At 63.3% G+C, this 56,619-nt stretch carries 53 protein-coding genes, 1 tRNA gene, 2 pseudogenes and 1 riboswitch (1 of these 57 only partly in view); of the genes and pseudogenes, 32 read left to right on the plus strand and 24 right to left on the minus strand.

Features of this window, described 5'->3' with window-relative positions; all coding sequences use genetic code 11:
- From ACFSOZ_RS29735 to ACFSOZ_RS29745, 3 genes are all read left to right on the plus strand, one after another.
- Positions 1 to 682 (plus strand): DUF7305 domain-containing protein (locus ACFSOZ_RS29735; RefSeq protein ID WP_465264476.1); only part of this gene is annotated, 682 nt, incomplete at its 5' end.
- A 26-nt stretch (positions 683 to 708) separates the two neighbouring features.
- Positions 709 to 1,128, plus strand: a complete 420-nt coding sequence (locus ACFSOZ_RS29740; RefSeq protein WP_379103954.1) for a TadE/TadG family type IV pilus assembly protein — start codon at positions 709 to 711, stop codon at positions 1,126 to 1,128.
- Entirely contained in the window at positions 1,118 to 1,522 is a 405-nt protein-coding gene (locus ACFSOZ_RS29745; protein ID WP_379103956.1) for a TadE/TadG family type IV pilus assembly protein, read from the plus strand. The genes ACFSOZ_RS29740 and ACFSOZ_RS29745 overlap by 11 nt, the downstream gene beginning before the upstream one ends.
- Before the next feature lie 143 nt (positions 1,523 to 1,665).
- Here ACFSOZ_RS29745 and ACFSOZ_RS29750 read toward each other — a convergent pair whose 3' ends face one another.
- The 4 genes from ACFSOZ_RS29750 to phaC all read right to left on the minus strand — a co-directional run bounded on the left by ACFSOZ_RS29750 (position 1,666) and on the right by phaC (position 6,141).
- Positions 1,666 to 2,358: a hypothetical protein gene (locus tag ACFSOZ_RS29750; RefSeq protein ID WP_379103959.1), complete on the minus strand. Its 693-nt coding sequence runs from the start codon at positions 2,356 to 2,358 to the stop codon at positions 1,666 to 1,668.
- A 229-nt stretch (positions 2,359 to 2,587) separates the two neighbouring features.
- A tRNA-Glu gene (locus ACFSOZ_RS29755) sits at positions 2,588 to 2,662 on the minus strand.
- 178 nt (positions 2,663 to 2,840) lie between these two features.
- Complete coding sequence (locus ACFSOZ_RS29760) at positions 2,841 to 4,091, minus strand: YcbK family protein (protein WP_379103961.1); 1,251 nt, start codon at positions 4,089 to 4,091, stop codon at positions 2,841 to 2,843.
- A gap of 214 nt (positions 4,092 to 4,305) precedes the next feature.
- Positions 4,306 to 6,141: a class I poly(R)-hydroxyalkanoic acid synthase gene (gene phaC / locus ACFSOZ_RS29765; protein WP_379103963.1), complete on the minus strand. Its 1,836-nt coding sequence runs from the start codon at positions 6,139 to 6,141 to the stop codon at positions 4,306 to 4,308.
- A 111-nt stretch (positions 6,142 to 6,252) separates the two neighbouring features.
- Between phaC and ACFSOZ_RS29770 the strand changes: the two genes are divergently transcribed.
- From ACFSOZ_RS29770 to recJ, 8 genes are all read left to right on the plus strand, one after another.
- Complete coding sequence (locus ACFSOZ_RS29770; protein WP_379103965.1) at positions 6,253 to 6,627, plus strand: hypothetical protein; 375 nt, start codon at positions 6,253 to 6,255, stop codon at positions 6,625 to 6,627.
- A 61-nt stretch (positions 6,628 to 6,688) separates the two neighbouring features.
- Positions 6,689 to 7,906 (plus strand): LL-diaminopimelate aminotransferase, encoded by a 1,218-nt coding sequence (locus ACFSOZ_RS29775; protein WP_379103967.1) that lies wholly within the window; start codon positions 6,689 to 6,691, stop codon positions 7,904 to 7,906.
- Between the two features lie 45 nt (positions 7,907 to 7,951).
- Positions 7,952 to 9,265, plus strand: coding sequence for a homoserine dehydrogenase (locus tag ACFSOZ_RS29780; protein WP_379103969.1), 1,314 nt, complete (start codon positions 7,952 to 7,954; stop codon positions 9,263 to 9,265).
- A gap of 131 nt (positions 9,266 to 9,396) precedes the next feature.
- Positions 9,397 to 9,753 (plus strand): hypothetical protein, encoded by a 357-nt coding sequence (locus ACFSOZ_RS29785; RefSeq protein WP_379103971.1) that lies wholly within the window; start codon positions 9,397 to 9,399, stop codon positions 9,751 to 9,753.
- A gap of 67 nt (positions 9,754 to 9,820) precedes the next feature.
- Positions 9,821 to 9,988, plus strand: a complete 168-nt coding sequence (locus ACFSOZ_RS29790) for a Thivi_2564 family membrane protein (protein WP_258593979.1) — start codon at positions 9,821 to 9,823, stop codon at positions 9,986 to 9,988.
- Between the two features lie 203 nt (positions 9,989 to 10,191).
- Positions 10,192 to 11,175 (plus strand): class II fructose-bisphosphatase, encoded by a 984-nt coding sequence (gene glpX / locus ACFSOZ_RS29795; protein WP_379103973.1) that lies wholly within the window; start codon positions 10,192 to 10,194, stop codon positions 11,173 to 11,175.
- 92 nt (positions 11,176 to 11,267) lie between these two features.
- A complete protein-coding gene (locus ACFSOZ_RS29800) occupies positions 11,268 to 11,501 on the plus strand; it encodes a DUF6434 domain-containing protein (protein WP_379103976.1) in 234 nt (77 codons plus the stop codon).
- A gap of 181 nt (positions 11,502 to 11,682) precedes the next feature.
- A complete protein-coding gene (gene recJ, locus ACFSOZ_RS29805) occupies positions 11,683 to 13,467 on the plus strand; it encodes a single-stranded-DNA-specific exonuclease RecJ (RefSeq protein WP_379103979.1) in 1,785 nt (594 codons plus the stop codon).
- A gap of 65 nt (positions 13,468 to 13,532) precedes the next feature.
- On the opposite strand, the gene ACFSOZ_RS29810 is transcribed toward recJ, so the two are convergent.
- The 3 genes from ACFSOZ_RS29810 to folE form a co-directional block, all read right to left on the minus strand.
- Positions 13,533 to 14,507, minus strand: a complete 975-nt coding sequence (locus tag ACFSOZ_RS29810) for a patatin family protein (RefSeq protein ID WP_379103982.1) — start codon at positions 14,505 to 14,507, stop codon at positions 13,533 to 13,535.
- Between the two features lie 81 nt (positions 14,508 to 14,588).
- Entirely contained in the window at positions 14,589 to 15,050 is a 462-nt protein-coding gene (hisI, locus tag ACFSOZ_RS29815) for a phosphoribosyl-AMP cyclohydrolase (protein WP_379104548.1), read from the minus strand.
- Between the two features lie 89 nt (positions 15,051 to 15,139).
- Positions 15,140 to 15,775, minus strand: coding sequence for a GTP cyclohydrolase I FolE (gene folE, locus ACFSOZ_RS29820; RefSeq protein ID WP_379103984.1), 636 nt, complete (start codon positions 15,773 to 15,775; stop codon positions 15,140 to 15,142).
- 240 nt (positions 15,776 to 16,015) lie between these two features.
- Here folE and ACFSOZ_RS29825 point away from each other — a divergent pair, with 240 nt between their 5' ends.
- On the plus strand, positions 16,016 to 16,462 hold the full coding sequence (locus tag ACFSOZ_RS29825) for an iron-sulfur cluster assembly scaffold protein (protein ID WP_379103987.1): 447 nt from the start codon (positions 16,016 to 16,018) through the stop codon (positions 16,460 to 16,462).
- A 37-nt stretch (positions 16,463 to 16,499) separates the two neighbouring features.
- On the opposite strand, the gene ACFSOZ_RS29830 is transcribed toward ACFSOZ_RS29825, so the two are convergent.
- Entirely contained in the window at positions 16,500 to 17,417 is a 918-nt protein-coding gene (locus tag ACFSOZ_RS29830) for a LysR substrate-binding domain-containing protein (protein WP_379103991.1), read from the minus strand.
- Positions 17,418 to 17,448: 31 nt separating this feature from the next.
- The gene (locus ACFSOZ_RS29835) at positions 17,449 to 17,583 is read right to left on the minus strand and encodes a hypothetical protein (protein ID WP_379103993.1); all 135 of its coding nucleotides are present in this window, start codon (positions 17,581 to 17,583) and stop codon (positions 17,449 to 17,451) included.
- A 166-nt stretch (positions 17,584 to 17,749) separates the two neighbouring features.
- Between ACFSOZ_RS29835 and yidD the strand changes: the two genes are divergently transcribed.
- Both yidD and ACFSOZ_RS29845 read left to right on the plus strand, forming a co-directional pair.
- Positions 17,750 to 18,124, plus strand: a complete 375-nt coding sequence (gene yidD / locus ACFSOZ_RS29840) for a membrane protein insertion efficiency factor YidD (RefSeq protein WP_379103995.1) — start codon at positions 17,750 to 17,752, stop codon at positions 18,122 to 18,124.
- A gap of 144 nt (positions 18,125 to 18,268) precedes the next feature.
- Positions 18,269 to 18,484: pseudogene (locus ACFSOZ_RS29845) on the plus strand (class D beta-lactamase); the annotation flags it as partial.
- Here the strand turns inward: ACFSOZ_RS29845 and ACFSOZ_RS29850 are convergent.
- Complete coding sequence (locus ACFSOZ_RS29850) at positions 18,459 to 19,307, minus strand: SAM-dependent methyltransferase (protein WP_379103998.1); 849 nt, start codon at positions 19,305 to 19,307, stop codon at positions 18,459 to 18,461. The pseudogene ACFSOZ_RS29845 and the gene ACFSOZ_RS29850 overlap by 26 nt on opposite strands.
- A 204-nt stretch (positions 19,308 to 19,511) precedes the next feature.
- Between ACFSOZ_RS29850 and thrS the strand changes: the two genes are divergently transcribed.
- On the plus strand, positions 19,512 to 21,488 hold the full coding sequence (thrS, locus tag ACFSOZ_RS29855) for a threonine--tRNA ligase (protein WP_379104000.1): 1,977 nt from the start codon (positions 19,512 to 19,514) through the stop codon (positions 21,486 to 21,488).
- A gap of 85 nt (positions 21,489 to 21,573) precedes the next feature.
- Positions 21,574 to 22,513, plus strand: a pseudogene (locus tag ACFSOZ_RS29860) (lysophospholipid acyltransferase family protein).
- 24 nt (positions 22,514 to 22,537) lie between these two features.
- On the opposite strand, the gene ACFSOZ_RS29865 reads toward ACFSOZ_RS29860, so the two are convergent.
- A complete protein-coding gene (locus tag ACFSOZ_RS29865) occupies positions 22,538 to 23,503 on the minus strand; it encodes a hypothetical protein (protein WP_379104002.1) in 966 nt (321 codons plus the stop codon).
- Between the two features lie 158 nt (positions 23,504 to 23,661).
- Between ACFSOZ_RS29865 and ACFSOZ_RS29870 the strand changes: the two genes are divergently transcribed.
- Both ACFSOZ_RS29870 and ACFSOZ_RS29875 read left to right on the plus strand, forming a co-directional pair.
- On the plus strand, positions 23,662 to 24,246 hold the full coding sequence (locus tag ACFSOZ_RS29870) for a nitroreductase family protein (RefSeq protein WP_379104004.1): 585 nt from the start codon (positions 23,662 to 23,664) through the stop codon (positions 24,244 to 24,246).
- Complete coding sequence (locus ACFSOZ_RS29875; protein ID WP_379104007.1) at positions 24,246 to 24,854, plus strand: flavin reductase family protein; 609 nt, start codon at positions 24,246 to 24,248, stop codon at positions 24,852 to 24,854. The genes ACFSOZ_RS29870 and ACFSOZ_RS29875 overlap by 1 nt, the downstream gene beginning before the upstream one ends.
- Here the strand turns inward: ACFSOZ_RS29875 and ACFSOZ_RS29880 are convergent.
- Together ACFSOZ_RS29880 and ACFSOZ_RS29885 are read right to left on the minus strand one after the other, a co-directional pair.
- Positions 24,851 to 25,732: an HpcH/HpaI aldolase/citrate lyase family protein gene (locus ACFSOZ_RS29880; protein WP_379104009.1), complete on the minus strand. Its 882-nt coding sequence runs from the start codon at positions 25,730 to 25,732 to the stop codon at positions 24,851 to 24,853. The genes ACFSOZ_RS29875 and ACFSOZ_RS29880 overlap by 4 nt on opposite strands.
- Before the next feature lie 3 nt (positions 25,733 to 25,735).
- Positions 25,736 to 26,188, minus strand: a complete 453-nt coding sequence (locus ACFSOZ_RS29885; RefSeq protein WP_379104011.1) for a MaoC family dehydratase — start codon at positions 26,186 to 26,188, stop codon at positions 25,736 to 25,738.
- A gap of 151 nt (positions 26,189 to 26,339) precedes the next feature.
- Between ACFSOZ_RS29885 and ACFSOZ_RS29890 the strand changes: the two genes are divergently transcribed.
- Entirely contained in the window at positions 26,340 to 27,461 is a 1,122-nt protein-coding gene (locus ACFSOZ_RS29890; RefSeq protein WP_379104013.1) for a DUF2336 domain-containing protein, read from the plus strand.
- A 69-nt stretch (positions 27,462 to 27,530) separates the two neighbouring features.
- On the opposite strand, the gene ACFSOZ_RS29895 is transcribed toward ACFSOZ_RS29890, so the two are convergent.
- Together ACFSOZ_RS29895 and parE are read right to left on the minus strand one after the other, a co-directional pair.
- Positions 27,531 to 29,597, minus strand: coding sequence for an FUSC family protein (locus tag ACFSOZ_RS29895; RefSeq protein ID WP_379104015.1), 2,067 nt, complete (start codon positions 29,595 to 29,597; stop codon positions 27,531 to 27,533).
- Between the two features lie 107 nt (positions 29,598 to 29,704).
- Positions 29,705 to 31,759, minus strand: coding sequence for a DNA topoisomerase IV subunit B (gene parE, locus ACFSOZ_RS29900; protein WP_379104550.1), 2,055 nt, complete (start codon positions 31,757 to 31,759; stop codon positions 29,705 to 29,707).
- Between the two features lie 237 nt (positions 31,760 to 31,996).
- Here parE and cpaB point away from each other — a divergent pair, with 237 nt between their 5' ends.
- From cpaB to ACFSOZ_RS29950, 10 genes are all read left to right on the plus strand, one after another.
- Complete coding sequence (gene cpaB, locus ACFSOZ_RS29905) at positions 31,997 to 32,923, plus strand: Flp pilus assembly protein CpaB (protein ID WP_379104017.1); 927 nt, start codon at positions 31,997 to 31,999, stop codon at positions 32,921 to 32,923.
- Between the two features lie 32 nt (positions 32,924 to 32,955).
- Positions 32,956 to 34,401, plus strand: a complete 1,446-nt coding sequence (locus tag ACFSOZ_RS29910) for a type II and III secretion system protein family protein (protein WP_379104020.1) — start codon at positions 32,956 to 32,958, stop codon at positions 34,399 to 34,401.
- Between the two features lie 4 nt (positions 34,402 to 34,405).
- Positions 34,406 to 34,675, plus strand: coding sequence for a hypothetical protein (locus ACFSOZ_RS29915; RefSeq protein ID WP_379104023.1), 270 nt, complete (start codon positions 34,406 to 34,408; stop codon positions 34,673 to 34,675).
- Positions 34,676 to 34,723: 48 nt separating this feature from the next.
- Positions 34,724 to 35,938: an AAA family ATPase gene (locus ACFSOZ_RS29920; protein ID WP_379104026.1), complete on the plus strand. Its 1,215-nt coding sequence runs from the start codon at positions 34,724 to 34,726 to the stop codon at positions 35,936 to 35,938.
- Positions 35,935 to 37,356, plus strand: coding sequence for a CpaF family protein (locus ACFSOZ_RS29925; RefSeq protein WP_379104029.1), 1,422 nt, complete (start codon positions 35,935 to 35,937; stop codon positions 37,354 to 37,356). The genes ACFSOZ_RS29920 and ACFSOZ_RS29925 overlap by 4 nt, the downstream gene beginning before the upstream one ends.
- A gap of 4 nt (positions 37,357 to 37,360) precedes the next feature.
- A complete protein-coding gene (locus ACFSOZ_RS29930; protein ID WP_379104031.1) occupies positions 37,361 to 38,326 on the plus strand; it encodes a type II secretion system F family protein in 966 nt (321 codons plus the stop codon).
- A gap of 1 nt (position 38,327) precedes the next feature.
- Entirely contained in the window at positions 38,328 to 39,290 is a 963-nt protein-coding gene (locus ACFSOZ_RS29935; RefSeq protein WP_379104033.1) for a type II secretion system F family protein, read from the plus strand.
- A 65-nt stretch (positions 39,291 to 39,355) separates the two neighbouring features.
- Positions 39,356 to 40,198, plus strand: coding sequence for a PA3715 family protein (locus tag ACFSOZ_RS29940; RefSeq protein ID WP_379104035.1), 843 nt, complete (start codon positions 39,356 to 39,358; stop codon positions 40,196 to 40,198).
- 193 nt (positions 40,199 to 40,391) lie between these two features.
- Complete coding sequence (locus ACFSOZ_RS29945; RefSeq protein WP_379104037.1) at positions 40,392 to 40,862, plus strand: tetratricopeptide repeat protein; 471 nt, start codon at positions 40,392 to 40,394, stop codon at positions 40,860 to 40,862.
- A gap of 165 nt (positions 40,863 to 41,027) precedes the next feature.
- A complete protein-coding gene (locus ACFSOZ_RS29950) occupies positions 41,028 to 42,203 on the plus strand; it encodes a GGDEF domain-containing protein (protein ID WP_379104040.1) in 1,176 nt (391 codons plus the stop codon).
- On the opposite strand, the gene gcvP is transcribed toward ACFSOZ_RS29950, so the two are convergent.
- The 3 genes from gcvP to gcvT are packed head-to-tail and all read right to left on the minus strand — an operon-like array spanning position 42,204 to position 46,506.
- Positions 42,204 to 45,014: an aminomethyl-transferring glycine dehydrogenase gene (gcvP, locus tag ACFSOZ_RS29955; RefSeq protein WP_379104042.1), complete on the minus strand. Its 2,811-nt coding sequence runs from the start codon at positions 45,012 to 45,014 to the stop codon at positions 42,204 to 42,206.
- Positions 45,015 to 45,031: 17 nt separating this feature from the next.
- Complete coding sequence (gene gcvH, locus ACFSOZ_RS29960) at positions 45,032 to 45,400, minus strand: glycine cleavage system protein GcvH (RefSeq protein ID WP_379104044.1); 369 nt, start codon at positions 45,398 to 45,400, stop codon at positions 45,032 to 45,034.
- 5 nt (positions 45,401 to 45,405) lie between these two features.
- Positions 45,406 to 46,506, minus strand: a complete 1,101-nt coding sequence (gene gcvT, locus ACFSOZ_RS29965; protein WP_379104046.1) for a glycine cleavage system aminomethyltransferase GcvT — start codon at positions 46,504 to 46,506, stop codon at positions 45,406 to 45,408.
- Between the two features lie 149 nt (positions 46,507 to 46,655).
- Positions 46,656 to 46,742, minus strand: a riboswitch (glycine riboswitch).
- 178 nt (positions 46,743 to 46,920) lie between these two features.
- On the opposite strand from gcvT, the gene ACFSOZ_RS29970 reads away from it, so the two are divergent.
- Positions 46,921 to 47,922, plus strand: a complete 1,002-nt coding sequence (locus ACFSOZ_RS29970) for a hypothetical protein (protein WP_379104049.1) — start codon at positions 46,921 to 46,923, stop codon at positions 47,920 to 47,922.
- Positions 47,923 to 47,977: 55 nt separating this feature from the next.
- Here the strand turns inward: ACFSOZ_RS29970 and ACFSOZ_RS29975 are convergent, their stop codons facing one another.
- From ACFSOZ_RS29975 to ACFSOZ_RS30000, 6 genes are all read right to left on the minus strand, one after another.
- A complete protein-coding gene (locus ACFSOZ_RS29975; RefSeq protein ID WP_379104051.1) occupies positions 47,978 to 48,769 on the minus strand; it encodes a molybdopterin-binding protein in 792 nt (263 codons plus the stop codon).
- A gap of 1 nt (position 48,770) precedes the next feature.
- Entirely contained in the window at positions 48,771 to 49,652 is an 882-nt protein-coding gene (locus ACFSOZ_RS29980; RefSeq protein ID WP_379104054.1) for a cytochrome b/b6 domain-containing protein, read from the minus strand.
- A 97-nt stretch (positions 49,653 to 49,749) separates the two neighbouring features.
- The gene (locus ACFSOZ_RS29985; protein ID WP_379104055.1) at positions 49,750 to 50,427 is read right to left on the minus strand and encodes a DUF1345 domain-containing protein; all 678 of its coding nucleotides are present in this window, start codon (positions 50,425 to 50,427) and stop codon (positions 49,750 to 49,752) included.
- A gap of 31 nt (positions 50,428 to 50,458) precedes the next feature.
- Positions 50,459 to 50,926, minus strand: coding sequence for a YaiI/YqxD family protein (locus ACFSOZ_RS29990; RefSeq protein ID WP_379104057.1), 468 nt, complete (start codon positions 50,924 to 50,926; stop codon positions 50,459 to 50,461).
- A gap of 67 nt (positions 50,927 to 50,993) precedes the next feature.
- On the minus strand, positions 50,994 to 51,563 hold the full coding sequence (gfa, locus tag ACFSOZ_RS29995) for an S-(hydroxymethyl)glutathione synthase (RefSeq protein WP_379104059.1): 570 nt from the start codon (positions 51,561 to 51,563) through the stop codon (positions 50,994 to 50,996).
- 70 nt (positions 51,564 to 51,633) lie between these two features.
- Entirely contained in the window at positions 51,634 to 52,761 is a 1,128-nt protein-coding gene (locus tag ACFSOZ_RS30000; RefSeq protein WP_379104062.1) for an S-(hydroxymethyl)glutathione dehydrogenase/class III alcohol dehydrogenase, read from the minus strand.
- 200 nt (positions 52,762 to 52,961) lie between these two features.
- Here ACFSOZ_RS30000 and ACFSOZ_RS30005 point away from each other — a divergent pair, with 200 nt between their 5' ends.
- On the plus strand, positions 52,962 to 54,974 hold the full coding sequence (locus ACFSOZ_RS30005; protein ID WP_379104063.1) for an acetyl-CoA carboxylase biotin carboxylase subunit: 2,013 nt from the start codon (positions 52,962 to 52,964) through the stop codon (positions 54,972 to 54,974).
- A 113-nt stretch (positions 54,975 to 55,087) separates the two neighbouring features.
- Positions 55,088 to 56,619, plus strand: partial view of a DNA polymerase III subunit alpha gene (gene dnaE / locus ACFSOZ_RS30010; protein ID WP_379104065.1) — the beginning only. The gene runs 1,996 nt beyond the window's last position; 1,532 of the gene's 3,528 nt are visible here — the first part of the coding sequence; the start codon lies at positions 55,088 to 55,090; the stop codon falls past the right edge of the window.

The raw sequence follows: 56,619 nt of genomic DNA on the forward strand, positions 1-56,619 counted from the left end.
TTCGAACGCCACGGACTCCATCAAGCTCCAGGGCTCGGCGAGCCTCCAGGTCGATTGCCTGATAGCGGCGGGCGGCGTCTCTCTCAGCAATCCCGTCACCACTGTCTGCGCGGCCCCGATCACCCAGGCACTGCCTGCCGCCGATCCATTTGCCGACCTGCCGACCCCAGCGGCCTCGAACCCTTGCCAGAACGACAACAAGGCGACGCTGAGCCCAGGCACCTATTGCAGCGGCATGACGCTGAAGGGCAATGTCACCCTCTCGCCCGGCGTCTATGTCGTTCAGGGCGATCTCAAGATAAACGCCAACGCGGCCATCATCGGCAGCGGTGTGACCATCTTCATGTCGGGCAGTTCGACCGTCAGCATGAATGGCAACGCCTCCGTGAAGCTCAGCGCGCCGACCTCGGGCGCCTATTCCGGTGTGCTGTTCTACGGCGACAGGACCGGCTACAGCGCATCCAGCACATTCAATGGTACAGCGGATTCGCTGCTGACCGGGGCCATCTACTTCCCCAAACAGCAAGTGAACTATCTAGGCAACTTCTCGGGCAACAGCGGCTGCACCCAGGTCGTCGCCAATACGATTCAATGGTCCGGCAGCACAACCATCAACCAGGATTGCACGAGCCTCGGAATGCGTGACATTCCGGCGGCGCAGTCCGTGGCGCTGGTAGAGTAGCCTCGGTGGAACGCCCATCGACTCCGATGCTGAGCGATGATGCGGGCGTTGCCTCGGTCGAGTTCGCGATGGTCCTGCCCTTCCTGTGCGTGGCGTTGCTCGGTATCATCGACGGCTGGTCGTATGTGACGAGCTCGCTGTCGATGCGCGCCGGCGTGAAGACCGCAGCGAATCTGATCATGGCAGGATCGACCAACGATACGGCGACCCAGGCCGTTGCCATTTCGAGCTGGGAGAAGCGGCCGGCGGATGGCCAGGTCACGCTAAGCCGGATTTACAAGTGCGGGACGACCGTGGTCGGCGCTGCCACCTTGTGCAGCGGGCCGAAGGTGCCATCGGTCTACGTCCAGATCCAGGCATCGGCAACCTGGACGCCGCCCTTCACCTTCGGGGTCTTTTCCGCCCCCAGTGTCATTGGCCACCAGGAGGTGATCCGTGTTCGCTAGGGCCGGCGAGTTCAGGTGGGATCGATCCGGCGGGGCAGGGTTGGAATTCGCGCTGATCGCGCCCTTCCTCATCATCCTGCTGTTCGGGATCTTCGCCTTCGGCTGGTCGATGAACTCCGTGTCCAGCGTTCGCTATGCGTTGGAGACATCATCACGCTCGCTGCAGCTTCAGAACACGCTGACCCAGGCCGACATCCAATCGATCGCCACACAGAAATTGCAGGCCTTGGGTTTGAAGGATGTGAATGTCACGATCGCCATCGATCCGGCAAGCGGTGGCTTCCGCATGGCGCATCTGACTGCCACCTATGCCTTCGTCATCGACTTCCCCTACCTCAGCTCCTACCCGATCAACTACGCGACCACCGTTACCGTGCCGCTGGTCGGCAGCTAGGCATGTGGTCTGCCTGGTGTGGGCTTTGGCAGGGATCATCTGAAGTCAGGGACACGGTGGCGGCAGGCCGCCGAAGACGCGGTTGCCGTCAACGCCGGTGTCAACCAGGCCCAACTTGACCCATTGTGTTGCCGGGCGCTTCATTATTTGCAGGGCACTTTGAACGCTCCAGAACTCAACGAATTGGCAAGCCTGTTGGTGGCAGACAAGCTCTCATATCGACTCCGGTCGAAGAGAATTCCGCAATAGTCAGGCAACCACTTCAAGATTTTTTCTACCGGACCGTCTGTCACTCGTTCGTTGGTAACCTGCAATGCGATGCACTTAAGGGAGACACCAGGGCCAAAAGTCGCCTCGAGGTGACGAGGGTCGACCTCTTTCACTGAATTTGGGTCGGAAAGATCAACAAAAGTCACGAGTTGTGGGTAATAAATATACGGTACGAAGCCTGTCCCGCGCTCAGTGTCCAATGCACTGAAAATCTGAAAATTGGTGGCGCCCTTCTGGAAATGGAAGGAAACGACCGCGCGCTCAGTCTCATCTTGAGCGCGAATCGCAAAGAGATATCTGCCGGGCGAGACCTCCACGAAGGAAGCTTCCCCTCGGACCTCGCTATGAATACCGCCCGCCGCTGAAATCGGGATCCATTTCGGCTCCGTGTCGGCGTAAATTGCAACGGTACTGCCGCCTGTTTTGGTGCCTGCCGGAGTGTCGACCTCAAGTACGAGCTTCTGATGCCATTCCCAGCGTCTGAATCCAAGCAGTCTCGGACCCAGGAACCAGACAGCAAGAGCAGCGGCGGCAACAATGGCGATAGTTTTGTTGCTGCGTGTCAACAGCAGCCCTCCGCCGATAGTCACCGAATTCGACTATATAGATTCGATTCATGAAGGAAGACTTGGGTCGGCGCTGTCAGCCACGCCTTTGCCGCCATCAAGCGCGACGGCATCACTGGCCGCGCGCCAAAGCCAGGATCGGATGCCCGCTGTCGCCGCTGTTCGCAGAAGTGTATTCAACGGATATTCGACATATCCGACCAAAACGACAGCAGGTGCTTGAAATCTCTGGTACGCCCAAGGGGAATCGAACCCCTGTTACCGCCGTGAAAGGGCGGTGTCCTAACCGCTAGACGATGGGCGCGCTCAGACGAAGCGGCTTATACTGGCGTTGTGCGCAACCGGCAACCCGTCAGGTGCCGTCTTGGACAACTTTTTTCCAGCCTTTTCAAATAGCGATTTCGCCAAGGCTGGCAAGGTTCCGGAATGCCGCCAGTCATGCCGCGCGGCAGGCCTGCAGATCTGGGCGGAGCAAGGGAGAACTAGCCGTCGCCACCGCCGCTGCGCCTACGGCAGCGCCAGTTCCAGTCGCGCTCGGGGCCGACGTCGACGTGCACGGATTCGGTGTGGCAGTAGGTGCCGACGCCGCCGCGGCCCGGCATGGTCCTGATGTAGCTCGCCAGCTCCCATTTCGAAACGCCGGGGACCTGGATGTCGGCGGCGGCGCAATACATATGCAGCGAATTCTTGGCGCCGTTGGCGCGGCGGTTGCGGGCCGGGTCGCGATAGCCCGAGGTCACCACCATCTTGCGGCCGTAATGGCCTTCGATCGTCTTCAGCACCCGAACCAGCGACGGCTTCAGGCAAGCCACATCGACGCTCTCGTTCTGCTTGAGCAACCCGTTGGGCGCCAGCCGGGCAAGGCCGGCGGCGGACGCAACCTGATAGGAGCCGCCGATTGGGCCCTCGTCCTCGTTGAGGTCGACGTCGCTTTCGTCGTCGAGACCGGATTTGCGCTTGATTTCGAACAGGGCTGTCTGGCGCACGCCGGGCAGCGCATCGCTACCGGTTATGTGGCCGGTATCGCCGCCGATCGAAGCCAACTGCACCGGTTTTGCCGTGGAATTGACCGAGGCCAGCGTGATGATCGGTTTTGCCGCTGCTGGCTCCGGCTTGGCTTGCGCCGCAGGCGGCTCGCCCGACCTTGTGTTGATAAGCGGCGCCGGTGCTGCCGACGCGGGCGTGGCGCCAAACATCGAGGCCAGGAAGCCCTTTTTCTTCGGCGCGTCGGCCTGCGGCATCTCGCCTGCCGTCACATAGACCGGATTGTCCATCGCCGGAGCAGCTGCCGACTTCGGCGCGTTCACGCCGGCATCGGCCGCGGCAATCTGTTGGGCAACCGCGTCGGTCTGCTGTGCCGTCTGCGCAGGCTGCTGCAGGGATTGCGGGGTGTTCCCGGCGATCGTCTCGGTGCCTGCCGGCGTGGTCAGCGGAAAGGCGGCCTGCGGGTTGGCTATCGGCACGTAGGCGACCTTCTCGGGAAGCGCCGTATCGCTTGCCGTCATCACGGTCGTCTGCTCGGTCGTGGTCTGCGTCGAATCGACGACAGCGGTCGACGTGCCACTCGAGGCAGCGCTTATGTCCGACGCCGTGGCATTATAGCCGGGCATTCCAACCGACATTGTGGGGTCGCCGGCTGAGGTGCAGGAAGCCAGAAGCACGGAGCAGAGCGCTGCCACGATGGCGCGCCGTTCTCCCTTTGCGAGGCTCCAACCTGCTGGTTTCAAACTCAAATTCCCCCTCGATGTCCGGTCGGTATATCCTCGGTGCAGCACTGACGACAGCGTCGAGGTGACCTTTGTCTCCGATCCGGAAACGAGACCTGTGTCAAATCCGCAAGCCTGAAAGTATTTTTGCAGAGATTGCCGAATTACGGCTGCTTGATGGTTGACGATACCATTTCGCCCGCTTTTACCGGCCCGTCAACTCACCAGACATTACAGTCCGTTACACACGCACTTTCACATAGGTGCCGGGAGCATCTCCCAAGGTTTTCATATGCTTGCCGGGTTTGCGGGCCGGCACGCGGGTGTTGTCCTTGGCCTCTATCCAGTTTTGCCAGTGCGGCCACCAGGATCCGGGATGGTCGGTGGCCTTGGCTATCCACTGGCCGAAGTCGCCCGTCGGCTTCCCCCCGGTCCAGTACTGGTACTTGTTGGATGCCGGTGGATTGACGACCCCGGCGATATGGCCCGATCCCGCCATCACGTAGTCGACCTTGCCGCCGAAATATTTCGAGCCGAGGAACACAGAAAGTGCCGGCGCGATGTGATCTTCCTTGGAGGCGAGGTTGTAGATCGGGATGGTGATATCCCCGAGCGAGACTGTGTGACCCGCCAGTTCCATCATGCCTTGCGACAGGTTGTTCTCAAGGTAGCAGTTGCGCAGGTAGAAAGAATGATTGGCCGCGCCCATGCGGGTCGAATCGGCATTCCAGTAGAGCAGGTCGAAGGGCAGCGGATCCTTGCCGCGCATGTAGTTGTTGATGACATAGGGCCAGATCAGGTCGCCGGAGCGCAGCATGTTGAAGGCGGTCGCCATCTTGGTGCCGTCGAGGTAGCCCTTTTCGCTCATCGACTTTTCCACCGCCGCGACCTGCTCCTCGTCGACGAACACTTTCAGGTCGCCGGCATGGGTGAAGTCGACCTGCGTGGTGAAGAAGGTGGCCGATTTGATGCGGTCGTCACCCTCTTGCGCCATCAGCGCCAGTGCCGCCGCCAGCAGCGTGCCGCCGACGCAATAGCCGATCGCGTTGACGTCGTGTTCACCGGTGGCCTTCTCGATCGTGTCGAGGCCGTATTGCAGGCCTTCGCGGATATAGGCTTCCCAACCCTTGGTGCCGTGGCGCTCGTCGGGATTGATCCAGGAGATGACGAACACGGTGTGGCCTTGTTCGATCGCCCAGCGGATGAAGGATTTCTGCGGGTTGAGGTCAAGGATGTAGAACTTGTTGATCCATGGCGGGCAGATCAGCAGCGGCCGCTTGAGCACCGTCTCGGTCGCCGGATCGTACTGGATGATCTCGGCGACATCGCTGCGGCCGACCACCTTGCCGGGCGTGGTGGCGATGTTCCTGCCGATCTCGAAGGGCGAGTAGTCGGCCTGGCGCAGCTTCAGGTCGCCCTTGCCGGCGGCGATGTCCTCGGCCAGCATCTTCATGCCGCGCACCAGGTTCTCGCCGTTCGAGGCGACGGTTTCGCGAAACAGTTCCGGATTGGTCAGGATGAAATTCGACGGCGAGATGGCGTTGGCCACCTGCTTCACGTAGAAGCCGGCCTTGTGGCGGGTGTGTTCGTCCAGGCCATCGGCGTGCTCGACCAGGTCGGCCGCCCAGCGCGAGGTGACGAGATAGGCCTGCTTGAGAAAATCGAAGAAGGCGTTGCGGCCCCATTCGGGATCGAGGAAGCGCTTGTCGCCACGCTCCGGCTTGACGGCATCCTCCGTCGCTTCCGCGGCGTTGCTGGTACGCTGAATGGCGTTGGCCCAGACGGACATATAGCCGGAGAACAGCCGCGTCTGCGCTTCCAGCGCGCGCTGCGGATCAGACAGCCAGTATTCGCTGAGCTTGGAGAAGGTCTTGACCATGTCGACTACCGGCTCGGCGACGTGATCGCGCACGTCGCCTTTTTCGCGCGGCTCGGCCCATGCGGAGGCCGCCTTGCCGGCTTGCTCGATCATGCGCGCCATGTTCAGGGCGAAGCGTTCCGGGTCCTTCACCAGATATTGCTCGACGGTCGAAGGCTCGTCATCTTCCGCTTTGCCCGAATCGGGTGTTTTGGACATGGTTCGCGGGGTTCCTCCCGAGGCCTTTTCTTGACATATTAACATGGGACATCCGACCGGGTCCAATCTCGCTCTACCCCGGCTGCCAAGGAAACAATATGACGATTAACATTGGCGAGACTGTTTTTTTTCGGTGCTGCACGTTTTTGCCGCATCGGTGCGGCAATCGTCCTGCTGGGGATTGCTGGATGCTCGAGCACCAGCGGCACGACGTCGGTCGCGGCGGGCACGGGTCCGAAGGATACCGGCACCTTTCCGAATCTGAACATCAAGCCGCAAGTGGCGGCGCCGCAGTTCACCGACGCCGAGAAGAACGCCAAGCTTGCGCAATTGAAGGCGGATGAGAGCGCGCAGGGGGCAAAAAACGCCAGCCCCGACGTGGCCGACCAGGCGGCGCTCACGGATCTTGCCAAAAAGCATGGCGACGAAACACTGAAGCAGATCGAAGGCAAATGCGACCCCGCCCTCGACCCTACCTGCAAATAAGTATATAGCGCGCGCCCAAAGCCTCAGATATTTGGGCCCCCTTTCGCTGTCTGGAACTGCCATGGAAGAATTTCACAAGGTTCGCCGGCTTCCGCCTTACGTCTTCGAGCAGGTCAACCGGCTCAAGGCCAGCGCCCGTTCGCGCGGCGCCGACATTATCGACCTCGGCATGGGCAATCCCGACCTGCCGACGCCCAAGGCCATCGTCGACAAATTGTGCGAGGTCGTGCGCGATCCGCGCACACATCGTTATTCCTCGTCGCGCGGCATTCCGGGCCTGCGCCGCGCTCAGGCCGCCTACTATGGCAGGCGCTTTGGCGTGAAGCTCAACCCCGACACGCAAGTGGTGGCGACTCTCGGCTCGAAAGAGGGCTTCGCCAACATGGCGCAGGCGATTACCGCTCCGGGCGACGTGATCCTGTGCCCCAATCCAACCTATCCGATCCACGCTTTCGGCTTCATCATGTCGGGCGGCGTCATCCGTTCGCTGCAGGTAGAGCCGGACGACGGTTTCATTCCGGCGCTCGAGCGTGGCGTCCGTCACTCGATCCCGAAACCGCTGGCGCTGATCCTCAACTATCCTTCGAACCCGACGGCCCTGGTCGCTTCGCTCGATTTCTACAAGGACGTGGTGGCGTTTGCGAAGAAGAACGACATCATCATCCTGTCCGACCTTGCCTATTCTGAGATCTATTTCGACGGCAATCCGCCGCCATCGGTGCTGCAGGTACCGGGCGCCATCGACGTCTGCGTCGAGTTCACCTCGATGTCGAAGACGTTCTCCATGCCTGGCTGGCGTATGGGCTTTGCCGTCGGCAACGAGCGGCTGATCTCGGCGCTGACGCGGGTGAAGTCCTATCTCGACTACGGCGCCTTCACGCCGATCCAGGTGGCGGCAGCACACGCGCTGAACGGCGACGGCGCCGACATCGCCGAGGTGCGCGACATCTATCACAAGCGCCGCGACGTGATGGTCGACTCCTTCGGCCGCGCCGGCTGGGCCATTCCGGCACCCGCGGCATCGATGTTCGCCTGGGCGCCGATCCCGGAACCGTTCCGGCATCTCGGCTCGCTCGAATTCTCCAAGCTGCTCATCGAACACGCCGACGTGGCGGTGGCGCCCGGTGTCGGCTTCGGCGAACATGGCGACGATTTCGTGCGCGTGGCGCTGGTCGAGAACGAGCACCGGATCCGGCAGGCGGCGCGCAACATCAAGCGCTTCCTGTCGAGCAGTGCAAAGCAACCCAACAATGTGGTGCCGCTTTCCGCTCACCGGTAAGTTTGCCGTACACAATTTGATCGAATTTTGAGGACGTCGCCGGCCATGGCTGAAGCACTGCGTGTTGGAATTGCCGGCCTCGGCACGGTCGGCGCGTCGGTGGCGCGCGTGTTGCGCGACAAGGCGGCGGAACTGACACGGCAATGCGGACGCGACATCATCGTCACCGCGGTCTCGGCGCGCGACCGGAAACGCGATCGCGGCGTCGATGTCAGCTCGGCAAAATGGTTCGACGATCCGGTCAAGATGGCGCAGACCGCCGATGTCGATGTGCTTGTCGAGTTGATCGGCGGCGACGAGGGGCCGGCGCGGGCGTCGGTGAAGGCGGCACTTGAAGCCGGCCGTCACGTCGTCACCGCCAACAAGGCGCTGCTGGCCAAGCATGGCGTGGCGCTGGCCGAGATCGCCGAGAAGCGCGGCGTGCTGCTCAACTACGAGGCGGCGGTTGCCGGCGGCATCCCGGTCATCAAGACGATGCGTGAGGCGATGGCCGGCAATTCGGTCACCCGCGTGTTCGGTATTCTCAACGGCACCTGCAACTATATCCTGACCCGCATGGAGGCCGAGGGCATCTCGTTCGACGCCTGCCTGAAGGACGCGCAGCGGCTCGGCTATGCCGAGGCCGATCCGACCTTCGACATCGAGGGCCACGACACGGCGCACAAGCTGTCGATCCTGACCAGCCTAGCCTTCGGCACCAGGATCGCCGCCAACGACATCTACATGGAAGGCATTTCCAACATCACCCAGGCCGACATCCGCGCGGCCGGCGATCTCGGCTACCGGATCAAGCTGCTGGGTGTCGCGCAGCGCACAGACAGCGGCATCGAACAGCGCGTGCACCCGACCATGGTGCCGACCGCCTCGGTCATCGCGCAGGTGCATGGCGTCACCAATGCGGTGGCGATCGAGACCGACATACTGGGCGAACTGCTGCTTTCCGGCCCCGGCGCCGGCGGCAACGCCACCGCCTCGGCCGTCATCGGCGACATCGCCGATATCGCCAAGAGCCGGCCCGGCTTCCAGCATGGCCCGGTCTTCGGCCGGCCGGCGAAGGAGCTGAAACCCTACAAGAAGGCGCAGATGCGCAGCCATGCCGGCGGCTACTTCATCCGGTTGACCGTGCATGACCGCATCGGCGTGTTTGCCGCAATCGCCAAGCGCATGGCCGACAACGACATTTCGCTGGAATCGATCGTCCAGCACGCGGTCAATGGCGAGGCGGCGGCGCAGAAGACGGTGATCCTCGTCACCCACGAGACGACCGAAGCCGCTGTGCGCAAGGCCGTCGACGGCATCACCAAGGATGGCCATCTGACTGACAAGCCGCAGGTCATCCGCATCGAGCGGGCAGGATAAGCTCCCGTCTGGTCGCGGGGGGCAAAAATCCCGCCGGTATTGCGTGTCGGTTGATGGCAAGGAGCCACCACCGACCGGAACGAATTGGCGTCGTCGCCGTTCTCTTGGTCAGTAACCAAAGGAACCGCTTCATGGCCGATACCAACAAGTCCGACAGCCCCCACATCGACGACATCCAGAAGACGCTGGAAAAGCAGATCGCTGAACTGCGCAAGGAGATCGCCAAGATCAACAAGAGCATTTCGGCGCGGGGTGCGGAAATGCTCGATGACGCGAGCGAGCAGGCTTCGGATTTCTACGAAACGGCCGCAGCCGGTGCGTCGCGGACCACACAGCAGTTGCGCAGCCAGGCCCAGGCGGTGTCGGAAGTCGCGCGCGACAATCCCGGCACGACGACCGCCGTGGTCGGCGTGATCGGTCTGCTCGGCTTTCTGGCTGGTCTGGCCATTGGCCAGTCGATGAACGACACGCAGCGCCGCTGGTATTGATCGCGTCGTGATGGAGCCGGCCCCGCTCATTTCCCTGTTTTCAAAACATCATTTCCAGGAGGGCATTATGGCTTCATCCATGTTGATCGGCATCCTGATCACATTCCTCGTCATCATCCTCGTTCTCTATCTGGTTCAGCGTCTGCCTCTCGACGCCCGGATGAGACAGATCGCCCAGATTATCGTCATCATCATCGGCATCATTTCCCTGCTCAAATACCTTGCGGTTTTTTAGGCCGCGAAGGTTATAGATTTTCACTTTTCAAGCCGGCCCGGTTCTTAGCGACCGGGCCGGCGTTGTTTGAGAAATGCGATTTAATCGATTGATATTGCTGGCTATTCGATAAAGTTTTCGGCAGGTCTTGCCGTTGTCATGCTCGTTTGACAAAAGAGACCCGCCTCCGGCGGGAGGCCGCATATCAACGAGGAATTTGCCAGATGAATGTGGCCCAGAACATTGTCGCCGGCCTCGACCGGATACTCACCATGGAGCTGGTGCGAGTCACCGAACGGGCCGCCGTCGCGGCCGCCAGACTGCGCGGGCGCGGCGACGAAAAGGCCGCCGACCAGGTCGCCGTCGATGCCATGCGCCAGGAGCTGAACCGGCTTGCCATCAAGGGCACGGTGGTGATCGGCGAGGGCGAGCGGGACGAGGCGCCGATGCTCTATATCGGCGAGGAAGTCGGCACGGGCAAAGGTCCGGCGGTCGATATCGCGCTCGATCCGCTCGAAGGCACGACGATCTGCGCCAAGAACCTGCCCAATGCGCTTGCCGTCATTGCGATCGCCGAGAAGGGCAGCCTGCTGTTTGCGCCCGACGTCTATATGGACAAGATCGCCATCGGCCCGGGCTATGCCTACGGCGTCATCGACATCGATGCCTCGCCGGCCGAGAACATCGCGAGCCTCGCCCGCGCCAAGGGCGTCGCGGTATCGGACATCACGGCCTGTATCCTCGACCGGCCACGCCACAGCAAGCTGATCGACGCCGTGCGCGCCACGGGCGCCGCGATCCGGCTGATCGGCGACGGCGATGTCGCCGGTGTCATCCACACCACGGACCCTGAGGAAACCGGCATCGACATCTATCTCGGCACTGGCGGTGCACCGGAGGGCGTGTTGGCCGCGGCTGCGCTGCGCTGCACTGGCGGCCAGATGCAGGGCCGGCTGATCCTCGATACGCCGGAAAAGGTCGCGCGTGCCGCGAAGATGGGTATTGCCAATCCGAAGCGGGTCTATCAGGCGGAAGACATGGCGCGCGGCGACGTGCTGTTCGCGGCCACCGGTGTCACCGACGGCAACATGCTGGCCGGCGTCAAGTTCGGACGCAACACCATCACCACCCACACGATCGTGCTGCGCTCGTCGTCGCGAACGGTGCGCGAGATAAAGGCGCGCCATCAGGATCTGGACAAGTTCTAGGATCTGTTATTGGCTCGGGGTGCTTGCGGACCGGCATCGCAGTTGTTAGCCCTGTGGCTGCATCGGATGATGCCGGCCGCAAGGATTTGACGATGAACCCGTTCGACTGGCACGCGGATCCGATTTCGCGCGCCACCGCCATTACGAAATCCTATCGCAACACCCAGAACGTGCGCCGCTTCTTCACCCGCGAATGCGGCGGTGCGTTCAGGTTCGACCGGCCTTTCATGGCCTGGCTCAAGGACGGTGCGGAGAAGACGATGGGCGATGCGGTCGACGAATGGCTTCGGCGCCAGGCTGAAAAGCGGAAAGCATCGTTTTCTTGAAATCTCCCGCGACGGGGCATCACCGCGAACCGCTTGGTTTTGCCTGCCTTTGGCCTAAAGCGCGTCGCGCTCACGCGACGCGCTTGAAGCTGTTGTTTGTGCATGTCGTTGTCCCAAAACCGCTGCACACTTTTGGGGCGACATGCATTATCCTGCGGCCAATTATGAGTTGGCAAACCGCATGACCGGCGAGAAACGCCTCTTCCTCGATGTCAGGCAGTCGGCTACCGGGGTTTCCTGGGAGCACCGGCTGACCGAACGGCAGGACATGATTGCGCTCGCCATCGCGCAAGGCCACGGCGTGCCTGACATCGTCGCGCGGGTGCTTGCTGGTCGCGGCGTCGCCGCCGAGCAGACCGAGCGGTTTCTCGACCCGACGATCCGCGACCTTCTACCGGATCCGGCATCGCTGACCGACATGGACAAGGCGGCCGCCCGCATCGCCGCTGCCGTGATGGCCAGGGAAAAGGTGGCGATCTTCGGCGACTATGACGTCGACGGCGCCGCCTCGTCGGCCTTGCTGAAGCGGTTCCTGGCGCATTTCTCGGTGCCGTCGGAAATCTACATTCCGGACCGTATTTTCGAGGGCTATGGTCCCAATCCGGAAGCCATGCGCGAACTCGTTTCGCGCGGCGCGACACTGATCGTCACTGTCGATTGCGGCACCAACAGCGCCGTTTCCATCGATGCCGCCAATGCGGTCGGCGCCGATGTCGTCGTGCTCGATCACCACCAGGTCGGCGGTGCTTTGCCGGCGGCAATTGCCGTCGTCAATCCGAACCGCGACGACGATCTTTCCGGGCAGGGCCATCTCTGCGCCGCCGGCGTGGTCTTTCTCGCCCTTGTGCAGACGGCCAAGTTCCTGCGCGGGCGCATAGTCGATGCCACGCCGCCGGACCTGCTTTCCCTGCTCGATCTCGTCGCACTCGCCACTGTCTGCGACGTAGTGCCGCTTACCGGCGTCAACCGCGCCTTCGTGGTCAAGGGGCTGCAGATGGCGCGCCAGCAGAAGAACGAAGGGCTCGCCGCACTGGCGCGGGTGTCGCGCATCGGCGAGCCGGTCAGCACCTTCCATCTCGCCTATCTGATCGGCCCGCGCATCAATGCCGGCGGGCGCATCGGCGATGCCGCACTTGGCAGCCGCCTGCTTGCGACCGACGACCCGGTCGAGGCGCGCACCATTGCCGAGACGCTCGACCGCCTCAACCAGGAGCGGCAGCTGATGGAGCAGGAGATGCTGGCGGCGGCGCGCGCCGAGGCGGATGCCGAGCTTGCCGGCGGCAATGGTCCGGCGATCGTCGTCACCGCCAGCAGCAACTGGCATCCGGGCATTGTCGGCCTGCTCGCTTCACGGCTGAAGGATCACGCTCGCCGGCCGGCCTTCGCCATCGCCTTCAACGCCAATGGCATCGGCACCGGTTCGGGCCGCTCGGTGTCGGGTTTCGACCTTGGTCGGCTGGTGCGCGAAGCGGCCGATGCCGGTCTGATCGTCAAGGGCGGCGGCCACGGCATGGCGGCCGGCATCACGGTGGAGCGGGCGAAGCTTGGTGAGCTCAGGGCGTTTTTCGAAGAGCGGGCGGCGGCCGATGTGTTCCGCCTGCAAGGCGAGGAAAGCCTGGCGATCGACGGTGCGCTTGCCGCCGAAGGGGCGACGCTTGGCTTGCTCGACGCGCTGGAGAAGGCCGGACCCTTCGGCGCCGGGCATGCAGCACCGGTCTTCGTGCTGCCGCGTCATCGGCTGGCCGATGCACGGCCGGTTGGCACCAACCACATCCGCATCGAGCTGCAGTCGGAAAGCGGCGGCCGCATCCAGGCGATCGCGTTTCGCGCGGTCGATACCGCGCTTGGCGAATTCCTGTTCAAGAACCGGGGCAAGACAATCCATGTCGCCGGCTCGCTGTCGGGCAATCACTGGAACGGCAACCGCACGGTGCAGTTTCGCATCTCCGATGCGGCGCGTGCGTAGTCGCGGCCGAGGCAACGCTGGCCGGCGCATAACGATGGCCCTGCTGCGGCGAACGGCAGATAGGCCTAGGCGAGAACGGACTGCAGCCTGGTCAGTTCGCCGATCTGCGCCATCGTCGCCTGATAGCCGAGATTGATCGCCTCGTCGGCGCGGTGGAATTCGGTCAGGCCGATATGGCTAAGCTTCGGCTGCAGTGACATGTCGGGCGGATCGCCGGCAAGCCGGGCGCGGGAAATGCGGTCCTGGATGATGTTGAAGGCCTCGACCATGACGCCGGTGATGCCGAGCCGCGTCTGATGCGACTGGTGCTGGGCGTCGATGTGGCCGGTCCGCGGCGCGTCCTTTTCGACGACCAGTTCGCCGGCGCTGTGCTTGATGACGGCGGCGCGGCCGAACAGATCATAGTGAAGGTTGACTGCCACCACGAGTGGCTGCTCATAGGCGCGGCAGACCGAGACTGGAACCGGGTTGACCAGCGCACCGTCGACCAGCACGCGGCCATTGCAATTCACCGGCTCGAACACGCCGGGCAGCGCATAGGAGGCGCGCATGGCGGTGATCAATGAGCCGCTCGACAGCCAGATTTCGTGACCGGTGCGGATTTCGGAAGTGACTGCGACGAACGGCTTGGCCAGGTCCTCGAAACGAATGCCGGCCATATGCTCGCGCAGCCGGGCGTCGAGCTTCATGCCGCCGAACAGGCCGCTGCCGCGCAGGTTGAGGTCGAGCAGGCCGAAGATGCGCCGCTTGGTCAGGCTGCGAGCGAATTCTTCCAGTTCGTCCAGTTTGCCGGCAAGGTAGCAGCCGCCGACCAGCGCGCCGATCGAGGTGCCGGCGATCATCGAGACTTCGATGCCGGCTTCGTCAAGTGCGCGCAGCACGCCAATATGTGCCCAGCCTCTGGCGCAACCGCCGCCCAAGGCGAGCGAAATGCCGGTTTTCCCTGGCGGTGTTGTTTCGGATGCGCCGCCTGACGAGGACAGGCCATTGGCCTCCCTGACATCTGGTCTGTTACGCAATGACGCCCACTCGAGCATCATGATCTCCCTTGTCCCACGGCTAATATACAGGCGGGCCGTATCGAAATGATGAATCTATGTCGTTGGTGTCAGGCAGGAGGTTCAAGCTGAGGGTTTCCGATAGATGTTTTCCGCATCGAACAGCGGCTTGCTGCCGTCGTCGGCAAGCGTCCCCTTGCCGTCAACCAGGCCCACCGTCCGATAAAAGCATGAACGTCGGCCGGTGTGACAGGTTGCGTCGTGGCCCAACACTTTGACGCGCAGCCACAATGCATCCTGATCGCAATCAGTGCGCATCTCGACGACATGCTGAAAATTACCCGAGGTTTCGCCCTTTTTCCACAACGCTTTGCGCGAGCGCGACCAGTAGTGGGCGATGCCGGTCTCCAGCGTCAGCGCCAACGCTTGCGCATTCATGTGCGCAACCATCAGCAGCACGCCGTCCTCGGCATCGGTGACGACGACCGTGACGAGGCCAGCTGCATCGAAGCGCGGTGAAAACACCGCGCCTTCCTCGAGCGCTTTCTTGTCTGACGAAGCTTTGGGAAATTCCAGTGCCGACATCGCCGGTCTATTTTCCTGTTTGACCATGATCTTGTCCGAAAACCGGTCTCCACTTTTCGGGATCATGGTCTGGCGATGTCTGCGAGGGCTTACACCCCGCCGCCGCGCACCATCGTGACGAAACGAACCTGCTCTTCTGGCGTATCCTTGAAGACGCCGGTGAAGGTCGAGGTGAGGGTGGTTGAACCCTGCTTGCGGATGCCGCGCATGGCCATGCACATGTGCTCGGCCTCGATCATGACGGCAACGCCGCGCGGATTGAGCACATCCTGGATGACGCCGGCGATCTGTGCCGTCAGGGCCTCCTGGGTCTGCAGGCGGTGGGCAAAGATATCGACCACGCGCGCGATCTTGGACAGGCCGACGACCTTGCCGTCCGGCAGGTAGCCGACATGCGCCTTGCCGATGATCGGCACCATGTGGTGTTCGCAATGCGAGTGGAACTGGATGTCCTTGACGATGACCAGGTCGTCATAGCCGGCCACCTCCTCGAAGGTGCGGCCAAGCTCTTCCGCCGGGCACATGTCGTAGCCGCCGAACATTTCGCGAAAGGACTTGGCCACCCGCTTCGGCGTGTCGACCAGCCCTTCGCGGTCCGGATTGTCGCCGGTCCAGCGCAAAAGCGTGCGCACGGCGGCCTCGACTTCAGCTTCGCTCGGCCGGTCGGTAACCGGCTTCTCCATATAGGCTGACTGGGGCATGAGTTTCTTGATGACGGCATCCATAAAAGGCGTCTCCCGTAGTTCCTCTCGGCGGAGGAACGAGTTGAACGGACCACGACCTTTCGGTGTCGGAAACTCGCCCCGTTTCCAGCCCCGCAAGTGGCGTGAACTTTCCGGCAAGGACACTGGCTTTCGTTGTCTTGTCGATACCGGACTGCCAGCATTATATATGGTCATGACGAGCGAAAGGAAGACACGACAGCGGCAATCGCTGTTCGCTTGGCGGCGACGGATTGGAAAATAATGATAAACGACGTCTACAATGCGAAAATTCTCGGTTTTGCCGGAAACATCGCCCGCATCGGCCGCCTCGAGCATCCTGACGCGACCGCAAAAGCGCATTCCAAGCTGTGCGGCTCGACCGTCACCGTCGACCTCAAGATGGAGGACGGCGTGGTCACCGACTTCGCCCACGACGTGAAGGCCTGTGCGCTCGGCCAGGCGTCATCCTCGATCATGGCGCAGCATGTCGTCGGTGCGAGTGCCGAGGAATTGCGCGCCGTGCGCGACACCATGCTGAGGATGCTGAAGGAAAATGGCACCCCGCCCGACGGCCGCTTCGCGGACCTGAAATATCTGGAGCCGGTGCGCGACTACAAGGCGCGGCATGCCTCGACCATGCTGACCTTCGACGCCGTCGTCGATGCCATCGGCCAGATCGAGAAGAAGCGCGCCGAACAAGCGGCCTGAAGGCAAAGTAGCGAGAGTGCCGCCTAGGAAGCCCGCCTTAAGCCTGCGCTTCCAGTGCCCGTCTGCTTTCGGCAAATTCGCTTCTTACCCAGTCGGCGAAGGCCGCGGCTGGCTCCGAGAGATCGCGCAAGCTTCTGGCCACCAGCCAGTAGGCGCCGGATGCGACGTCGATGTCGAACGGCTTGATCAGCGCGCCGGATGCGATTTCCCCACCGATCTGCAAGAGATCGCCCAGCGCCACGCCATGTCCGAGCAGGGCGGCCTGCCTTGAAAGCGACGTATCAGCCAGGATAGGGCCGCGCGCGGGCACGGCATCGGCGGGCACGCCAGCCGCTTCGAACCAGCGCGCCCAACCCTGACGGTTTTCCTCGTGCAACAGCGTGTAGCGGCCAAGGTCGATCGGCTTCTCGAGGGCAGGGCCGGCGGCGAGCAGTGCCGGCGACAGCACCGGTGAATCGGCTGTCGAGGCAAGTCGCTCGGCTTCGCTGCGTGGCCACGAAGTGGCATGCGCGCTGAAGCGCAAGGCCAGTTCGGGCTGATCGCTGCGGAACTCGATCGGCCTTATATCCACTTCGAGAGAAACGTCGATATCGGGCCGCAATTCGCGAAACCGATTGAGCCGGGGTACCAACCACATGGATGCAAGTGATGGCTCGACGCTGACACGAACCACGGACTGCGCCGGCGTTGCCACCAGTTCCCCAAGTAAGGTGTCAATGGCGTCGAAACTTCTGACGAGCTGATCCAGAAGACGGCGGCCCGTGTCGGTCAGTTCGACGCGGCGATGGTGACGTTCGAACAGGGGCCGGTGCAGGAATATCTCGAGCTCGCGGATCTGCCGGCTGATCGCCGCCTGCGAGACGAAAAGCTCTTCGGCGGCCCTGCTGAAGCTCAGATGCCGGCCCGCCGCCTCGAAGCTCCTCAATGCCGTCAGCGGCAGGCGTCCGCGCTTCATTCGCATAACCCAGGATTATCCGAAGTGGAAATTATACTCGTTTGAAGGCGATGGCCAGCGGCGGTCTAATCGCGTCAAAGGAGACATGACCATGATCCAGATAATGAGCATCTTTGGCGATGTCATGCGGATCGTAACGTTTCAATGGCGTGACGACGAAGGGCATGCAAGGCGCCGCGAAGGGCCGGTCAGCCCTGGCCGCTGGGCGCCGTCGGTTGACAGGCAGCCGTTTCGCCGCTCCCGTCCGTGACGACAGGGAGGGCAAGTGTGGGGATTGCGTTCTCAGGGAGAAGCTCACATCTATCGCTTTGGAACGCGATACGGAGAAAACGGTGGGCCACCAGCATGGGCACGCGCATAGTGCCGGACCGCCAAAGCGCGGCCGCAACTGGCCGGGCCCGTGGCGCAAGACGCCGGGTCGGGTCCTGGGTACTTCGTTGGTCAGACTCTATCAGCTGACGCTGTCGGGCTTTGTCGGCAATTCCTGCCGGCACCTGCCGACCTGTTCCGAATATGCGCATGAGGCGATCGCCCGTCATGGCCTGTGGGCCGGCGGGTGGATGGGATTTTTCCGGGTGCTGCGCTGCGGGCCGTTCGGCACGCATGGTATTGACCGCGTGCCGGAGGTGTTGGCGGATCGTTATGTCTGGTTCGCGCCGTGGCGGTACTGGCGGATCGGCGGCAAGCGCGGCCAGGCGCAAGGCTGATCGAGCCTGCCAAGCCTGTGCGGCCTTGCCGTTTACGATCTGGTAGGGTTAACGCCAGGCTGCACAAAGACTGCGCATTTGAGACAAAATCGAGACAAGAGACTTCGCTAAGCCGCTCGTGGACCCCTCTGGAGCGAGCATCAAATGCGTAACGTCGACCGTCTTCCCTTCATCTTTGCCGGGATCTTGTTCCTGCTCGCCTGGCTGCTGGGATTTCCGCTGCGCGCGCAATCGGCGCCGCTTGGGGACGTCCAATGCACGCTGATCCTCGATGTCGCGAGCGGCAAGACGCTCTACCAGGATGGTGTGTGCGACCAGAGCCCGGCTTCGACGTTCAAGATGCCACTGTCGCTGATCGGCGCGCGCGGATGATATGGCCACCGGAGTTGGTCGTCGTTCCCTTCGGTGCCCCGGAAAGGCGGGCGGCGATATCGCCGCTCTCGAGATCTTCGATCTCATCGAATCCGAGGTGGCGCAGAGATTTCGCCAGTTCGCCCGGAACGAAGAAGCTGATCCATGGCTCCCCGAGAGCCGCGACGCGCGCCGCATAAAAAGCCAGGGCGGCTTGCCCCGCGGCATCGCGATGCTCAGACGGTTCGCTGTAGTCGAATACGACTTCCGACCCTGGGGTGCCTGCGATGTAGGACAGCGTGCTGTGGATCGCGTCTTTCGTCAGGTAGGGCACGACCCCCAGCCACATGAAAAAGCTTGGCTCGGTCGACTTCAATCCGGCCGACGCCAGTTCCTCGGCCAGACGCTGCCGCTCGAAATTGACGGGCACGAAAGTGGTGGCCGGCGGTTCGGCAAGACCGGCATCGGCGATACATCTGCGCTTCCAGGCTTGGGTTGCCGGGTGATCGACCTCGAACACAGCGAGGTCAGGGTACGGATTGCGCAGTGAAAACGTGTCGAGGCCGGCGCCAAGCACGACGAGCTGGCGGACGCCACGGCGCACCGCTGCTGCCAGCCAATCCTCGGCAAAGCGGGCGCGCGCCGCCACGAACAGACGCATGCGCCGGCCGTGGGTATCTTCTTGCGCAAGTTGCTGATCGGCGGGACCACCTTCGCCGAGAATCGCAATCGCGTATGGGTCACGAAACAGCGCCGCCTGCGGTGAAATCTGATGGAGCGCTCTCAAGCGCGCGACTCGCAGGGCGGTTTGGCTGGGGGATGCGTCTTCCATGTCGATAATTCCAGCCGATGCCGGCGATGTTCGCAAGACTCGACGACCGGCCTGCGACATTTCTGGCGACATTTCCTGACAGCTAGGCCAATCAGCGCTCTTTACCTGACGCGGCGCTGCCTCTAAAACCCGCCCGCTGCCGGACGCATCCGGCTTTACCCACGACCACCCGCGCTCGTTTGCGGGACTGGATAGGAGAACCCCGTGCTGAATTCCGTTTCCCTGACATTTCCCGATGGCTACGTCCGTGACTACGACGCGGCGATGACCGGTGCCGGCCTTGCCGAATCGATCTCGAAATCGCTGGCCAAGAAAGCGGTCGCCTACAGCATCGATGGCGCCGTGCGCGACCTTAGCGATCCGCTGGGCAAGTCCGGCAAGGTCGAGATCGTCACCCGCGACGACCCGCGCGCGCTGGAGCTCATCCGCCACGACACGGCACACGTGCTGGCAGAGGCCGTGCAGGAGCTGTGGCCGGGGACGCAGGTGACCATCGGGCCGGTGATCGAGAACGGCTTCTATTATGACTTCGCCCGCAACGAGCCGTTCACACCCGACGATTTCCCGGTGATCGAGAAGAAGATGCGCGAGATCATCGCGCGCAACAAGCCGTTCACCAAGGAAGTCTGGTCGCGTGACAGAGCGAAAAAGGTGTTTGCCGACAAGGGCGAGCGCTACAAGCTGGAACTGATCGACGCCATCCCCGCGGATCAGGACCTCAAGATCTACGCGCAGGGCGAGTGGTTCGACCTCTGCCGTGGTCCGCACATGGCCTCGACCGGCCAGATCGGCAACGCCTTCAAGCTGATGAAGGTGGCTGGCGCCTATTGGCGCGGCGACAGCAACAATCCGATGCTGACGCGCATCTACGGCACCGCCTGGGCCGACCAGGCGCAGCTCGAAGCCTATCAGACGATGCTGGAAGAAGCCGAGAAGCGCGACCACAGGAAACTTGGCCGCGAGATGGACCTGTTCCATTTCCAGGAAGAGGGGCCGGGCGTCGTCTTCTGGCACGCCAAGGGCTGGAAGATGTTCCAGAACCTGGTCAACTATATGCGCCGCCGCCTCGACGAGCAGGGCTATCAGGAGGTCAACGCGCCGCAGGTGCTCGACAAGAGCCTGTGGGAGACCTCAGGCCATTGGGGCTGGTATCGCGACGCCATGTTCAAGGTAACGGTCGCCGGCGACGACACCGATGACGATCGCGTCTTCGCGCTGAAGCCGATGAACTGTCCGGGCCATGTGCAAATTTTCAAGCATGGGTTGAAGTCTTATCGCGATCTGCCCGTAAAACTTGCAGAATTTGGCAATGTGCACCGCTACGAACCATCGGGCGCGCTGCACGGGCTGATGCGCGTGCGTGGCTTCACGCAGGATGATGCGCATATCTTCTGCACAGAGGAGCAGCTGGCGTCTGAGTGCCTGCGCATCAACGATCTGATCCTGTCGACCTATGCCGATTTCGGCTTCGACGAGATCAGCGTCAAGCTGTCGACGCGGCCTGACAAGCGCGTCGGCACCGACGAGGCCTGGGATCACGCCGAGGCGATCATGGGCAGCGTGCTGGAGACGATCAGGACAAGGTCCGGCAATCGCATCAAGACCTCGATCAATCCGGGCGAGGGCGCCTTCTACGGGCCGAAATTCGAGTATGTGCTGAAGGATGCCATCGGCCGCGAATGGCAGTGCGGCACGACGCAGGTCGACTTCAACCTGCCGGAGCGTTTTGGTGCCTTCTACATCGGCTCGGATTCCGAGAAGAAGCAGCCTGTCATGGTGCATCGCGCCATCTGTGGTTCGATGGAACGCTTCCTTGGCATCCTGATCGAGAACTATTCCGGTCATTTCCCGCTGTGGTTCGCGCCGCTGCAGGTGGTGGTGGCGACCATCACGTCGGACGCCGACGGCTACGCGACCGAGGTGGTGGCAAAACTGAAGGCCGCCGGGCTGTTGGCGGAAGCCGATCTGCGCAACGAGAAGATCAACTACAAGGTCCGAGAACACTCGCTCGCCAAGGTTCCGGTCATCCTCGTCTGCGGCAAGCGCGAGGCGGAGGAGCAGACGGTCAACATGCGCCGGCTCGGATCTCGCGACCAGGAATCGCTTGGCCTTCCCGAGGCGATCGCGCAATTGACCGAAGAGGCGATCACGCCTGATCGCCGGCGCAAGCGCGCTGCCTGATCGGCATGGTGTCCAACGACATGGCGGTGGAGCGATCCACCGCCATTTTCATCTCCCTGTCACGCCGACCTTGTAACGAGCCCCTATGCTCAAGCTGAAATTGCGCGAACGACCCTTTCCCGAGCTGTCCTATGCCAATCCGCGCCAAGCCGGCGCTGACACGCTGGTTCATTCATTCGGTTGAAGGCCTGTCGGGCCGCGACCGCTACACCGCACTCTATGACTTCTGGCGCCGCCAGGTCGTGCCGACCGGCGAGCGAGTGTTCAGCCGCATGCTCGACCTGATCGACGTCCGGGTGCGGACCGCGGATCAGTGGCCGCCGGCAAAACTACCCGACACGCCGCTGGTCATTGTCGCCAACCATCCGTTCGGCATTGGCGACGGCATTGCCGTGCTGTCGCTCGCCGAGCAACTGGGACGGCCGTTCCGGGTGATGATCCACAAGGACCTGCTCAAGATCCGCGAGATGGAGCCTTACTCGCTGCCGATCGATTTTTCCGAGACCAAGGACGCCCTGAAGAACAACATGGCCGTGCGCCACGAAGCGGTGCGGCTGCTGAAAGAGGGCGTCACCATCGTGGTGTTTCCGGCCGGCGGCGTCGCCACTGCGCCGAAGGGCTTTGGCCGGGCGCGCGACCTGCCGTGGAAGATGTTTCCGGCCCGTCTCGTCCAGGACGCCAAGGCGTCGGTCATTCCGATGCATTTTTCCGGACAGAATGGCCGGCTGTTCCACCTGGTCAGCGGCCCGATGAACATGGCCGAGAGCGATGGCCGCCTGGCGAAATTCGTCGGCAAGGCCTCGCTGACGCTGCGCACTTCGCTGCTCATCCACGAATTCGCGCGGCTGTCCGGCAAGGCGATCGACGTGCGCGTCGGCGACGTGCTGAGCTGGAGCGAACTCGAACCGTTGCGCGACCGCAAGGCATTGCTCGACCGCCTCTATCGCGGCGTCTTCGACCTGGCGCCGGCCGTGCCGCGTCGCCGGCTCCCGTTTCTCCCAGCGCGGACCAAACTGGCGGCCTGAAATCAGCAAACCTGCGGTGGAAGGTTAGTCTGCGCCTTCCTCGGGGTCCATTGCCGCAGCCTCGGTGGCCAGAACCTCGATTTCCTGGTTCTGCCCGGCAACGACCGTAAAATCCTTCTGGTAGATGCGGTCGCGGTTCTTGGCGATGATGGTGTAGTCGCCCTCGGCGAGCACCATCGAGGCAAAGGCGCCGACGGTTTCCTTGATCGGATCGCCGGATTCGTTGAGCAGCGACCAGGACGTGTCGGCGATCGCCTCGCCACCGGTTTCGCGCACCAGCTTCATCGTGATCTCGGCGGCGTGGTGTTCGACGGTGGCTTCGGTCAGCTTGCCGGCCTCGACGCGGATATCGGAGCGGATCACCGCGTTGACCGCTCCATAGGTCGAGACGACGTGGTAGGTGCCGGCGTTGAGCCGCACGACACTGTTGGGTTCGACATCGGGGATGATCAGCGCGCGCTCGCCATTCGGCTCGGCAGTGCCCTCGTAGATCGAGAAGCGCAGATTCTTCGGCGGAATGCGCACCCCGCCAGACAGAACCGCGTCGAGCTTCAGGCCGCCGGCGTCGAGCACGAGGCTTTCGCGCTTGGCGTCCTTGCCGACAACAGTGATGCGCTTGGTGGCACCGGCCCGGCCATAAGAGGCATGAACCAGATAGCTGCCGGGTTCGAGTTGGAAGACGGCGGTGCCGCCATGCGCGGAAGCCACCATCGGCAATTTGCCGTTGACGGCCTCGGGCCTGAAGACGCGCCAGACGATGCCGCGGGTGATGTCGGCGCCCTTGTCGGTCAACTGGGCGGACAGGGTGATGGCGCCGCCGCTGCCGAGCGCCAGCGATCTTTCGCTTTTCGGCGTCGCATAGCTCGAAATTCCGGGAAGCTTGAGATCGCCAACGCCGTCCGCATTCTGTGCTACGGCGAGCGAAACCGGCGCCATGAACAGCAGGGCGCCGAGCCAGACCAGGAAAAGACGCAGTGTCCCCTCAAACATGCCTTGCGTTGAAGCCCATGGCGGTGGCAATTTCAAGGCTTAAGAGTCCGATCCCTACGACTCTTCCGTCCGGCGCACCTCGCGCCAATGCCCGAGCCGCCCGACTTACCGATGGCGCGCTTCAGCTCAAAACAGAATGTTTCAGGAGACTTGCGCCCATGGCGTCGCCGATCATCGACTTCCTGCTGAGCCGGAACTCCGCACCGATCCCCGATTTGAAGGAGCCGGCGCCGAGCGATGCGGAGATCGCGACGATGATCGCTGCTGCCTCGCGGGTGCCCGACCACGGCCGGCTCGAACCCTGGCGCTTCATCCTCTATCGTGGCGACGCCCGCGTCGAGATCGGCAGACAATTGGCAGCGCTTGCCGAGCAGCGGGAGGGGCCTTTGCGGGAAGGCCGCCGCAACCAGGAACTGGCGCGGTTCTCGCGCGCACCGCTGGTGATCGGTGTGGTGTCGATCCCCAGGGAGAATCCAAAGATCCCGCAATGGGAGATGTTCTTGTCGGGCGGCATGGCGGCGATGAACCTGATGATATCAGCCAATGCGCTGGGTTACGGCACCAACATGATCAGCAACTGGTATTCGGACGTGCCGGAGGGCAGGGCGCTGCTCGGGCTGGCACCGCAGGAGCGCGTCATTGGCTTCATCCATATCGGCTCCTATGCGGGTCCGGCACCGGAGCGGCCGCGGCCTGATCCGTCAAAGCTCTATGCCGATTATTCGGGGCCGTGGAACGGCTAATGTTCTACGAGCCGTCAAAGGGTCATGGGCTGCCGCACGACCCGTCGAAAGCGATCGTGGCGCCGCGCCCAATCGGCTGGATATCGACGATGAACGGAGCCGGCGAGATCAACCTCTCGCCATACTCCTTCTTCAACGCCGTTTCGACGCGGCCGTTCATCGTGTGGTTTTCCTCCGAAGGCGAGAAGGACAGCGCTGCCTTCGCCCAGGAAACCGGTGAGTTCGTTGCCAACCTCGTCAGCCGCGATCTCGCCGAGAAGATGAACCGCACGTCCGTCAATGCGCCGCGCGGCGTCAATGAGTTCGCCCATGCCGATCTTGCCATGGCGCCTTCGCGCCTCGTGAAACCGCCGCGCGTGGCTGCAGCACCTGCGGCGCTCGAATGCCGGGTGACAGAGGTCTTTCGGCCAAAGGCGCTGGATGGATCGCCAACGAGCGCGGTCGTCGTCGCCGGCGAAGTGGTCGGCGTGTACATCGACGATGCTTTCCTGAAGGATGGCCTGTTCGATATCACCAAGGCCGGCAACGTCGCTCGCCTCGGCTATATGGACTATGCCAGCGTCAGCGAGGTGTTTTCGATGCGTCGGCCGCGCTGGAGTGAAGACTAAGCTGAAATGCCCGCCGACTTGGCGCGGGCCAGAAGCCGCTCGGCCAGCCGCAAATGCGGGCGGTCGTACATCTTGCCGTCGATGCCTACGACGCCGGGATTTCCCGCCGCCGCGAACGCCGCGACGATTGCCGCCGATTGTTTGACGGCCTCGGCCGACGGCGTGAAAGCGGCGTTGATGACGGGCACCTGGTCGGGATGGATCGCCATCTTGCCGGTGAAGCCATCCCGCTCGGCCTCGGCGCATTCCGCTTCGAAGGCCGCCATGTCGCGAAAATTCGGGAATACGGTGTCGATCGCCGCGACTTCCGCCGCGCCCGCGGCAAGGATGGTCATGGTGCGGGCGAAGCGGAACACATCAGTGTAGCGGCCGCGCTCGTCGCGGGCCATGCGCGCGCCGATCGCCGCCGATAGATCCTCGGCGCCCCAGGTGAGACCGGCTAGCCGCGCACTCGTTCCGGCATAGGTCGCCGCCGCCAGCACCCCCGCCGGTGTTTCGGTGATGATCGGCAGGATCTTGATCGCGCCGTCGGCGAGGCCGCTTTCGGCCTCGCGAACCCTGAGCTTTACCGAGAGATGCTGCACATCCTGGCCGCTGTTCGACTTGGGCAGCATGATGCCGTCGGGCTTGCCTGAAACCAGCGCCGCCAGATCGTCATCCGTCATGCCGGTCGACAGATCGTTGACGCGCACGTAGATCGCCGAGCTGGTTTGCGCCCGGCGTTCGATGATGAAGCGTGCCGCGATCTCGCGCGCCAGCGGCTTGTTCTGCGGCGCCACGGAATCTTCAAGATCGACGATAACCACGTCGGCGCCGGCGCCAAAACCCTTTTCCAGCTTCCTTTCGGAATCGCCGGGGACGAACAGCAGCGAACGCATTCGTCAGCTAGCCTTCTTCAGCATCATCGCTTGCCTGGTGCATTTGGCGACGAGATCGCCGTTCTGGTTGTAGGCGCGATGTTCGAATTCGACGATGCCGCGGTCGGGTTTCGACTTGGACTCGCGCACCGAAATCACCGTCGTTTCGACCCGGATGGTGTCGCCATGGAAGACCGGATGCGGAAACACGGTCTCCTTCATGCCGAGATTGGCGACCGTGGTGCCGACGGTGATGTCGTTAACCGAAATGCCGATCATCAGTCCTAGCGTGAACAGCGAGTTGACCAGCGGCTTGCCCCATTCGCTCTTCGCGGCAAACTCGAAATCGATGTGCAGCGGCTGCGGGTTCAGCGTCATGACCGAAAACAGCATGTTATCGCTCTCGGTGACGGTCTTGCGCAGTGTGTGCTGGAAGACATGACCGACGACGAACTCCTGGAGATAAAGTCCGGCCATATCCTGCTCCTCTGCTGCCTATGGGGTTGATAGGCGCTGCATTCAGGGCTCGCAAGCCAGTTAATGAACATGGTGAACCGTTCGTAAACCATTTCTGCCTACCGTCTGCACGGGGCCAGGAGCATTCTGGCAAGGGGCGTAAGCAGGCGGTATGGTTGTTTCGCATTTTTTGAGATGGATTTGCACGGCCAGGGTCTCGGAGCGGGCCGCCGCGGCCAATGCTCTGGCTCGAGCCTACGTCAATTCCGACCTGCCTTTCGAGGACCGCTGCGCCGCCGAGGCGGCGCTGACGCTGCTGCTCGACGACGCATCGTCGAAGGTGCGGCTGGCGATGGCCGAGGCGCTGTCCATGAGCCCCCATGCGCCCTTGCAGATCATCAGCGCACTGGCCTCCGACCAGCCGGAAGTAGCCGGCGTGGTGCTGGCGCGCTCGCCGCTGCTGACCGACGCCGATCTGATCAACCGCGTGGCCAGCAGTCCGAAGGTGACGCAAAAGCTGATCGCCGACCGGCCGCTGGTTTCGATGGCGCTGTCGGCGGCCATCGCCGAGATCGGCGAAGCGGAAGCCTGCGCCGTGCTGCTCGCCAACACCGGCGCCGACATCGCCTCGCTCAGCTTCCGCCGCATGGCCGAACGCCACGGCCATCTGCCCCTGGTGCGCGAGGCGCTGATATCGGATGCCCGCCTGCCTGCCAACTGTCGGCATATGCTGCTCGTCAAGCTTGGCGAGATGCTGAAAACGTCGCCGCTGGTCATGGCGATGATGGGCGCGGCGCGAGCCGACCGCGTCATGCGCGACGCCTGCGTCAAGGCTTCGGTGACGCTGATCGAAGGCACGCGCCAGGAAGAACATCCGGCGCTCATCGAGCATCTCAGGCTGCGCGGCGATCTCACCGCCAGCTTTCTCATCCGCACCATCACGCATGGCAAGGTCGATTTCTTCGGCTCGGCGCTGGTCGCGCTCAGCCAGCAGTCGGAACAAAGGGTGAGGGGGCTGCTTGCCGGCGGGCACGATGTGGCTCTGGAGGCGCTGTTCCGCAGCGCCGGTCTCGCCGCCGTGACGCATGCCATCATCCTGCGCGCACTGAAGATCTGGCGCGAGGTGGCCAATGGCAAGCGCGTCGCTGGTGTGCAGGAGGTCAGCTGGCTGATGCTCAAGGAATTGGGCGGACAGTCCGCGGAAGGCGATCTCGCCGCGCTGGTCAAGTCGATCCATCTCGATGCGCTGCGTGAAAATGCACGGGGCCATGCGCTGGCGATCGCCGCGGCCTGAAGTGTATCGATTACTCAGGTGGTGCCGGCCTGCGAATGGCTGTCTCCTGCCTGAATACACTTAGCCACCCTAGCTCCGATCCTTCGCAAAAAAGTCCGGAAAATCCTCCATCGCGGCGGCAATGATGCGCAGCGATGCCGCGATCTGCAGCATCTCGCCAGTGCCGTTGCGCTGCGCGATGCTCGCCGCATAGTCCCGCGCGACAGTGATGGTCGACGTCTGCGGATCGCCGGGGGCGCGAAAGAGCAGTTCGCGCGCCAGTCCCCTCAGGAAGTTGGCGATAGACAGCGCGGTCTCGGATGGGATGGCATGGCCCTGGCTTGCGCCGCGCAGCCGCAGGATCTCCAGGCCGACCGTGACGGCGGCGACGCCGCCGCCCAAAACCGCATCGCCCTTCCTGCCGGCATTCTGCACCAGCGGCATCAGCTGGTTGATGCGGTCATAGGCGAGGCTCTCGAAGGCCGAACGCCTCGGCACGCGCTCATGCAGGCAAAGCCGCGCCAGGTCCTCGCGCATGGCGCGCACGATGCGGTTGGCCGCGAGCCACGGATCGGCGGGCAGCACGACGATGAAGACACCGATCGCCAGCAGGATGCCCACAAGGACCGACGCCGAACCGGCGAAGAACGGGCCAGGATCATAGGTCATCCCCTGATGCGGACTGAGGAAGGCAAGGAAGTTGATGGCGAAGGCCGTCGCCACGCCGACATAGCGTGGATTGGCCATGGCCAGCGCCGTAGGCACCAGGATAGGCACGACAAACAGCATGAACCAGCCGAAGCCGGGCAAAGCGGGCAGTGCGATCTGGCCGACGAGAAAGGCAAAGGGCAGGGCGAGCAGCGTTCCCTTGAAGAAGCCCCAGGACACTTGCACCGGGTCGGGGCGGGCGGCAAACAGGCTCGACACGACGGCAACGAGAATGACCGTACCGGCCGCTTCCGACCATTTCGTCGTCAGCCAGAAGGCCGCGACCAGCAACGTGGCCAGGGAAGCGCGCACCGCATTGCGCGATGCGCCGGGGTAATCGCGATGCACCACCAGCGCGGGCTGCCTGCTGCCCCGGGCCGGGCGCGTGGCAGGCGCGCGCAAGGCGTCGAGGCCGCGCAGCACCTGCTTGAGCGCCTCGGCGAAATCGGCGGCGATGGTGAGGCGGGTGATGGTGCCGACCCTGTCGTCGCCCTGATCTCTCGATGCGTCGGGCATTTGCCGTGCCTTGACCGAGATCGCGTCGAGCCGGGCCACCCAGGGTGAGGTGTCGTCCAGCGCGCCGGGTTTGGCTGCCAGTTCGCTGACAAGGGCCTGCAACTCCGAGCGCACCGGAATGAGCGCCGCATTTTTCGGGGCAGCGTGGGAATGCAGCGCGCGTGCCGCCGACAGGGCGGAGAGAAGTTGTCCAATGGTGCGCCGGACCGGATGCGCGCGCGGCGCGAAGCTCGGTGCTTCGAGCCTGGCATAGGCACGCATCTCGCCAAGCGTCTGGGTGTCGGCGACCAGCTTTCGGTGCAGGCCCGACAGCGTTGCCGGATCGCCGCCTGAGAATGCGCCGCCGGCATAGGTGGCAAGATCGAGGATGCAGCGTTTCAGCCGCGAGATGATGGCGTCGCTGGCCAGTTTTGGCAGGATCAGCCGGCTGGTCAGGCCGGCGCAGACAATGCCGAGCACGATCTCGGCACAGCGTGCGACCGCAAGGTCGACGACGAGGTGCGGCTGTCCGAAGGCAGGCAGGCCGATGATCATCGCGGTGTAGCCGGCAAGGGCGGCACCATAGGCTTCGGGATTGCGCAGCAGCGATGAGACGAAGGTGCAGATGCCGATCCAGACGGCAAGCACCGTCACCAGCACCCAGGGGCCGGTGCCGAACACCGTGGTGATGCCGATCGCAGCTATGCCGCCGGCGAGCGTGCCGAGCAGCCGGTAGAAGCCTTTCGCCAGCACCATGCCGGCGACGGGCTGGGCGACGATGAACACCGTCATCATCGCCCATTGCGGGTGGTCGAGCTTGAGGGCGTAGGCGGCCAGAAGCGCGATCAGGCCGGCCGAAACGGTGCGCAGGGCGAAAATCCAGTCTGAACGCGTCGGCTGCGTCAGCCCGGCCAAACTGGTCTCGAAATAGCCTTTCAGCCGCGCCCGGATCACGTGCTGGTCTCCGTATCGGAAGCGCAAGCTAGAGCAATTTCAGGAAAAGTGTGAAACGGATTTCCGTCCGGAATTCCGTCAAAACAAACAGATAGACCGGGTGCGGCTTATATATCCAGCACTTCCGTTGCGGCGAATTCGGCGCGTTCCTGGATGAAGCGGAAGCGGGCTTCCGGCTTGGTGCCCATCAGCGCGTCGACCGCGTCTTTGGTCGCGGCCTCGGCGTCGATGACATCGATGCGAAGCAATGTGCGCTTCCTCGGATCCATGGTGGTTTCCTTGAGCTGCGCGGCCATCATCTCGCCCAGGCCCTTGAAGCGGCCAAGTTCGACCTTGCCACGCCCGGTGAATTCGGTGCGCAGCAGCTCGTCCTTGTGCGCGTCGTCACGGGCATAGGCGACCTTGCCGCCTTGCCGGATCGAGTAGAGCGGCGGCACCGCCAGATAGAGGTGGCCGCCACGAACCAGCGCCGGCATCTCCTGGTAGAAGAAGGTGATCAGCAGCGAGGCGATGTGGGCGCCGTCGACGTCGGCGTCGGTCATGATGATGACGCGGTCATAGCGCAAATCCTCGTCGCGATATTTCGACCGCGTGCCGCAGCCGAGCGCCTGGATCAGGTCTGAAATCTGCTGGTTGCCGGCGAGCTTGTCGTTGCCGGCGCTGGCGACGTTGAGGATTTTTCCGCGCAACGGCAACACGGCCTGGCTGGCGCGGTCGCGCGCCTGCTTGGCCGAGCCGCCGGCCGAGTCCCCTTCGACGATGAACAGTTCGGCGCCTGCGGCGGCATTTTGCGTGCAGTCGGCGAGCTTGCCCGGCAGCCGCAATTTGCGCACCGCGCTCTTGCGCGACACCTCTTTTTCCTGACGCCGGCGCACCCGTTCGTCAGCGCGCGCGATCACCCATTCGAGCAGCTTCGAGGCCTCCTGCGGATTGTCGGCCAGCCAATGGTCGAACGGGTCGCGGATCGCGGTCTCGACAATGCGGATTGCCTCGATGGTCGCCAGCCGGTCCTTGGTCTGGCCGACGAATTCCGGCTCGCGGATGAACACCGACAGCATGCCCGCCGCCGAGATCATGACGTCTTCCGAGGTGACGATCGAGGCGCGCTTGTTGCCGACGAGATCGGCATAGGCGCGCAGGCCCCGTGTCAGCACGTTGCGGAAGCCGGCCTCGTGGGTGCCGCCTTCAGCGGTCGGGATGGTGTTGCAGTAGGAATTGATGAAGCCGTCGCCGCCAAACCAGGTCACCGCCCATTCGAGCGAGCCATGGCCGCCCTGCTTGTCGCTCTTGCCGGCGAAGATTTCGCGCGTCACCTGGAACTCGTCGCCGAGCGATGCCTTGAGATAGTCCTTCAGGCCGCCGGGAAAATGGAACTCGGCCTTGGCCGGCGTCTGGTCCTTTTCCTTGATCAGCGACGGATCGCAGGTCCAGCGGATTTCGACGCCGCCGAACAGATAGGCTTTCGAGCGCGTCATGCGGTAGAGCCGCGCCGGTTCGAATGCCGCGCCCTTGCCGAAAATCTGCTCATCGGGGTGGAAGCGGATTTTTGTGCCGCGCCGGTTGTGAACCTCGCCCAGCTGCTCCAGGCCGGTTACCGGGACGCCGCGCGAAAAGCGCTGGCGATAGAGTTGGCGGCCACGCGCGACCTCGACCTCGAGATGGTCGGACAGCGCGTTGACCACGGAAACGCCGACGCCGTGCAGGCCGCCTGATGTCTCGTAGACCTTCGAGTCGAATTTCCCGCCCGAATGCAGCGTCGTCATGATCACTTCGAGCGCCGGCTTCTTGAATTTCGGATGCGGATCGACGGGGATGCCGCGGCCATTGTCGGTGACGGCGAGATAGCCGTCGGCCGAGAGTTCGACATCGATGAAGGTGGCATGGCCAGCGACCGCCTCGTCCATCGAATTGTCGATGACCTCGGCGAACAGGTGGTGCATCGCCTTGTCGTCGGTGCCGCCGATATACATGCCTGGCCGGCGGCGCACCGGCTCCAGCCCTTCCAGCACCTCGATGTCGGCGGCGCTATAGCCCTCGCTGCCATCCTTGGTCGCGGCAGGACGCTTGGTCGCTTGCACCAGCGGATCCGCCGGGCGCACCGGCGTGCGCACTGGCTGCGGCTGCTTGTCCAGGTTGCCGAAAAGATCGTTGTTGTCGTCCATGCCTGCCATGAAGTCCGATGCTGCGAATCACCTCGCGATACTGCCACGCTTTTCAGCGCCAAGCGACGGAGGTTCCTGTTCCGTTCGGGGAATTGCTCCGTCTTAACCCAAAACCATTCGATAACCAAGCCGGCGGAAATAGGTCAAATGCCGCCGCACAAGATTCCTGATTCTTTAACAATGCCGCCTAGCGTGGGCCCAACAAAACAAGAAACTGCGGGCATCAGGGGTTTCGGCGTGAGGGGCAAGGCCATTTCGATGATCGGCATCGCCGCCGTTTTCGGCGCGATCTCGATCTTTGCCGCGGATTTCTGGGTCAAGAGCCAGGCCAAGGCCGATAGCGAAGAGAAGACGGCGTCGATCGCCGTTCCCGCGGCACCCAAAATCGAGTTCAAGACCATCGTGGTGGCCAATGCCCCGTTGCGTTATGGCATGGAACTCGACCGCACCAAGCTCAGCGAAATCCCCTGGCCGCAGGATTCCCTGCCGCAGGGCGCCTTCCCGACCATCGATGGGTTGCTTGGCGACGGCAATCGCGTGGTGCTGACGCCGATCGAGGTCAACGAACCGGTGCTGCTCACCAAGCTGTCCGGGCCCAATGGCCGCGCGACGCTCTCCAACATGCTGACGCCCGGAATGCGGGCGGTGACCATCCGCACCGACGAGATCGCCGGTGTCGGCGGCTTCGTGACGCCGGGCGACCGGGTCGATGTCGTGCTGACGCGCGATGCCGGCGAAATCCAGGAAGTGGCCAAGAATGCGCAAGGCGCTGCCGGTTCGACCGTCACCTCGGAGATCGTCGTCTCCGATGCCAAGGTGCTGAGCGTCGGGCAGGGCGCCGACTCGCGCCAGACCACGCCGCAGATTGCCAATTCCGTGACCATCGAGGTGACGACCGAAGGCGCGCAAAAAGTGGCGCTGGCCCGCACCGTCGGCACGCTGTCGCTGTCGCTTCGCTCCGCCAGCGAAGGCGGTGACGGCAAGAACGGCGTCACCACCATCTCTTCCTTCGGTGGATCGGTCGCTTCGAATGTGCAGGCGGCGGCCAGTTCGTTGTTGAATGCCGTGGCGAAAGGGCCGGAGAAACCGAAATTCAAGACGGTCATCGTGACGCGCGGCACAAAGGCCGAGGAATACCAGGTTCCTTCGCCGGACCAGAAATAGAAGCCAGTGGGGACTGGGTGAGGGACGGGACAATGTTCGGGCTGATCACATATCGGGTCATGGGACGGTTGCGCGTTTTGCGCACCGTGGCTGTCGCGGCTTCGCTGGCGGCTGCCGGGATGCTCGCCTTCGGCACCTCGGCCAGGGCCGACAACGACATCGTCTACGTGTCGTCGACCAAGAATGCGTCGATCAAGGTGGCCAAGGGCAAGCCGAAGACGATCATGACCAACGCCGCCTTCTACCAGATCGTCATCGGCGATCCGGAGATCGCCAACGTCAATCCGTTGACCGACAAATCCTTCTACGTGCTCGGCAACAATCTCGGCACCACCGGCATCGCGCTGTTCGATGAGAAGAAGCAGCTTGTCGGCACCGTCGACATCGAGGTGACGCTCGACACCGACCAGTTGGCCAGCACCATCCGCGCCAGCGTGCCGGACGCCAGGATCAAGGTCGGCTCGGCCAATGGCCGTGTCGTGCTGTCAGGCGAGGCCGATGACGCGGTCGCCGCCGAAAAGGCAAACAAGATCGCGACGCGCTTTTCCGGCACCGAGGAGGTGATCAACTCGGTCAACATCTCGTCGTCGCAGCAGGTTCAGCTCAACGTTCGCTTCGTCGAGATCAACCGCCAGGCGGGCCAGGATCTCGGGGCCAAATACAGTGCCAATTTCGCCTACGGCCTCGGCGGACGCGATGTGACGATCGATCCGGGCACGGTGCCGGCGGCCGGCACCGGCGAGATCATCGGCCGGCTCCTGTCGGACGGTGTGTCGATCGATATCGCCATCAAGGCGCTGGAAGAGCGCGGTCTGGCGCGTCGGCTGGCCGAACCTAACCTGATTGCCCGTTCGGGCCAGACGGCAAGCTTCCTCGCCGGCGGCGAATTCCCGATCCCGGTTTCCGAGGACAACGGCAAGATCTCCGTCAGCTACAAGAAATACGGCGTCAGCCTGGATTTCACGCCGACGGTGCTGAAGGACGGGTTGGTCAGCCTGGACATCGCGCCGGAAGTCTCCTCGATCGACGCGTCATCCTCCTACAACATCGGCAGCATCTCGGTGCCCGGCTTCATCGTGCGCCGCGCCAGGACGTCGGTCGACCTGAAGAACGGCCAGAGCTTCATGATCGCCGGACTGCTGCAGTCGCAAAACGACATCACCACGTCGCGCATTCCCGGCCTCGGCAAGATGCCGGTGCTTGGAGCGCTGTTTTCGTCGAAATCCTATCAGCGGCGCGAGACCGACCTGGTCATCATCGTCACCCCCTATCTGGTCAAGCCGGTCGACCCGTCAAAGAAGCTCGTCGAACCGACCGATGGTACGCAGCCGGCCAGCAACGTCGACTATTTTCTCAACAACACCGAGGAAGTGAAGACGTCCGACACCAGTCGCGCGCTGGCTATGGCCGGCGGCAGTGTCGCGCAGCCGGCTGCCGTTACCACGGTCGGGCATTTCCTCGACCTGCCGAAGGATTGAAGCCATGCGTCTGGTCTTGAGATCGAGCATCGCCTTGCTGCTGGCCGGCCTCGCCGCCGGCTGCACCAGCGACGACTATGTGCGCACCGAAGGGGTGTCGTCCGCCGCTGGCAATGCGCAAGCCGCCAACACCGCCATGCAGATGGTCGATCCCTGGAAATACGGTGTCCAGAAGACAAAACTTCTTGTTCCCGCCCAGCGCGGCGAAGCGGCGGTCATCACCCCCGATCAGGCGGCCAGTGCGAAGGCGTCGCAATCCACCACAAGCAACTGATCCACGGGCAACTGATTCAACGGTCGATCGACCTGACAGGCTGACAGAATGGCAAACGGCACCAAGACCAGGAAGATCCTGCTCGTATCGACCGACAGGACCTTTGTGCAGGATACGCGGACCGCATTCGCCGCCTCCGAAATCATCCAGCTCTCGACAGTGGAAAAGAGTATCACGGAGCTGCGCGGCGAGATCCAGGAAGCCGACTTCGGCGCCGTCATCGTCGACATGGATGCGGCAAGGCTGGAGGAGGTCGAGTCGCTGCAGCGCATCATGCGCCGGCTGGAGGGCAAGGCACCGGTCGTCGTCGTCACCCAGGAGTTCAACGCGGCCGCTGTGCGCATCCTCGTCCAGCTCAAGGTCGCGGATTTCCTGGTCAAGCCGATCACCACCGCCGACCTCGTCCGCTCCGTGGTGCGTGTGCTGCAAGGACCCGGGCGCGAGGAGAACACCGAGTCGCAGATCTACACCTTCATGCCGGCCGCCGGCGGTGTCGGCACCACGACGCTGGCCCTGCAGACCGCCTTCCAGCTGCATCACTCGGTGATGCGCGGCGCGTCGACTTGCGTGGTCGACCTCAATTTCCAGCAGGGCGCCTGTGCCGAATATCTCGACCTCGAACCGCGTTTCGACATCACCGAGATCGAAAACCAGCCCGAACGCCTCGACCGGCAACTGCTCGACGTGATGCTGTCGAAGCATGCCAGCGGCCTTTGCGTGCTGGCGGCGCCGACGCATCCGGCGGAAATGCGCTCGTTCAAGACCGATGTCGTCGTGCGCATGCTGGACCTTGTTTCGGCCTATTTCGACAATGTCGTCATCGACATGCCGCGCACCTGGTTTCCATGGACGGAGACCGTGCTGCTCGGTTCCAACAAGCTCTATATCGTCGCCGAAATGACGGTGCCCTGTCTGCGCCACACGCAGCGCCTGATCCAGGCGGTCTACGAGACCGCCGGCAAGGAAGTGAAGCCGAACGTCATCGTCAACCGTTTCGAGCAGAAGATGTTCGACAATGGCATCAAGCAGGCGGACGTCCAGGAAATCCTCGGCGAGCATTTCGTCGGCGGCATCGCCAACAACTACCGGCTGGTGCGCGAGGCGGTCGATCGCGGCGTGCCGCTGCACGAGATCGACCCGAACGCCAATGTCATCAACGATCTGAAGAAGATCATCCTGCCGGAGGAAGCAGTCCAACCGCGGGCGAAATCGCGCTCGCTGTTTGGCATGGGCCGGGGATTGCTGAAGAGGAAGGCCGGATGACCAGCCGCTTTTCCACCCTGCAGAACCGCGATGCGCGTCCGCAGCGCGCCGCCGAACCAATGCCGGTCCCGCATCATGCGGTCGTCATTCCGACGAACCGAAAGGCGCTGCCGGCAAAGCCGGAAGCAACACCGGCAAAGAATGCCAACAAGGTGCTTGATGCGCGCGTGCGTATCCACCGGCTGCTGCTCGAGGAGATCAACCTTGTCGCGCTGGAGCGTTTGCCCAAGGATGAGATGCGCCGGCAAGTGCATGATTTCGTGTCGGAAAAGACCAAGCAGGAGCGGATGGCGATCAACACCGTCGAGCTTGACGCGCTGGTCGACGACATTGTCGACGAGATGGTCGGCCTCGGTCCGCTGGAGCCGCTGCTCAAGGACCCCGATATCAACGACATCCTGATCAACGGCCACCAGAACTGCTTTGTCGAAAAGAAGGGCAAGCTGACGCCGGTCCATATTCCTTTCAAGGACGAGGCGCATCTGCTGCGCATCATCAACAAGATCGTTGCCGCGGTCGGTCGCCGGGTCGACGAATCGCAGCCGATGGTCGATGCGCGCATGCTGGACGGCTCGCGTTTCAACGCGGCGATCCGCCCGGTCGCGGTCGACGGACCATTGGTCTCGATCCGCAAGTTCTCCAAGAACAAGCTCGGCCTGCACAAGCTGGTTGAATTCGGCGCCATCACCCAGAACATGGCCGAAGTGCTGGCGGCGGCCGTGCATGCCCGCAAGACGACGATCATTTCGGGCGGCACCGGCACCGGCAAGACGACCATGCTCAACGCGCTGTCGGCCTTCATCCCGGAAGACGAGCGGTTGATCACCATCGAGGATGCAGCCGAGCTCCAGCTGCAGCAGCCGCATGTGGCGCGCATGGAGACGCGTCCGGCCAACATCGAAGGTCATGGCGAGCTGAAGCAGCGCGATCTGGTCAAGAACGCGCTGCGCATGCGCCCCGACCGCGTCATCCTTGGCGAGTGTCGTGGCGAGGAAGCCTTCGACATGCTGCAGGCGATGAACACCGGCCATGAGGGATCGATGGCGACCATCCATGCCAACACGCCGCGCGACGCCATCTCGCGCCTCGAGCAGATGCTCGGCATGACCGGCATGCCGATGACGGTGCAGTCGATCCGCAGCCAGATCGCCAGCGCGCTCGACCTCATCGTGCAGCTGACACGCCTGTCCGACGGCAAGCGCAAGGTGACCAGCGTCGCCGAGGTGACCGGCATGGAAGGCGACGTCATCCAGATGCAGGAGATCTTCCGCTTCGTGCGCACCGGCATGGAGGCCGACGGCAAGATCCTCGGCCACTACGAGGCGACCGGCATCCGGCCGCGTTTCCTCGAGGATCTGCGCGCCATGGGCATCGAGTTCCCCGGACGATACTTCGAACCCGGCCGGCCGCAGGAGTAGCCAGGTGTTTGACGGACTCAGCGCGATCTATGTCGTCTATGCCGCGGCAGCGCTTACCGGCATCCTGATTGCCGAAGCCTGCTACCTGCTTTTTGCCGGCCGCAGCGACAAGCGCACCGCGATCAACCGGCGCATGAAACTGCAGGACAAAAGGATCAGCCAGGAGCAGGTGCTTGTCCAGCTGCGCAAGGAGCGCGGCCTGGATGCCGGTACGTCGCTGCTTTCGCCGGACCGGTTCCGCGCCCTGCGAACCCAGTCGGGCATGATCATGCCGCTGCCGAAATTCCTGATGATCACCTGCGGCGTGTCTTTTGCCGCGGCTCTGGCAGCCATCTGGTACGGCATGCCGCCGCTGCTCGGGCTTATCCTGTTTGTCATGCTTGTGCCGGTGCTGCCAGTGATGGCGCTGCGCTTCAAACGCGGCCGCCGGCTGAAGCGGTTCGGCACGCAATTGCCTGAGGCACTGGAATTGATCACGCGTGGCCTGAAGGCAGGCCATCCGGTGCCGGTGGCGATCGCCATGGTGTCGCGCGAAATGCCCGACCCGATCGGCACCGAGTTCGGCGTCATCGCCGACGAGGTGACCTATGGCTCGGATCTGGTTACGGCCTTGAACTCGCTGTTCGACCGCGTCGGCCATGAGGACCTGCCGCTGTTCGTTACCGCCGTCTCGATCCAGACCAGTTCGGGCGGCAACCTGCGCGAGATCCTCGACGGCTTGGCGTTGACGATCCGCGAGCGCGGTAAGCTGCGCCGCAAGGTGCGCGCCATTTCGACCGAAGGACGCATGTCGGCCTACATCCTGACGGCGATACCGGCGCTGCTGTTTGCCGCCATCATGGCGCTGATGCCGGGCTTCTACCGCGACGTCTGGGGTGAGCCGAAGACCTGGTATCTGATTGGCGGCTCAATCGCCTGGCTGATGCTGGGCAATCTGATGATGTTCAAGATGTCGAATTTCAGGTTCTGACATGCAAGGCTTCATCGAATTCCTCGCTTCGCTTGCGCCGACCTCGCTGATGCCGGCGGCCGTCCTGCTGCTGGCTCTGGGCGCTGTCGCGGTTGCCTGGCCAATGGTGGCGGCGAAGAGCGACCACAACGAGGTCAGGCGCCGGCTCAAGGTGGATGACGGTCCAGTGGCCACGAAGCCTGAGCCGGTGCAGAAGAAGAATGCCGGCATCGTGCGCGAGAAGGCGGTGAAGAGGGCGCAGGAATTCTACGCCAAGAGCGATCCGGAAAATGTCGCCCGGTTGCGCATGAAGCTCATCCAGGCGGGCTACATGGAGCCACGCGCCGTCGGCATGTTCTTTCTCGTACGCTTCGCCGCGCTGGTCGGCTCGGCGATCGGCGCTTTTGTGCTCAACCAATGGCTGGGCAGCCCCGACTCGACGATGGCCAGCCGCTGGGCCTTCGTCATCCTGTCGGGAGTGGCGGGCTATTTCTTCCCTGGCCTGGTGCTGAGCCAGAAGGGGCGGGAAAAGCGGCGCGAATACCGCAACGGCTTTCCCGATTTCATGGACCTGATGATCGTCTGCTCGGATGCCGGCATGAGCATGGAGGCCGGCATCGAGCGCGTCTCCAAGGAACTCGCCAAGACCTATCCCGCGCTCAGCCAGAACCTGCAGCTCGTGTCTCTGGAACTGCGGGCCGGGCGCAGCCTCGACGATGCGCTGAAGGCGCTCGCCGACCGCCTCAGCCTGGACGAGGTGCGGTCCTTCGCCACGCTGCTGCAGCAATCGAAGGAGCTCGGCACCAGCCTGTCGGGGGCGTTGCGCGTCTTTTCCGATGAAATGCGCCACAAGCGCATGTCGCTGGCCGAGGAGAAGGCGCACGCCCTGCCGGCCAAGATGTCGGTGCCGGTGACGGTGTGCATCCTGCCGGTGGTGCTGATGATTGCGATCATCCCGATCATCGTCAAAATGACGACGCACTAGGAAATGCCGATATCCAGGTGAGGCCGGCCTGAACAGCGCTACATCGGGATCGGCAAAGTCCGCAAATGAGTGAGAAACCCATGCGAATGCTGTTGCGCACCCTCTTCCTCGGTCTCGCTACTGCCGGTCTGTCACCCGCCTGGGCCGCGGCCGATTGCGGCGACGCCGCCGCCCTGGTGCAGCAGGCCTATCCCAAGGCCCAGAAGAGCAGCGACGGCGCCTCGTTCACACTCGAACCCCATATCAGCATCGCCCTGACGCTCACGGATGACGATACGCCGGGGCTGGTCTGCAAGATCTGGCCGGCCCATGACGACCTGCTGTTGGTCGCAGTGCCGTTGATCGACAGCGCCAAATCCGGCGACGGCGAGCATGTCGGTGATATCGAGATCCTGGTCGTCGACAGGAAGAGCCGGCAGGTGCGCCAGCGCCTGCTGCAGCCGGGGCTGATGAACGATGATGCCGTCGCCATCCGCAAGGTCGAATTCGATACCGGCCGCTACACGCTGTCGCCCGATGTCACCGCCTTTGGCCTGCGCATCGAAATGGCAAACAACTCGCTGCCCAATCCCTTCAGCGAAACCGACCTGCGGCTCTATGCCCTCGCCGGCGATGCCCTGCGGTTGGTGCTCGACGGCCTCGTCGTGGCCGGCAATGGCGGCGAAGGCGATACCAATTGCGCCGGGTCCTTTCATACCAGCCAGGTCAGCCTGGCGATGAGCTCGGCGAAACATCATGGCTACCACGACATCACGGTGGTCGAGCAAACGGATACCGACAATCCGTTGCCCGACAAGAATGGCGAGTGCCAGTCCCATCCAGGCAAGTCCGTAAAGCGGACCTATCGGCTGCGTTATGACGGCAGCCATTATCCGGTTCCGGCGGCGCTCAAGGCGCTGGGGCCGTGAGAACGCCGGTCGCGTCCCTGCCGCAGAGATTCTTCAGGAAACAGGCCTTCACTCGAAGGTTCGCGGCCTGGTGGTTAATGGCCGGTGTGCCCGAAGTCTAATTTTAAGCGCATTTCGGCACCGAAGTTTAATTGCTCGGATGTAGTGTGTTTCCTGAAGAACGACCCGGCAAATCGGGCGATGAGGCAGGGGCATGCGTCACAGTAACTTCTCGGCAATGGCCGCGTTGGCGGCCGTCTTGATTATGTCTGGCTGTACGACGGGCAGCGTCGATACCACCAAGACCACCGCCATCCAACCGGCGGCAAAAGAAATCGACACCTCCGATCTGGCGGAAGGCAAGGCGCAGTTTCGCGACGCCAATTACGGCCTCGCCGAACAGCATTTCCGCAAGGCCGTCGAGTTGAAGGCCGACAATGCCGAAGCCTGGATGGGGCTCGCCGCTTCCTATGACGAACTTGGCCGCTTCGACTTTGCTGACCGTGCTTACAGCCAGCTTTTGAAAGTCGCCGGCCGCAAGCCGCAGATCGTCAACAACATGGGCTATTCGCAACTGTTGCGTGGCAATCGCAAGAAGGCCAGGGCGCTGCTGCTCGAAGCGAAGGCCGGCATGGCCGATCCCACGGTCGTCGATGCCAATCTCGCTCTGCTGAACAAGGGCTGATCCGGTCGTCGCGTCCAAGGGTGCGGTTTCGGGACACAGGGCATCGACGCTTTGTAAACCCTATCCGCAGGTTGCGTCGAAAGGTCGGCCGAAAACCGTATCCGAGGGCTGCCGCTGACCTAGAATGCAGCGCACCCACCGACGCTCGAGAGGCTCTCGCCTGACATGCTGGACTTCAGTTCGCTCCTGCTCGCGGCCGCGCTGTCGGGGATCTGCCTCAGCGCAACCATGTTCGCGATCTGGTGCACCGCGCCCAAGGCGGGCTTCGTCCTGACCGTGGCGTGCGGCATTCTGGTGCTCGTCGCGCATGTGATCCTGTTCTGGCGATACACCAAGGAGCCCGATCCATTGCTCTGCCAGATCGTGCTTGTGCTGCTCAGCCTGGGGTTCCTGATCATCTGCCTGTCGGCCATGCAATATCTCGGCGTGCCCGGCTATCGACGTGCCTTTGCACCGACCCTTGCCGCCATGGCGATCTGTGCGGCCGTGACCTTCATCGGCCTTGATGGTGTCGGCTTCATCATCACCTACGCGACGGTAACGGCGCTGCTGTCGGCGATCGGCGCGATGTTCTGGATCAACGGCAGCCATGACCGCCGGATCCTGCTGGTGGTTTCATTTCTAAGCGGCACCTGTGCGGTGTCGTTTGCGCTCTGTGGTATGGTTCTGCTGGGCAGGGGGCAGTGGGTGCTCGCGGCCGCACCCGACAACTGGGCCGAACGGCTGAATTCCGTGGTGGCGGTGGCCTGCATGACCGGGCTCGGCGCGTTGACGCTCTCCCTCCATCATCTGCAGGCGCAGATCGAGCTGAAGGCCGAGACCATGACCGACCCGCTGACGGGGTTGATGAACCGTCGGGCGCTGAAATCGCTCTATGGCGAACGGAGTTTCGGTCCATTCATGTCCGTCGTCATGTTCGACCTCGACCACTTCAAGCGGACGAACGACGTCTACGGTCACCCGGTCGGCGACCAGGTCCTGTGCCGCTTCGCCGCGGTCATCAAGAAATATGCCAGGACCGGCGTCGACGCCTTTCGCCTCGGCGGCGAGGAATTCGCCGTCGTCATATCGCGGATGACGGATGAAAGAGCCTACGATCTCGCCAGCAAGATCGGCGTCGCCTTCGGCACCGAAATCGTTGCCACCCAGATCGGTCCGTTGCGCAGCACGGTCAGCGGCGGCATCGGCTTTGGCGAGGCCGACGGCCGCAGCCTCGATGACGTGCTGGCCGAGGCCGACACAGCGCTCTATGCCGCCAAGCGCGCCGGGCGAAATTGTGTCATCAGCCGCAAAAGGACGGGCAAGACCGAACCGGTCAAGCCGGCCTTGCGCTCAGCGTAATTATTCCGCCGCGCCCAGATAGTCCGACAGCGGCGGGCAGGAACAGACCAAGTTGCGGTCGCCGGCAACATTGTCGATGCGCGACACCGGCGGCCAGTATTTGGCTGATGTGTCGGCGTCACCGGCGGGGTAGGCCGCCTCCAGCCGCGAATAGGGATGGCTCCACTGGCCGGCCAGTGCCTCGGCGGCTGTGTGCGGTGCATTGACCAGCGGGTTGTCGGCCAAGGGCCATTCGCCCTTGGCCACCTTGGCGGCCTCGCCCGCGATGGCGATCATCGCCTCGCAAAAACGGTCGAGTTCGCGCTTGGGCTCGGACTCGGTCGGCTCCACCATCAGCGTGCCGGCGACGGGGAACGACATGGTCGGCGCATGGAAACCATAGTCGATCAGCCGCTTGGCGATGTCGTCGACGCTGATGCCGGCGCTGTCCTTGAGCACGCGGGTGTCGAGGATGCATTCATGCGCGATGCGATCGTGCCTGCCCTTGTAGAGAAGCGGGAAGTGCGGCGCGAGCCGCGTCGCCACATAGTTGGCCGAGATGATGGCGGTTTCCGTAGCCTGCTTCAGGCCGGAAGCGCCCATCATGCGGATGTACATCCAGGTGATCGGCAGGATCGAGGCGCTGCCGAAAGGGGCGGCCGACACCGCATGGCCCGAGCCTTCGGTGACGTGGCCCGGCAGATACGGCTGCAGATGCGCCTTGACGCCGATCGGGCCGACGCCCGGGCCGCCGCCGCCATGCGGGATGCAGAAGGTCTTGTGCAGGTTCATGTGGCAGACGTCGGCGCCGATATCGCCGGGGCGGGCGAGACCGACCAGGGCGTTGAGGTTGGCGCCGTCGAAATAGACCTGGCCGCCATGCTCGTGAATGAGGGCGCAGAGGTGGCGCGCGCCTTCCTCGTAGACGCCATGCGTCGAGGGATAGGTGAACATCAGCGCCGCGAGATTTTTGGAATGCTCATTGGCTTTGGCCCTCATATCGTCCATGTCGATATTGCCATCCTCGCTGCAGCGCACGACGACGACGCTCATGCCCGCCATCGCCGCACTGGCCGGATTGGTGCCATGCGCCGAGGACGGGATCAGGCAGACGGTGCGATGGCTTTCGCCACGCGAGCGGTGGTAGCCGCGAATGGCAAGCAGGCCGGCATATTCGCCCTGGCTGCCTGCGTTGGGCTGCAAGGTGACGGCGTCGAAGCCGGTGATCTCCGACAGCCATCCTTCCAGTTCGCCGATCATGGCGCGATAGCCGACTGAATGCGCGGCAGGTGCGAAGGGATGGAGATTAGCAATGCTTGGCCAACTGACCGGCATCATCTCGGCGGCGGCGTTGAGCTTCATGGTGCAGGATCCGAGCGGGATCATGGCGCGGTCGAGCGCCAGGTCCTTGTCGGCCAGCCTGCGCAGGAAGCGCATCATCTCGGTTTCCGAGTGGTTCTCGTGGAAGACGGGTTGAGTGAGGAACTCCTTGCCACGCGGCCTGCCAGGCACGGTGCTGGCAGCGGCGGTCCCAGCCTTGGCGCCAAACAGCGCGGCGATCGCGTCCACATCGGCATCGGTCGAGGTCTCGTCGAAACAGACGGCGACATGGTCGGCGTCGATGATGCGCAACAGCCGGCCGGTCTTTTCAGCGGCAGATGCGATTGCCGCGGCCTTGCCCTTGACCTCCGCCGTCACCGTGTCGAAGCGGCTGGCACCGAGCACCGAAACGCCTGATGCCTCGAGGCCGGCGGCCAGGCGGTTGGCCAGCGCGTGGATGCGCCCGGCGATCGCCTGCAGCCCGGCGGGGCCATGCCAGATGGCATAGGCTGTTGCCATGTTGGCGAGCAGGGCCTGGGCGGTGCAGATGTTGGAGGTGGCCTTGTCGCGGCGGATGTGCTGCTCGCGCGTCTGCAGCGCTAGACGATAGCCCGGGCGGCCCTTGCTGTCGGTCGATTGGCCGACGAGGCGGCCGGGCATCAGCCGGGTCAGTTTGTCGGAGACGGCGCAATAGGCGGCGTGCGGGCCGCCAAAGCCCATCGGCACGCCGAAGCGCTGCATCGGGCCGACGGCGATGTCGGCGCCAAGCTTGGCCGGTGCGTCGGTCAGTGTCAGGCCGAGCGGATCGGCAATGAAGATGACCAGCGCGCCGGTGGCGCGAGCCTTCTCGATCGCCGCCTTGTGGTCGCCATAGACGCCGAACGTGTCTGGCCAGGAGACGAGCAGGGCGGCGGTGTTGTCGTCGATCGTCTCGCCGTCGATCTCGATGTCGAGCGGTTCTGCGCGGGTGCGCACGACATCCAGCGTCTGCGGATGCGGCGTGCCGGCAAGCGCCACCTTGGTGCGCTTGTCGCGATGGTGCCGCAGCGCAATGCCCACCGCCTCCGCGACGGCGGTGGCTTCATCGAGCAGCGAGGCCGAGGCCACCGGCAGACCGGTCAGTTCTGCGACCAAGGTCTGGAAATTGAACAGCATTTCGAGCCGGCCCTGGCTGATCTCGGCCTGGTAGGGCGTGTAGGCCGTGTACCAGGCCGGGTTCTCGAACAGATTGCGCTGGATGACCGGCGGCACGTCGACGCCGTGATAGCCGGCGCCAATGAAGCTCTTCAGCACCGTGTTCTTTGCCATCGTCGCTGACAACTCGGCCAGGGCTTCAGCTTCGCTGGCCGGTGCGGGCAGGTTCAGCGGCAAGTCGAGGCGGATCGATCTCGGCACGGCCTGGCTGATCAGTGTCTCAACCGAGGGAACGCCGATAACGGCCAGCATGGCTCTGACATCGTTGAGGCCGGGGCCAATGTGGCGGGCCGAGAAGGGGGTGGGTGCTGCGGTCATCTTTTTTGGTCCTGCTATCAGCCGATGTGGGCCAGGTAAGCGGCCTCATCCATGAGGCCTTCCAACTGGCTCTCATTGGCCAGCTTCATCTTCCACAGCCAACCGGCGCCGGTTGCCGCCGAGTTGACCAGCGACGGATCCGACGACAGCGTGCCGTTGGCCTCGGTGATTTCGCCGTCGACCGGCGCGTAGACGTCGGACGCCGCCTTGACGGACTCGACCACCACGGCGGTATCGCCCTTGGCGAGCTTCTTTCCGGTTTCGGGTAGTTCGACGAAGACGAGATCGCCAAGCTGCTCCTGCGCGTAGTCGGTGATGCCGACCGTGGCGATGCCGCCCTCGACGCGGAGCCATTCGTGATCTTCGGTGAAATAGGTTTTTGCCATGAAGATTATCCTTTGCGGTAGCGATGCGGTGTGAAGGGCAGGGAGCTGATATCGACTGGGATTTTCGTGCCGCGCACATCGGCGAAAACCCGTGTACCGGGCTTTGCCAGCGGCGTTGCGACATAACCCATGGCGACCGGATGGCCGGCCGAGGGGCCGAAGCCGCCTGAGGTGACATGACCGGCGGGATTGCCGTCGGCATCGAAGAGCGCGGCGCCGGCGCGTACCGGCTGGCGGCCCTCCGGCTTCAACCCGGCCCGCTTTTGCGCGGGTCCCCGTTCCACGGCGGCGCGCAGGGCGTCGGCGCCGATGAAAGCGCCGGAGGCGCGGATATCTTTCGGGATCGCCCACATCAGTCCGGCGCTGGCCGGGTCGGTCTCCGGCGTGATGTCCTGGCCGTGCAGGCACAGCCCAGCCTCCAGTCGGAGGCTGTCGCGAGCGGCAAGGCCGATCCACAGCACGCGCTCATCGCCGAGCAATTTCGCGACGAGGTCGCGCGCATCGGCCTCTGGCAGGCCGATCTCGAAACCGTCCTCGCCGGTGTAGCCGGAGCGGCTCATGAACCAGTTCTGCCGTGGCTCGACCCCATGCATGAACAGCAGTGAGCCGGTCTCGATGCCGGCGCGGGAAAGGGCTGCCCAGGCTTCAGGGCCCTGGATGGCAAGGAAGACGCGATCGAGCGGCTCGACCCTGGCGTCGAATTCCGCGGCAAGCGCACGCAAATGCTTTTCGTCGGCCACGGCGTTGCCTGCGTTGGCGACCACCATGAAGCGCTGGTCGCCCAGCCTGGTGACGATCAGGTCGTCCAGAATGCCGCCTGCTTCATTGAGGAAGAAGGACAGTTTGGATTGCGAGATTTCGAGAGCGCCGGCATCCAGGGGACAGGCGCGGTTGAGCAGCGCAACCGCTTCGCGCCCGCTGACCTCGAACAGTTTCATATGCGAGATGTCGAACAGGCCGGCATGCTCGCGGGTGTGAAGATGCTCCTTCATGACGCCGGCCGGATAGGTCAGCGGCATCGACCAGCCGGCAAAGGCGCCAAAGCGCGCGCCGGCGGCTACGTGGATATCTTCCAGGGGAAGGTGTTTGGTGTCGTCGCCCGTCATGTCATCTCCAGAGTCGCACGCAATCGGCCGCGAATGGCGACCAGTCCGTGCCCCTCTGTCTGAAGCCTGAGAGACTCGCGCAACCGGAACTCTGTCAGCGGCGCTTACACCTTCGGCGCGGGGGCAAGCCCCGACTTTCCAGAGTGTCTTTCCCGTCTACGGTTCTTTTGCCTGAGAGATTTCGGGCGATTTCCCCTTCGGCGGCAGCTTTCGCTGCTCTCTCCCGCAAACAGGTAGGACTCGCAAGAGCCCTCGACTCGTCATCCATAGCCCGTCGACGACACATTGTCACCTGCCTGCGACGTATTGCTGACAAGTCTTCGCTAACCACGCCGTTTGCCGGAGACACTGCTGATATGTTGGCAGCCATGAGGCTTTGCGCCGGCGCTTGCCGGCAGCGGACGGGGACGACAAATGGGCGAATTGATCATGAGTGCGCCGGTGGCAGGGCTGACCTCGAAAAGCCGCATCACTGGGGAAGACGTGGCCATGTTGCGCCATGAAGTGTTCGGCGATGGCGTGGTGACGCGCGGCGAGGCCGAGGCGCTGTTCGCGCTCGACGCCACGGCGAAGGACAAGTGCCAGGAATGGCCGGGCTTCTTCGTCGAAGCGGTCACCGACTACATCGTCCACCAGGAAATGCCGTCGGGCTACATCTCGCAGGACAATGCCGACTGGCTGATCCGCACGATCTCGCGTGACGGCATGGTCGACAGCCGCACCGAACTCGAACTGCTGGTCCATGTGCTGGAAGAGGCGAGATCATCACCGAGCCAGCTTTGCGTCTATGCGCTGGAGCAGGTCGCCCACGCCGTCATCGACGGCAAGGGGCCGCTGATGCTTGGCGGTGCGCTGGTTCCCGGCCTGATCGCCAAGGCGGAGGTCGAGCTGCTGCGCCGGATCCTGCACGCCCATGGCGGTGACGGCAACATCGCCATCACCCGTGCCGAGGCCGAGGTCCTGTTCAAGATCAATGAGCGGACAGCCCAGGCCAACAACGATCCGTCCTGGAACCATCTGTTCGTCAAGGCGATTGCCAATTTCGTCATGTGCTCGGCCGGCTACGAGGCGCCGACACGCGATGTGGCGCTGCGCCGTGATGCCTTCCTCGAACAAGCCGATCCGGAAATCGGCGGTTTCTTCAGCCGCATGGTCTCCGGTGGCCTCGCCGGCATCATGGAGGCCTATCGGTCCCCCGACGACATCGAGGCCGAGTGGGAAGCCAAGAACAGGGCGGCCGAGGCCCTGGCTCGCCGCGCCGAGACGATCGATGCCGGCGAAGCCAGCTGGCTGATCGAACACATCGGGGCGGACAGGCCGCTGTACGAGAACGAACGCGCTCTGCTGACCCTGATCAAGCACGCCTCGCCGGAAATCCATCCAGCGCTCAAGCCGCTGCTCGACAAGGTTGCTTGAACCGGGCGGCGGCGCTCGCTACGCCCCCGGGCCGATCATCATTTTGCTGTGCGGTTCAGATTCCGCCGTACCAGTCGTAGCCATTGTCTTCCCAATAGCCGCCCCTGCCGCCGCCGACATTGGCGAAGCCGTCGACCAGCTCGATCTTGTAGAGATATTTCGGCATCTTGTAGCCGAGCTGACGCTCGACGCGGACACGCAGCGGCGCGCCGTTCTCGACCGGCAGCGGCTTGCCGTTCAGGCCATAGGCGAGGATCGTCTGCGGGTGGCGGGCGTCGATCAGGTCGATCGTGCCGTAATATTTGATGTCGCCGGAGAGGCTGCGGTCGATCGTGTCGAGACAATGGAACATGACGTAGCGGGCCTGCGGCTTGACGACCGCCTGGTCGAGCACCAGCGACAACGGCGTGCCGGTCCATTTGGCGATGCAACTCCAGCCTTCGACGCAGTCGTGGCGGGTGATCTGGGTGCGGCTCGGCATGTTCATCAATTGCTCGCGGCTGAGCGACAGCGGCTTTTCGACAAGACCCGAAACCTCCAGCCGCCAGTCGGCGAAATTGTTGGCGAGAAGACCCTTGTAGACGTCGTCGTCAGGCGCCGTGACGCCGTTCGGCCGCTGCGGCTGGCGGATGTCGGCCTCGGTGAATTCCGGCGCCAGCGCATCGCGTCCGGCAAGCAGGCGTTGCGCCCGGTATGTCAGGCCATTGGCGTTTTCGAGGAAGCTGCGCAGGCCGCCGCCAACGCTAAGCTGGCTGTCGAAAGCGTCGCAGCCCGACAGCATGATGCCGGAAGCGCCAAGGCTGGCACCCGTCAGGAATTTCCGGCGGCTGATCTCGAACTTGGCCATGTCACGCACTCCTCTCGGTGGAATTATCACCCTGTGTGGGAGGATCGGTGCGGTACCAGCCGGTGATGATCGAGCGCAGTTCGTTGATCGGGCCGGCGGCGAGGATCATCAGGATGTGGACGACGAAGAAGGCGACCAGCAGCACCATGACGGTGAAATGGATGGTGCGCGCCGTCTGCCGGCCGCCGAGCAGATCGTTGAGGAACGGCAGCACCGAGTTCATGCTGGGCGACATCGCCAGGCCGGTGATGATCATCAGCGGCAGCAGCACGAACAGCACGCCGCCATAGGCCATCTTCTGCAGCGTGTTGTATTCCCGCGTGTGGTGGAATTTGAGCTTCGCGTGGTCGATGATGTCTTGCGGCAGGCGCTTGAGATCGTCGAGGCGCGGTGCCAGATCGCGGCGCAGATGGCCGTTCACAGCGCTGGCGACCAGCCAGACGATCAAGGTCGTGGTCAGTATCCAGGCAAAGAAGAAATGGATGACGCGGGCTGTGCCGAGGTCATAGTAGGACGGGATGGTCGCCCAGGACGGGAAGCCGCGCGCTGTTTCGTTGCCGGCCGGACCGGACCAGCCGAGCACGCCTGTGGTGTCGAAGCGATGCCCGAAGATTTCGGTGTAGCCGCGCGTGCCGGCGTCGGTGTTTTCGGCGCCAATGGCAAAGATGGTGTTGTTGTAGTCGAAGCCCGACTGCTTGCCGATGTAGAGCTGTGGGCGGGCGTTGAAAATCTGCAGGCCGGAAAGCAGCATGAAGAACAGCGAGATGGCCCAGATCCAGTGCGTCAGCCGCGTCCAGCGCGACTGCCGATAGATCAGCGTTGTATCATTCGAAGCGGGCGCATCTGGTCCGGCGGCGGATTGGCTTCTGGCAACCGATTCCATCTTGTCTCGTCTCCCGGCCTCGCGGCGTGGCCTGCGCGTTCATTGTCCTCCTGATACGTCGCCAACCAAACCGATGTTTCATCCGATCACGGAATTATTATGGGCTGCCCAGGCTGACGGCGAGATTGACGGCCGCGGCGACGATGACCGTGTTGAAGAAGAACGACAGGATCGAATGGACAAGCACGACACAACGCATATGCGTTGTCGAGATGTTGGTGTCGGCGGTCTGCGCGGTCATGCCGATGACTGTCGAGAAGTAGAGGAAATCCCAGCCTTCCGGCCGCTTGTCGCCCGGGAACAGCAGCCCGCCGACCGGGATTTTCTTCTTGGTTTCGGCGTCGACCGCATCGCCGTCCATCCAGTAGACATGGGCGTAATGGAGCGCTGCCATGGCATGGATGGTGAACCAGCCGAGCGGGATCGACAAAAGCGCGAATCCAAGCTCGACAGGGTGAGCGCTGTCTTTCTGGTTGATCAGTTGAAACAACGAGAAGGTGGCAACGCCGACGACGACAAGCGTCACCGCGAAGATGACCAGCACCGGCTGGTCGGTGGCGCGCGCATTCTTACTCAGATACCTGCCGGTGAATTTTGGCATCTGGGCGACGACAAGGATGACGTAGGCGGCAAAGAATGCGTTGGCGCCAATCGAATAGGCGAGCGAGGCGTGCAGCAGCAACGCCACGACAAGTGCCACAACGCCGAAGCCGAACGACATCGCGAACAGCATGTGGCGCTGCATGGGGTTCTTCGTCGGGGTTTCGGCAGCCATGGCGGTTCCAACCTTGTATGGCGCTCGGTTCCTACTGCGGTGTGGCGGATTTGAGGGCGCGCCGCAAGATGCGGTCGAGTTCGCCGAGAAACCGCGAACGGTCCTGCGGTGCGAAGCTGGCATTGTAGCCCTTGCTTTCGCCAGTCTCGCGCAGATGCTGCTTGAGGTCGCGCATCGCCACCGCCATGCCGATCGTTTCCGGCGTGAACGGGCGCCCGGTCGGGCCGAGCACATGGGCACCGAGCGCCACCGCACGGGCGGCGAGCGGAATGTCTGATGTGATCACGATGTCGTTGGCGCGCGCATTGTCGACGATCCAGTCGTCGGCGGCGTCGGCGCCCTTTGACACCACGACGTTGCGGATCATCGGGTCGCGCGATGGCCGCAGGCCGCCATTGGAGACGTAGGTGACGACGACGCCGTGGCGCTCGGCGACCTTTTCGACCTCGGCCTTGACCGGGCAGGCATCGGCGTCGACGAGAATTGACGGTGCGGGCATCGTGGGTTCCAATGTCCATGGGGCCGGGCGATTTCGTCCGGCCCCATGGATATGATCCGATCGGCTGTTACGCCGGCAAGGCGCCGGACTTCTTCGCCGTCCAGGTGGCGATATAGTCCATCAGGCCGGGATTGAGGCAGTCATAGGGTTCCAGCCCGATTGACTTCAACTGCGCGCGGATGCCGTCCATCCGCTTCGGATCGACACCGGATTCGATGATCGACGAGACGAAGGCGGTGAAGCCCGGAGGCGACCAGCCATCCTCGACGAAACGCTCGGGGTGGATGAAGGTGAGGCCCTTGAAGGCATGATCACGCTCGACCGGCCCGTGCATGTGGACGCCGCAGCCGGTGCAGGCATGACGCTGGATCAGCGCGCTGGGGTCGACTACTTTGAGCTTGTCGCCGTTCTCGGTGACGGTGACGTCGCCGGTGCCGGCCACGGCAACGACCGAGAACACCGCGCCCTCCGGCTTCCAGCATTTGGTGCAGCCGCAGGCATGGTTGTGGGCGATCTGGCCCTTGACCTTCACCTTCACCGGCTTGCTGGTGCAGGCACAGACCAGCGTGCCGCCGGCAAAGCTTGCGCTTTCCCTGGGCAGCCCATTGTCGATCTTCGGATGCAGTTTTTCCGGCATCTTATTCCTCCCTTGTTGAACCCTGTGCAACTTCAGCCGCTGGCCCTTCGGTCGGCGGCTTTTCTTCTCCTCAGTAAACGACGACGCTTCGGATCGACTTGCCCTCATGCATGAGGTCGAAGCCCTTGTTGATGTCCTCGAGCTTCAGCGTGTGGGTGATCATCGGGTCGATCTGGATCTTGCCGTCCATGTACCAGTCGACGATCTTCGGCACGTCGGTGCGGCCGCGCGCGCCGCCAAAGGCGGTGCCCATCCAGGTGCGGCCGGTGACCAGCTGGAACGGCCGCGTCGAGATCTCCTGGCCGGCGCCGGCGACGCCGATGACGACCGACTTGCCCCAGCCGCGATGCGAGGCTTCCAGCGCCTGCCGCATCACCTTGGTGCTACCGGTGCAGTCGAAGGTGTAATCGGCGCCGCCGATCTGGTCGGCGCCACGCTTGGTCATGTTGACGAGGTGCGGCACGACATCGCCGTCGATCTCCTTCGGATTGACGAAATGCGTCATGCCGAACTTCTCGCCCCAGGCCTTCTTGTCGTTGTTCAAGTCGACGCCGATAATCATGTCGGCGCCGGCAAGCTTCAGGCCCTGGATGACGTTGAGGCCGATGCCGCCGAGGCCGAACACGACGGCGGTCGCGCCTTGCTCGACCTTGGCCGTGTTGATGACCGCACCGATGCCGGTGGTGACGCCGCAGCCGATGTAGCAGATCTTGTCGAAGGGCGCGTCGGGATTGACCTTGGCCAGCGCGATCTCGGGCAGCACGGTGAAGTTGGAGAAGGTCGAACAGCCCATATAGTGAAAGATCTTGTCCTTGCCGATCGAGAAGCGCGACGAACCATCGGGCATCAGGCCCTGGCCCTGCGTGGCGCGGATCGCCGTGCACAGATTGGTCTTCCTCGACAGGCAGGACGGGCACTGCCGGCATTCCGGCGTATAGAGCGGGATGACGTGGTCGCCCTTCTTGACCGAAGTGACGCCCTTGCCGACATCGACGACAACGCCGGCGCCCTCATGGCCGAGGATGGCCGGAAACAGGCCCTCTGGATCGGCGCCCGACAGCGTGAACTCGTCGGTGTGGCAGATGCCGGTCGCCTTGATCTCGACCAGCACCTCGCCGTCGCGCGGACCGTCGAGGTCAACCTCCATGATCTCCAGCGGCTTTCCGGCGGCGACAGCGACTGCGGCGCGGGTTTTCATCAGGCAATTCCTCCAAAGGCGATTTTTTCGCAAGCTTTCAGGTTTTGTCTTGGCGATCAACAGCTAGCTGGTTCCAGGCCTGGGCCAATACGGAGAATTTTAATCCCAAATCGATTGAAAGGTCGCGATTGACCCGGCCGGCTTGACCGCGCCGACACAGGCCATAAAAGGAACGGCCGACCCGAGGGATGACATTCCGCATGTTCACCAAGATCCTGATCGCCAATCGCGGCGAGATTGCCTGCCGTGTCATCAGGACGGCGCGCAAGATGGGCATCGCCACGGTTGCCGTCTATTCCGATGCCGATCGCGATGCCGTGCATGTCGAAATGGCCGATAAGGCGGTGCATATCGGGCCGTCGCCGGCCGCGCAGAGCTATCTCGTGCCTGAAAAGATCATCGCCGCCTGCAAGGAGACGGGTGCGCAGGCCGTGCATCCCGGCTACGGCTTCCTGTCCGAGCGGGCGGCCTTCTGCGAGGCGCTGGAAGCGGAAGGCATCGTCTTCATCGGCCCGAAACCCCGGGCGATCAGGGCGATGGGCGACAAGATCGAATCGAAGAAGTTTGCCAATGCCGCCAAGGTTTCCACGGTGCCCGGCTGGCTCGGCGTCATCGAGAATGCCGACCATGCCGAAAAGATCGCCGGCGAGATCGGCTATCCCGTGATGATCAAGGCCTCGGCCGGCGGCGGCGGCAAGGGCATGCGCATCGCCTCGAGCCAGTCAGAAGTGCGCGACGGTTTCGACCGGGCGCGCTCGGAAGCCAAGAGTTCGTTCGGCGACGACCGCGTCTTCATCGAAAAGTTCGTCGTCGATCCGCGCCATATCGAAATCCAGGTGCTGGCCGACGCACATGGCAATGCGCTCTATCTCGGCGAACGCGAATGCTCGATCCAGCGCCGCAACCAGAAGGTCGCCGAAGAGGCGCCATCGCCGTTCCTCGACGCCAGGACACGCAAGGCCATGGGCGAGCAGTCCGTGGCGCTGGCCAGGGCTGTCGACTATCAGAGCGCCGGCACGGTCGAGTTCATCGTCGACAAGGACAAGAACTTCTATTTCCTTGAAATGAATACACGATTGCAGGTCGAGCACCCGGTGACGGAGCTCGTCACGGGTATCGACCTGGTCGAGCAGATGATCCGCGTCGCCGCCGGCGAAAAGCTCGCCTTGAAGCAAAGTGATATCAAGCTGAACGGCTGGGCGGTGGAAAGCCGGCTGTATGCCGAAGACCCGTACCGCAATTTCCTGCCCTCGATCGGCCGGCTGACGCGCTACCGGCCACCTGAGGAAGGACAATTCGGCGACGTCGTCATCCGCAACGACACTGGCGTCACCGAAGGCTCCGAGATTTCGATGTTCTACGATCCGATGCTCGCCAAGCTGTGCACCTGGGCGCCAACGCGACTGGCAGCCATCGACGCCATGTCGGAAGCGCTCGACAGTTTCGTCGTCGACGGCATCGAGCATAACATTCCGTTCCTCGCCGCCCTGATGCAGCATCCGCGCTGGCGCGAAGGGCTGATATCGACCGGTTTCATTGCGGAGGAATACCCCGACGGCTTCGCGCCTATCGTGCCGAACGACGATGAGAAAGCCGTGCTGGCATCGATTGCCACCGCGGTGGAATTGCTGCGCAGGGACAGGCTCGACCGGCTGGGCGGACGCCTGGCACCGCATTCGGGAGCGCTGAAGCGCGACTGGGTGGTGAAGATCGGCGAAGACTATCTGTCGGCGTCCATCCTCGAAGGCATGATTTCCATTCCGATGGAGATCGATCTGTCGATCGAGGGTGGCACGGCGCTGACCGTTTCATCCGACTGGCGGCCGGGCGATCTGATCTGGCGCGGTTCGGTCGGTCAGCGCAAGGTCGCCGCTCAGGTGAGGCCGGTTGCCAATGGCTTTCGCATCGCCTGGAAGGGCATGTCGGTGACCGCGCGCGCCATGCTGCCGCGCATCGCCGAACTTGAAAGGCTGATGCCGGAGAAGGTGGCGCCGGACACGTCGAAACTGCTGCTGTGTCCGATGCCCGGCCTGGTCGTGTCGATTGCCGTTGCCGAGGGGCAGGAGGTCAAGGCCGGTGAAACGCTGGCCGTGGTCGAGGCGATGAAGATGGAAAACGTGCTGCGTGCCGAACGCGATCTCGTCGTGTCGAAACTCAACGCCAAGCCGGGCGACAGCCTGGCAGTGGATGCGGTGATCATGGAGTTTGCGTAAGGCGAGCTAGGCAGGGCACGGCAAGCCTGTGGTCGGCGGTCGTTTCTGCTGGACTGGCATCGCCGGGTCCCGGACAATACATCTCCATCGACTCAGGACCTTCACGCAGCATTATGGCCGACGAAAAACTTCCACGCGATCCCCTGAAGCGCGAAGCCGCGATCGCGGCCGCGCGGCCGGAGATGCCGACACGGCCTTTCGTACATCTGCGCGTGCATTCGGCCTATTCGCTGCTGGAAGGCGCCTTGCAGATCGGCAAGGTGGTGGCTCATGCGGTCAAGGATGAAGCCCCGGCGATTGCCGTCACCGACACCAACAATCTGTTCGGCGCGCTGGAATTCGCGCAGAAGGCGGTGAAGGACGGCATCCAGCCCATCATCGGCTGCCAGATCGCGCTCGCCTTTTCCGGCGAGAACAGCGATGGCCAGCGCGACCGCCGGCGGCAAGGTCCGGATATGCGGCCGGTCGTCCTGATCGCGGCGACCGAAGCCGGCTATTCCAATCTGGTCAGGCTGGTCAGCCGTGTCTACCTCGAAACACCGCCCGGCGAGGCGGTGCACCTGACCACCGAAATGATGGAAGGTTTTTGTGACGGGCTGATCTGCCTCAGTGGCGGGCCGCGCGGACCGATCGGCATTGCGCTCAAGGAAGATCGCCGCGATCTGGCCGAGGCACGGCTTTTGACCCTCAAGACGATGTTCGGCGACCGGCTCTATGTCGAGCTGGACCGGGTTTCCGGTTATGATCGAATGATCGAGAAATCGTCGATCGATCTCGCCTATGCCCATCAATTGCCGCTGGTCGCCACCAACGAGGCGTTCTTCTCGGCGCGCGACGATTATGACGCGCATGACGCGCTGATCGCCATCGCCGAGGGCTCGGTCGTTGCCGCCGACAACCGCCGCCGGCTGTCGCCGGACAATTTCCTGCGCAGCCAGGCCGATATGGCCAGGCTGTTCGCCGACCTGCCGGAAGCGATCGACAACACGGTCGAGATCGCGCTGCGCTGTTCCTACTACCCGAAGAACCGCAATCCGATCCTGCCGCGCTTCACCGGCGGCGACGTCGCCGACAATGACGCCGCCGTGCAGGCGGAAGCCGACGAACTGGCCCGCCAGGCGCATGAGGGGCTCGACGCGCGGCTGGCCGCGCACGGCCCGACATCAGGCTACACGGTCGAGCAATATCGCGAGCGGTTGAATTTCGAGCTCGGCATCATCACCAAGATGAAGTTTCCCGGCTACTTCCTGATCGTTGCCGACTTCATCAAATGGGCCAAGGCTCAAGGCATTCCGGTCGGGCCGGGCCGCGGTTCGGGCGCAGGCTCCCTGGTCGCCTATTCGACGACCATCACCGACATCGACCCGCTGCGATTCTCCTTGCTGTTCGAGCGCTTCCTCAACCCCGACCGCGTATCGATGCCCGACTTCGACATCGACTTCTGCCAGGATCGCCGCGAGGAGGTGATCCGCTACGTCCAGAAGAAATACGGTCGCGACCAGGTCGGCCAGATCATCACCTTCGGGACGCTGCAGGCGCGCGCCGTGCTGCGTGACGTCGGCCGCGTGCTGCAGATGCCCTACGGCCAGGTCGACAAGCTCTCCAAGATGGTGCCCCAGAACCCGGCCAATCCGGTCAAGCTCGC

Source organism: Mesorhizobium newzealandense, assembly GCF_042682145.1.
Classification (GTDB): domain Bacteria; phylum Pseudomonadota; class Alphaproteobacteria; order Rhizobiales; family Rhizobiaceae; genus Mesorhizobium; species Mesorhizobium newzealandense.

Bases quoted from the DNA above. Each gene is read 5' to 3' on its own strand.
- ACFSOZ_RS29740 (WP_379103954.1), top strand. From the start codon at position 709: ATGCTGAGCGATGATGCGGGCGTTGCCTCGGTCGAGTTCGCGATGGTC.
- phaC (WP_379103963.1), bottom strand. From the start codon at position 6,141: ATGTCCAAAACACCCGATTCGGGCAAAGCGGAAGATGACGAGCCTTCG.
- ACFSOZ_RS29775 (WP_379103967.1), top strand. From the start codon at position 6,689: ATGGAAGAATTTCACAAGGTTCGCCGGCTTCCGCCTTACGTCTTCGAG.
- ACFSOZ_RS29780 (WP_379103969.1), top strand. From the start codon at position 7,952: ATGGCTGAAGCACTGCGTGTTGGAATTGCCGGCCTCGGCACGGTCGGC.
- ACFSOZ_RS29785 (WP_379103971.1), top strand. From the start codon at position 9,397: ATGGCCGATACCAACAAGTCCGACAGCCCCCACATCGACGACATCCAG.
- ACFSOZ_RS29790 (WP_258593979.1), top strand. From the start codon at position 9,821: ATGGCTTCATCCATGTTGATCGGCATCCTGATCACATTCCTCGTCATC.
- glpX (WP_379103973.1), top strand. From the start codon at position 10,192: ATGAATGTGGCCCAGAACATTGTCGCCGGCCTCGACCGGATACTCACC.
- ACFSOZ_RS29800 (WP_379103976.1), top strand. From the start codon at position 11,268: ATGAACCCGTTCGACTGGCACGCGGATCCGATTTCGCGCGCCACCGCC.
- recJ (WP_379103979.1), top strand. From the start codon at position 11,683: ATGACCGGCGAGAAACGCCTCTTCCTCGATGTCAGGCAGTCGGCTACC.
- ACFSOZ_RS29810 (WP_379103982.1), bottom strand. From the start codon at position 14,507: ATGATGCTCGAGTGGGCGTCATTGCGTAACAGACCAGATGTCAGGGAG.
- hisI (WP_379104548.1), bottom strand. From the start codon at position 15,050: ATGTCGGCACTGGAATTTCCCAAAGCTTCGTCAGACAAGAAAGCGCTC.
- folE (WP_379103984.1), bottom strand. From the start codon at position 15,775: ATGGATGCCGTCATCAAGAAACTCATGCCCCAGTCAGCCTATATGGAG.
- ACFSOZ_RS29825 (WP_379103987.1), top strand. From the start codon at position 16,016: ATGATAAACGACGTCTACAATGCGAAAATTCTCGGTTTTGCCGGAAAC.
- ACFSOZ_RS29830 (WP_379103991.1), bottom strand. From the start codon at position 17,417: ATGAAGCGCGGACGCCTGCCGCTGACGGCATTGAGGAGCTTCGAGGCG.
- ACFSOZ_RS29835 (WP_379103993.1), bottom strand. From the start codon at position 17,583: ATGCCCTTCGTCGTCACGCCATTGAAACGTTACGATCCGCATGACATC.
- ACFSOZ_RS29850 (WP_379103998.1), bottom strand. From the start codon at position 19,307: ATGGAAGACGCATCCCCCAGCCAAACCGCCCTGCGAGTCGCGCGCTTG.
- ACFSOZ_RS29865 (WP_379104002.1), bottom strand. From the start codon at position 23,503: ATGTTTGAGGGGACACTGCGTCTTTTCCTGGTCTGGCTCGGCGCCCTG.
- ACFSOZ_RS29870 (WP_379104004.1), top strand. From the start codon at position 23,662: ATGGCGTCGCCGATCATCGACTTCCTGCTGAGCCGGAACTCCGCACCG.
- ACFSOZ_RS29875 (WP_379104007.1), top strand. From the start codon at position 24,246: ATGTTCTACGAGCCGTCAAAGGGTCATGGGCTGCCGCACGACCCGTCG.
- ACFSOZ_RS29880 (WP_379104009.1), bottom strand. From the start codon at position 25,732: ATGCGTTCGCTGCTGTTCGTCCCCGGCGATTCCGAAAGGAAGCTGGAA.
- ACFSOZ_RS29885 (WP_379104011.1), bottom strand. From the start codon at position 26,188: ATGGCCGGACTTTATCTCCAGGAGTTCGTCGTCGGTCATGTCTTCCAG.
- ACFSOZ_RS29890 (WP_379104013.1), top strand. From the start codon at position 26,340: ATGGTTGTTTCGCATTTTTTGAGATGGATTTGCACGGCCAGGGTCTCG.
- parE (WP_379104550.1), bottom strand. From the start codon at position 31,759: ATGGACGACAACAACGATCTTTTCGGCAACCTGGACAAGCAGCCGCAG.
- ACFSOZ_RS29910 (WP_379104020.1), top strand. From the start codon at position 32,956: ATGTTCGGGCTGATCACATATCGGGTCATGGGACGGTTGCGCGTTTTG.
- ACFSOZ_RS29915 (WP_379104023.1), top strand. From the start codon at position 34,406: ATGCGTCTGGTCTTGAGATCGAGCATCGCCTTGCTGCTGGCCGGCCTC.
- ACFSOZ_RS29920 (WP_379104026.1), top strand. From the start codon at position 34,724: ATGGCAAACGGCACCAAGACCAGGAAGATCCTGCTCGTATCGACCGAC.
- ACFSOZ_RS29925 (WP_379104029.1), top strand. From the start codon at position 35,935: ATGACCAGCCGCTTTTCCACCCTGCAGAACCGCGATGCGCGTCCGCAG.
- ACFSOZ_RS29935 (WP_379104033.1), top strand. From the start codon at position 38,328: ATGCAAGGCTTCATCGAATTCCTCGCTTCGCTTGCGCCGACCTCGCTG.
- ACFSOZ_RS29940 (WP_379104035.1), top strand. From the start codon at position 39,356: ATGAGTGAGAAACCCATGCGAATGCTGTTGCGCACCCTCTTCCTCGGT.
- ACFSOZ_RS29945 (WP_379104037.1), top strand. From the start codon at position 40,392: ATGCGTCACAGTAACTTCTCGGCAATGGCCGCGTTGGCGGCCGTCTTG.
- ACFSOZ_RS29950 (WP_379104040.1), top strand. From the start codon at position 41,028: ATGCTGGACTTCAGTTCGCTCCTGCTCGCGGCCGCGCTGTCGGGGATC.
- gcvP (WP_379104042.1), bottom strand. From the start codon at position 45,014: ATGACCGCAGCACCCACCCCCTTCTCGGCCCGCCACATTGGCCCCGGC.
- gcvH (WP_379104044.1), bottom strand. From the start codon at position 45,400: ATGGCAAAAACCTATTTCACCGAAGATCACGAATGGCTCCGCGTCGAG.
- gcvT (WP_379104046.1), bottom strand. From the start codon at position 46,506: ATGACGGGCGACGACACCAAACACCTTCCCCTGGAAGATATCCACGTA.
- ACFSOZ_RS29970 (WP_379104049.1), top strand. From the start codon at position 46,921: ATGGGCGAATTGATCATGAGTGCGCCGGTGGCAGGGCTGACCTCGAAA.
- ACFSOZ_RS29975 (WP_379104051.1), bottom strand. From the start codon at position 48,769: ATGGCCAAGTTCGAGATCAGCCGCCGGAAATTCCTGACGGGTGCCAGC.
- ACFSOZ_RS29980 (WP_379104054.1), bottom strand. From the start codon at position 49,652: ATGGAATCGGTTGCCAGAAGCCAATCCGCCGCCGGACCAGATGCGCCC.
- ACFSOZ_RS29985 (WP_379104055.1), bottom strand. From the start codon at position 50,427: ATGGCTGCCGAAACCCCGACGAAGAACCCCATGCAGCGCCACATGCTG.
- ACFSOZ_RS29990 (WP_379104057.1), bottom strand. From the start codon at position 50,926: ATGCCCGCACCGTCAATTCTCGTCGACGCCGATGCCTGCCCGGTCAAG.
- gfa (WP_379104059.1), bottom strand. From the start codon at position 51,563: ATGCCGGAAAAACTGCATCCGAAGATCGACAATGGGCTGCCCAGGGAA.
- ACFSOZ_RS30000 (WP_379104062.1), bottom strand. From the start codon at position 52,761: ATGAAAACCCGCGCCGCAGTCGCTGTCGCCGCCGGAAAGCCGCTGGAG.
- ACFSOZ_RS30005 (WP_379104063.1), top strand. From the start codon at position 52,962: ATGTTCACCAAGATCCTGATCGCCAATCGCGGCGAGATTGCCTGCCGT.